Consider the following 57,671-nt stretch of genomic DNA (forward strand, 5'->3'; position numbering starts at 1 on the left):
TTGGTATTAGTTTACCACAAGGATAGCGATTCATCCACAAAAAGTTCCTGTTTTATGCGGAATTTTTCATATACATAGCGTTAAGTCTTACATACAGACTTTACTTTTTCAATTCACGTTGATTTTCGCTTGCCTTCCAAACAATTCCCAAACTGTTGTTCCCATTTTTATTTTTTCGCTTGACATTCTAAATGACTTGGACTATAATACAGGCAATCGAACATATGATCGTTTTTGTATCCTTCCACGGATGTACCATCCATCAATTATGATACAAAATAGACGTTTTTCAGATGTCTTATTCTGATCCAGCAGACATTTTCACTTTTTATTCTGCACAGGAACAATAAAGTTTCTAATGTGATGGATCCGCTTTCCACTTTTTTATTGATACCATATTCTGCCGCACACTTAGCCAGCAGCAATATCCTAAACAGAAACTCAAACGGAATTCAGCTTTCTCCATTTACACCTTTTACCGGACCGTCATGGAAACTGTCAAAGCGAAAAAATTCTTTTAGATCTACCCAAAAATGGAAATTCGGAAACATCACCCGTTCCCTATCTGACATTTTATAGAAAATAACTCCATGATTCTCCGAGAATTCCCGCAGCATTCCGTTACGATACACAGAAACAAACAGATATATTTTTATCGGCACCCCTGCCCGAGAACGGCTATTTTTGCAGCCATTCTGACTTCACAAAATACGTATTTATCAAAACATCCCCAATACACGGGAGCGTTTCCATAAAATTTCTCACACTCAAGAAAGCGAGGCGATTTTCATGATCACAGACCCCAAATACCTCTCCGATGCGGAAATAATTCTGTCACACCGCCATGACAACGGCGCGGATTACTGGGCCACCCCCGATGGCAGGCTGTTAAAAGGCGCGCCATTCACTACTTTAGAGAGCACACTGTATTTACTGGAACTGGGACTGTCAGCAACAGACCGCGTAATGAAAGGTACTGCCGATCTTATCTGGAAAAACTGGCGGGAGGATGGGCGGATCCGGATTTCTCCCACGGGAGGAATCTATCCCTGCCAAACGGCTCTGGCTGCCAACGTGCTCTGCCGCCTGGGCTACAGCCAGGATCCCCGAATGGCAGAAACATTTTCCCATTTCCTCCGCACACAGCAGAAAGATGGCGGCTGGATCTGCAAAAAATACAGTTATGGAAAGGGAGAAGAAACGGCTTATTCTACCCCTTACACTACTTTGGTTGTCCTGGATCTGTTTCGGCACTCCTCGTATTTCCAAGCCGGGGAATGCCTTGACAGAGCCGTTCAGTTTTTATTAGAGCATTGGACAATCCGAACTCCCATCAGCCCCTGTCACTATGGGATTGGCAGTCGATTTATGCAGATTGAATATCCTTTCCGAGGCTACAATCTTTTTTATTACGTATATGTTCTCTCCTTTTATGAACGGGCCAAAAAGGACACTCGCTTTCATCAGGCCTTTCAGGCGCTGGCACAAAAAGCAGTGGATGGGCACATCTCGGTAGAACGAGTTGTCCCAAAACTTGCGGAACTTCATTTCTGCAGAAAGGGGGAACGCAGCGAACTGGCTACCCAACGCTTTAAAGAAATTTTGCAAAACGTTGCCGGATCCAGATAGACAGGGCAGCAGTTCTCGCTTTGGTGGTTCCGATTTTCCCTCCGACATATTCCTGTTTTCTCCCTCCTGTGGCGCTGGAGCCGTCCCCCGTACCATCCACGGCTCCGGCAATCCCGCTTTCGTTTCTCCAGATATTCCTAAACGGAATATGCCACACCGTTTTCTTTGTCCTTATACCGTCCTTTTTTCACCAAGTCCCCCTGGTTTTTGCTGGGCTTTTCCATCCTGTTCTTCTTTCTCCCTGAAATTTTCCTTCTTTGCCAGCTCCTTATGTAGCCGCACCGCCATTCCCACTGCGATTAACGCAGAAACCACGTCGGCAACTGGCTGGGCATACATCACGCCCTCCAGTCCCCAAACAGCGGGAAGGACTAAAATTGCCGGGATAAAACAAATGCCCTGACGGCACGCCCCCAATAAAAAACCTGCCCGTCCCCTTCCCAAAGCCAGAAAAAGGGAAGAATACACCGTGTAGAAACCAAACAGTAAAAAAGACAGGCCATTTGCCGTAAGGGCCCGTGTTCCTACAGCCATCATTTCCACACTCCCTCCCGCAAATTTGGAAATCACCGGCCCGGAAAACAAAGCCATCCCCAAACCCGCTGCCGCACAAAACAAAGTTGACCACAAAATAGAGACCTGGATTACCTTCCGCAGACGCCGGAAGTTTCCTGCTCCATAGCTGAACCCGGCTACTGGCTGCAGCCCTTTTAAAAAGCCGAAAACCACTAAAGTCCCCATGGAAACTACCCTTGTCACTGCCCCCATCGCTGCGATGACTGCGTCTCCATAAGTTCCCGCCATGCGATTGACCAGGGCAATGGAAATACTGGTAAGAACCTGAAAAACCAATGTAGGAATACCTATTTTCAACACTTCTCCCATCATCTTCCCTGTGGGGGAAACATTCCTTATCTGAAAGGTATAGGTACTATTCCCTCTTACCATATAAATCAGATACACAAGGGTAGATACCAGCTGCGAAAAAGCGGTGGCAATGGCGGCTCCCGCCACCCCCAGTTTTAATCCATAGATCAAGACGGGATCCAAAACCGTATTTAAAAGAGCTCCGAACAGTAGAGCGCACATGGCAGTTTTCGTAGATCCTTCGCTAGCTGTCAGACTGTTCATCGTCACATTGAACACGTTAAACAGGCAGGATACCACGTAAATCCTGGCATAAACCAAAGCATACGGCATAATGGTGTCCGTAGCTCCAAGAGCCCTCAGCAGCGGCTCCAACAGAATCATGACAGGAATCATCACCATCGCTCCCAGCAGAATACTGCCATATAGAGATGTGGCTGCCACACGGTTTGCCATTTCCTTCTCTCCCTGCCCTAACAGTCTGGATAGATAGGACGCCGCCCCGTTTCCAAGCATCAGCCCAAGACCAACCACCACCTGACCCAGTGGAAATACAATGGAGATCGCCCCCATCTGCCGTTCTCCCAGTCCACCTACAAAATAAGCATCCACCAGGTTATACAAAGCGTTGATCAGCATCCCTACCATGATGGGGAGTCCCAGATCCATAAGCGCTTTAGAGACCGGGGCACTTTTTAAAAGCTCCATCCTGTTCCTTTGTTCATTCATTAGAATTCCTCCTTGCAACATTTTATAGTAATATAAATTATAGTATATTGACAAGCGAATACTACAATAATTTATAGTATATGTCAAGAGAAACCCCGCGTTTTTCATTAAGATTTGAAAATAATCCTGGGCTTAAATTACATACCAAACTTTTATTCAAAACTCCCTGTAAGAGTTCCACTGAAACATTCCGTTATTCCTGTGGATCACGGAAACATTCCGCCATTCCGTTCTTGACAAAGCCTGCAAAATCAAATACTATAAATTACAGTATTCTATTCAAATATATACTGCCGGCTGTGATTGCCGCAGAAAGACTAGTAGCTAAACGTCAAGACATAACATGAAATTTTTTAAATGAATTGCAGAAATGTATTTCAGATACATCAGCACCTTGAAAACTGCATGACAAATAGAGTGTCATTGCTGGCACTCAAGAAGGAGGGAAATCGACATGGCAACCATTGATCTGATTGTTTTGGGAATGCTGAAAAAAAAGTCCATGGGGGCTTATGACCTGCAAAAATTAGTAGAGTACCGAAATATTTCCAAATGGGTGCGAATCAGCACGCCATCCATTTACAAAAAAGTCATTCAATTAGAACAAAAAGGATTTATCCGGGCAGATATGGTTAAAGAAGGGAAAATGCCGGAAAAAGCAGTCTATTCCTTAACTGAGACAGGGGAAAAAGAGTTTGAACGGCTTATGCTGGAGCTGGCAGAAATGCCAGTACGCATCTTTTTGGATTTTAACGCGGTGATTGTAAATCTTGACAGCCTGCCCCAATCCAAGCAAGACGCCTGTCTGGAACGGATTGACGCTAATATAAAAGAACTGAACGCTTATCTGGAAAAAAATCTCCAGGAAAAAGAAACAGCTCCGGAAATTCCGGAGACCGGTATAGCGGTGCTGAAACAGCAGCTGGCACTGGCGGAGGCGATCGCGCAGTGGTTGGATACGTTTAAAACAGAGAGGTAAGCCCGGGACAGGGCATACACAAAACCATTTGCTCCGCGTACACTCTGTCCATTCAGTCTCCTAAACAGGCTCTCCTCCAGGTTCTTCCTCCATTCAGATATACATAACTTTCGTGAACAAAACCGTAAATGACAGACAGAGCAGTACCGATGCCATTTATCTTTCCTGTACCCTGTCCGCCTAAATTGAAGGACCTGGCTTTATCACCCCTCTGCCGCCATCCCGGGATGCACATACCTCCCGTTTTTCCTGGTACGTTTCCCGTATTGGATGGCCTGTTTCGGACAGCGGTTCAGGCAGCCCATGCACAGGGCACATTGCTCTTTTTTCCACTCCGGACGTCCGTCCACCAAACGGATTGCGCTCACCGGACAGATGGTCTCACAAAGGCCGCAGCCAACACAGGAAGGATCTACGGAAAAATGAGAGGTTTTTCTTCCATTTCGGTAAAGAGCCTGCATGGAGGCACTCAACGCCAGACCGCGAAAACCAGACTGATCTCCTCCATCCCGGGTTCGGATTCCAGACAGAATTTCCTCCATTCTCCCATCTGCCTTTTTCAGGATCTCTTTTACCTTCTCCTCTCCCGGCGCTCGAAACATGGGAACAAAATTATCTGGCATCACCAGAGGATAGACAGCATTCACCTGGATCCCGTTTCTCGCCGCAACAGATTTTAACTGCCGGTCTGCCGCTCCGATGCTGCTGCCGCAGGTAACCACTGCCCACACGTAGGGCGATTCCTCCGACAACTTTAACTTGGAAAGGAAATTTACTACCACTGTAGGCAATCCCCAATAATAAACTGGAAATACAAGCCCCAGAGTTTCCCCCTCTCCGAGCCGGCAGGACAGCTCCCTCTTTTTTAAGGCAACTGCCATATCCACAGTTTCCTCACCCATTTGCTCCGCAAAGAACCGGGCAGCCGCCTGGGAATTGCCCGTTCCTGTAAAATAGTAAATCATATGCCAAACCTCCGTTTTTAAATCTCCTGACTTTCTAAAAATTCCCGTACCGCCCGGTTGAACTCGAAACAGTTCTTCCTTGCTATAAAATGATCCCCTGCTACCAGAACAAGCCGTCCCCTCGGCAGGGCTGAGGCAATCTGCCTGGTGTGATCCTCCCTGATCATATCCTCCGTGCCGGCAATCACAAGCACCGGCATATGGAGATTCCCCAGTTTTTCCGGAGGAATGTGTGGCTCCTTTACCATCAGTCCCAATAACTCCCTGTTTCTGGCTGCCCTCTGAGAAAAGGCGGAAAACAGGCCCGTAATCGCATACCCCAGCTCAATGGGCCTCTGTACCGAGCGTTTCACTCCATCTGGAGACAGATTGGCTCCGTTTAAAATAAGCCGTTCCACGTAGGATGGATATTTCAGGGCAAACAAGAGGGCGATATTTCCACCATCGCTAAAGCCCAGCAAAATGGCACGGCAAATCCCCTTTTCGTCCAGAAACTCTTTCAAATCCTCCACAAAGCGCTCCAGGGAAAAGGGCCCTGTCCCCCGCGGACTTCTACCGTGTCCTCTGGTATCCAGGGCGATCACCCGGTAATCCTTTGAGAATTCTTCCAGTTGGGAGGTAAAATAAGTGCCGTCCTCCCCATTTCCATGGAGCAAAATGAGAGGCATTCCTTTGCCGCGTTCCTCATAGTAAAGCTGAATGTCCATACGCATTTCCTCCCAAATTCTTTTTTCTCCCCAGCCGCCAGAAAAATCCTCCGCACAGCAAAAGGGATACCAGAGTGGACAGGGGGACTGCCCATCCAATGGTGGTAAGCGTCACTCCCTCCAGACGGCTGAGCAGCATAGTGGCCGGAATCCGAACCAAAAATGTAGCTGTCAGACTGTGAGCCATAGCAAACGCCGCGTAACCAGAACCATTAAAGAATCCGTTCATATTAAATACAATGGCTACCAACACGCAGTCCAGGGAATATGTTTTAAGATACCCAGCTGCTGCCTCCGCTACCGCTGGATCGCTGGTAAAAAGCCCCGTAAGAAGACTGCCGTCTATCTGACAGAATACAGCCACCGCAGCCCCAAAAGCGATAGAACAGCCAATGGCCCCCAGCATACAGCTCCTAGCCCGATCTGCTCTCCCCGCCCCCAGATTCTGAGCTGCCATAGCGGCCACCGCAGCGCTGAATGCCACGGAAGGCAGCATAAGAAATTCTATCAGTTTCTCCACCACTCCTACCGCAGCCGATGCCACAAGTCCCATCCGATTGATGATCAGGGTGATAATCAGAAAGGAAATTCCCACCAGGCCGTTTTGCAACCCCACTGGTCCTCCAGTGCCCAGAATCCTTGCCGCAAACCCCGGCACAAAGCGGACGTCTCTGGCTGTGAACGGAAAGCCCAGACCTCTCCGTTTTAAAAATACAAAAGAAAACACCACACTGCACGCCTGGGCAAATACCGTGGCCGTGGCCGCTCCAGCCGCTCCCATGTGAAATCCGTCCACCAAGACCACATCCAGCACAATGTTGATCACGCAGGCCACTGCTACAAAAAGCAATGGCGTCCTGGAATCTCCCAGCCCCCGCAGCAGGCTGCTGATCACGTTATAAGTCACAATAAAAACCAGACCTCCTGTACAAATCAGCAGATACTGGCCAGTAGCTCCTACCGCCTCCGCCGGAGTGTTCATTATGGAAATAATTCCTCCCCGAAGGATCAGCAGCAGACCGGTGAGAAACACGGCGATCCCCCCGAACAGCCAAATTGCAGTTCCAACCGTCTTTGCCATATCTTCCCTGCGCCCGGCTCCGTAACAATGCCCCAAAAGCACTGTGGCTCCAGTGGAAATTCCCAACACCAGCTGGGTGACCATGGACATAACCTGGCTCCCAATGGATACTGCGGACACGTCTGATGTCCCCGCAAAATGTCCCACTACAATGAGATCCATAGCCCCATACATCACCTGCAGCAGATTTGCCAACAAGAAGGGAATAGCAAATTGTATCAGAGCCTTATACACATTTCCCTCCAACAACGCTCTTTTGTTCATTACGTCCTCCTTCGTCCGGCCCAGCTTACTGGCGACCGCTTTCATACCCCAGCTTTAACACCGCCAGCATATCCTCATCCATCTGCTCATCCCGCCTGGAATACTCTCGGATGGCGTCCAGAAGTTTCCCCTCCGGCAAAGCCCTCTCCTTCAACGTTTCCAGGCTGCGCTGCTGAAATTCTTCCACCTCCATGCCAAGCTCTGGTTTCGGCTCCGGCAGACCTGCCTGGCCGTAAGCCATTCCCACCGCGCAGGCCAGCTCCTTACCGTTGATCAGACGGGACGCCCGCTCAAATCGGGTAACTTTCGTTTTTACCGCATCTAAATATAACTCATAAACCATAACCATGACTTCCTTTCTTCCAGACGATCCGACCCCTCTCGGCCGGCTCTCCCGCCTATTATAACATGGAAACCCGCAGGTATCCACTGATATACCAGCTATTTATCCACAGGAAAAACTGTGGAACCCTGAAAAAATCAGAAGAAGATCTCATCTGAATTGAAAGAAGATTACACCCCCGCAGAGAAAAAATATGTCCATCTCCCCACCCCTGCTCCGAAACGCACCATTCCAGCCGCCATTTTCCCATGAGCAGAATTTTCCTCCGCCAAAAAGCCTTTGCTCCACAGAACACACTATTTTCATAAAAAATGTGTGCAGCAGCCTATTCTCACGCCGGAGCACGGCCGCATCAGAAACGATCTTCCTCCTTGCGGAGCGCATATCCCACTGAAGGCTTTTACGCCATAGGAACGCAGGTTTCCATGACATGAAAAGTGTGCGCTTAACGCACACTCGCGCCGGAGCACGGCTGCGTCAGCAGCCATTTTCCTTTGCGCGGAACGCGCCTCCTTACGGAGCATTTTTATTTAACAGAAAACGCAGGTTCCTGTTAAATAAAAAAAGGCCTCCAGCCGGGAATCCCAGCCGGAAACCATTTGTCTGCCACCCTGTCGTTACACCGCAGGGAAAATATTGGGCACATACACCATGTAAAGAATCATATAGAGGACAAAAATCGGAAGGCCGCATTTCAGGTATTCCTTCATAGTGTATCCTCCCTGAGCGAACACCATCGCCTGTGTGGCGGATGCCATAGGGGTAAGCACGGAACAGGTAGCCCCCATCTCCACTGCGATCAGAGCTGCCCTGGCGTCGAACCCACAGGCTACCGCCACCACGGCTCCCAGAATCCGGAATACATTCAGCGTACTGGAGTTGTTCATAAACTGTGTACAGGTAGCGGACGCCATGATCAGGATAAACGCGATCAAATAAGGATTTGTCATACCTCCGAGCACGTTATTCATAAAATCGGAAATCACTTCGTTTGCCCCGGAGGCACTGATCCCGTTTGCCAGGGCAATGGTACCGGCGTAAATGCCGATTACCTTTAAATTAATCGCCTTCATCGCCTCTTTCTCCGTTAAGATTCCGGAAAATACCATAATCAGGGCCGCGATGGCAGCGCAGGTGGAGGCGCTGACAAAATCAATGTAACTGCTGGCAATCATGGCCACAATCGCACAGATGAAAATTCCATACGTCAGTTTTTCTTTTCCAGGTGTCAGGCCTTTCTTTTCCTTCTTTCCACCTTCCGTCCCTAAGGTCATACCGCTGACGTCAATGTTGTCGTAATTGTCCGGCGCAAATTTATAGCCGATAAAAAACACAAACAGCGTGATGAGAAACACCACCGGCAGCCTGGCCGTCATAAAAGTAATCACAGTAAAAGTGGGATCACCGCCCAGGGAAACCACCATCTCGTTGCAGACACTGTAAGCCGTCAGACCAATTCCCACCGGAAGGACTGCCGCCCAAATGCTGGAGAGGTCCACTGCCGGCTTTAACAGGCGTTTTGGAGAAATCCCCGCCTTATCTGCTACGCTGAAACACACTGGCATCATAGTTGCCATAGTAGAGGATGTGTTGCTGAACATGGTCAGAAAAATAGACAGAATGCCGCAGCCCATCACCGCCCGCCTCTCACTGCTTCCTTCCGGCACAATCACAGTGGCCAGCTTGGACAGCAGCGATGTTTTCGACAGCCCCGCCGCCAGCACAAACATACTGGCAAAGAGAATTGCCGTAGAGCTGGCAAATCCGCCCCAAGCTTCTTTTGCTGATAAAATGCCGGTTACCTCCAGCACTACAATCACAGCCATGGCCACTGCCGGATAGGAAAGCTTTCCGCTGCAAAATCCGGCAATCATTAAAATTCCTACCACAAAAACGATCATTACTTCCATTGACATAAGCCTTTATCCCCCTTGTTTATACCTCTCCAAAAATAGAAATCCCTACGTGATACCATCTGTACGGCTCCGGGTTGAAGGCCCGCGCCGCGCTGCCCCGCTGTCTTAACACCTGATTCACCTGAAACATATACTCATTTAAGTCTTCCCCCGTGGCTCTGGCATTGTTATGATGCAGGGGCAGAGCCAGCTGAGCCCCAATTTTCTCAATCTGATCCGCGTACTCCTCCGGGGAATAGCTGCGGATCCGGTGACGCAGCATCATATTAGGGCGCTCCCCCTTCATATGTTCCGCGTGCTCCTCAAAATCCCGGCCGGCGCAGAAATCAATTTTAAAATTATTCAGGGTCTGAATCATAAAATTCATATTGTACATGGATCCCAGCGGCCCCGTCAGATTGGGGCAGGGCACTCCAAAGCCTTCCGAACCGCTAAAATCCTGTTCTGTCTCACTGGGCCTCTTAAACTTCCCCTCCCGAAATGCTCTGGTATCGTGGGCTCCAGGATATGTTTTCAAAATAAAATCGTCAAAGTAGTACGTATTTCCCGGATAAAGAGGATAGACCGCAGCGTAAGGGATGTCATACACTCTGGCCAGTTCATAGGCACAGTCCCCAGGCACCAGTACCCTCCCTCTGAACCGGTTCCACAGTTCTCCGGTGAGATTGGAATGATCTCCGTGAATATGGTTGAGGATGATGTAATCTGCCCCCTCAAAAGCGTCCGCGGAAAAACCGCTCTGAGCGTAAACCTCTTTCTCCATCCTCTGGCTGGGGCTTAAATCCTCCTCCTTCTTTCCTTCGTAGTGGCTCAGATCCCAGTAAAACGGGTCCGTCACAATGGTTTTTCCGTTTGGCAGCCGAATTTCATAGCACTGGACGGAAATCCAGCGAATTCCCACCGACAGGGAATCCGCTCTTTGCTCATAATCCCTCATAAATTGCCTCCTTTTTCCTGAAATTAATTCTGATTTTATTCTAATCGCCCAATAATGAAGAATCAAATTCCAATAATTTTAAAAAATAGGAATAAAAGTAATAGTCTAATGAATTATAAGAGTAACCGATAAAGAAATGTGCAAGAAATGCGTACAGCCAGCCCTGCCCCCAAACCGAATAAAGCCGCCCGGCAGCCATTTCCCCTGTGAAAAGCGCAGATCCGTCAGAGAGGGTTGTATCACTAAAAGGGTTGCATCGCTAATCTAAAATTTCTCCCCAATATAAAAAGTGCGCGTTTCAGCACACACTTGCGCCGGAGCGTGGCCCATCATCAGCCATTTTCCCATGCGCGGAGTACGCCTCCCCCCGGAACCTTTCATGTCATAGGGAACACCGTTTTTATAACAAAAAGGAGATCTGTTTCCAGATCTCCCGTATCGCCTAAAGGCTAAGCGTTTTCCGTATCAGAGCGATCAGCTCCCTCCCGATCTCCGGCAACCGGTAATTGGCCCGATATGCCACATACATCCTCTGGGGAACCGGCTGCAGCTCCTTTAATGTAAGGCAGGCAATTCCTCTGTTCATTTTGGCGGTCCCCCAGAAAATCGTATTTCCAAGCCCTGCCTCCACCGCCTTCAGACCGCTGCGCACACTGTTTACTTCCAGACGCACCTGGGGAACGGCCCCCTCTCTCTTAAAAAACTCCCTGGCAGTCTTCCCGGAGGCAGTGATGGAAGACAGCTGAATGAAAGGTTCGCTGATCCATTGATCCAGACTCACCACCGGATACGGACAGCCCTGTTCCGCCCGCCCACGTTCTGCCAGTTCGGAATCAGCCGGAACCCCTAAAACAAGGGGAACCTCCCCCACAGGGTAATAATTTAATCCCGGCCGGTAGTCTCCCGCCGTGACCAGAGCCAGATCCAGCTCGTTCTTCTCTACTTTTTCCAGCCCGGAAAAGGTGCTGCCGCTCACTACCTGCACATGAACCTCCGGATGATTCCGATAAAACGGCACCAGCACCTCCCTCACCATATCATCCTCCCGGCCCATGCTGCATCCAACGCGAATCGACCTCTCCCGGTCCTCCACAATGCTGCGGATCCCCGACTCCATCTCATCGTCCAGACGCACGATTTCCCGGCCCTTCTCCACATAAAACCGTCCCGCCTCTGTCAGATAAAGACGGTTGTTTTTCCGGAAAAAGAGCGCGATCCCCAGCTCCCGCTCCGTCCGCTGCAGAAATTTCGTCAGCGCCGACTGGGTGATGCACAGCACGTCCGCCGCCTGGGAAACGCTTTCCTGGCGGGCGATTTCTATGACGTACCTGTAGTCCTTTACATTCATTCTTTCTCCTCCCCGTCACCGCAGCGTGTCAATGGCCTCTCTCACATTCCGCACTCCAATCAGCCGGATTCCTTCCGTCCGTTTCAGCCGGTCCAAGCAGATTTGAGGCAGAATACAGGTCTCAAAGCCCAGCTTAACCGCCTCGTTTACCCGCTGTTCCGCCATGGAAACGCCGCGCACCTCCCCGGATAGTCCCACCTCCCCAAAAATCACCGTCTTTGGGTCGATGGCCCGGTCTTTCAGGCTGGAGACCAAAGACATAATGATGGCCAGATCCAGGGCCGGTTCATTCATCCGCATTCCACCGGCGATGTTGACATAGGCATCGTAGCGGGACATCTCGTAGCGGCACCGTTTTTCCAGCACAGCCATTAACAGGTTTACCCGGTTGTAATCCGTTCCTGCCGCCGTCCTCCTGGGCATTCCAAAGCTGGTGGCTGTCACCAGGGCCTGCACCTCCACGAGAATGGGCCTGGTCCCCTCCATCAGACAGGCCACTGCTGCCCCGGAGGCGTCCTCCGGCCGGCCGGAGAGAAGAAACTCCGAGGGATTTTGTACCTCCTGCAGTCCTTTTTCCTCCATCTCGAACACGCCGATCTCATTGGTGGAGCCAAAGCGGTTTTTCACTGCCCGCAGAATTCGGTAGGTATCGCTGCGGTCCCCCTCAAAATAGAGCACCGTATCCACCATATGCTCCAGCACTCTGGGCCCGGCCACCATGCCCTCCTTTGTCACGTGGCCCACAATAAACACGGCAATCCCCTGGCTTTTGGCAATCTGCATCAGAAGGTTGGTGGACTCCCGCACCTGGCTCACGCTCCCTGGGGCGGAACTGATCTCCTCCCGGAACATAGTCTGAATGGAGTCAATGACCGCCACATCCGGCTTTTCCTCCTCCAGCACCTCCTGGATCACATCCAGATTCGTCTCGCACAAGAAGGATAACTCCCCTGTCACCTGACCGATTCGAGCGGCCCGCAGCTTGATCTGCTTTAGAGATTCCTCGCCGGAGATATAGAGCACCTTTTTCCCGGACTGCGCCAAATTCCGGCACACCTGCAAAAGAAGGGTGGACTTTCCGATGCCGGGATCGCCTCCCACTAACACCAGGGAGCCGCCCACAATCCCGCTGCCAAGCACCCGATCCAGCTCCCCGAATCCGGTGCCGATCCTGTCGTTTTCCTCCACGGAAATTTCCTCCAGACGGGCCGGTTTCACCCGTCCAGGACGGCCCGTCGCTCCCATCCTGGCACTGATCCCAGGGCCTCTGCCCGCTGCCGCCTTCCGCTCCGCCGGTTCCTCCACAAAGGTATTCCACTCCTTGCAGCCGGGACACTGCCCCATCCATTTTGCCGATTCATACCCGCATTCCTTACAAAAAAATACCGTCTTTGCCTTCGCCATAGCTCCTCCTCGCTGCTATATTCATAAAACAGATGGACAGGGCATCCGCCGCCCTGCCGTCATCCCTGGAGAATCTTCCCTCCCGTTTGGAAAAATGCGCGCAGCAGTCCACACTCGCGCCGGAGCGCGGCTGCTCCAGCAGCCCCGTTCCCTCTCCGCGAAGTGCCCATCCCACCGGAAACTGCCGCGCCATAGATCACACATTTTTCATGACAGGAAACAACGAACGGGCCGCAGGGATTTCTCCAGCTCTGCGGCCCGCTCTCACATTCTTTCCTTGCTTATTTCCGGACGACCTTTACCTTCACTGCTGTCCCCTCGTTTAACTCCACGCCGATGACCAGCTTACCGCTCCGGTTAGTCTTCATACCGCCCACTGCGGCATCGTCTACGAACACCTCGTACTCGCAGTCTTCCTCCAGCTGCAGGGTCACCTGCGCGTCCTGACTGCCCTCCACCAGGAATTCCACATTCCTATCGTCCACGCGGAAATGCTCCACGGCCGTACCCGGCACAGACTCGTATACGAACAATCCGTTCTTCTCCAGTTTCGTGATCTCGTAGAATGTTTTCACCTTATATAAGTCTCCGTCATGCTCAAAATTGTCATGCTTTGACTTCACATCTAATTTGTAATTTCCAAAGCTGATGGTTCCATCCTGTTCTGTGCGGATTAATTCTTCAACTACCGGCATATCCTTGCCCTCCTGGTTCTTCATAAAGTGTTTCAGTAAATACTTGTCCCTGTATTGTTGGTGTTCACATTGTACCACATCCACCTTGTTTTTTCTAGTGTTTTGTCTCCTCCAGGGTGGAAAATTTCAGACCGTCCCCGCCGGCGTCCACCAGGACGTGATCCCCGGCCTTCACCTGGCCGTCCAGCACCTCCTCCGCCAGCTTATCCTCCAGAAGGTTCTGGATGGTGCGCCGCAAAGGACGGGCGCCGTACTTCTCGTCGTAGCCCTTCTCGATCAGGTACTCCTTCGCCTGGTCCGTCACCTCCAGCTCCATCTGCAGCTGGGCTCTGGTCCGCTTTCCAATGGTGGAAAGCATAATGCCGGCAATCTCCTTCATGTGGTCCTTATTTAACGGATGGAATACAATGATGTCGTCGATCCTGTTTAAAAACTCCGGCTTAAACAGGCGCTTGACCTCCTCCATCACCCGGTCCTTCATAAATTTATAATTTTCCTTCTCATCGTTTGCGGAGGCAAATCCCAGCCGTTTCGGGGAGATGATATTCTCCGCCCCCGCATTGGAAGTCATGATGAGAACGGTATTTTTAAAGTCGATTTTCCGGCCCTGGGCATCGGTGATATGGCCGTCGTCCAGCACCTGGAGCAGGATATTGAACACGTCCGGATGGGCCTTTTCCACCTCGTCAAACAGGATGACGGAATAGGGGTTGCGCCTCACCTTCTCGCTGAGCTGGCCGCCCTCGTCGTAGCCCACATATCCTGGCGGGGAACCGATCATCTTGGAAACGCTGTGTTTCTCCATGTACTCCGACATATCCACCCGGATCAGGGCCGACTCTGTGCCGAACATCGCCTCCGCCAGCGCCTTGGAAAGCTCCGTTTTTCCCACACCCGTGGGACCTAAAAACAGGAAGGAGCCGATGGGGCGTTTGGGATCCTTTAATCCCACCCGTCCTCTGCGGATGGCCTTGGAAACAGCGGTTACCGCTTCCTCCTGACCCACTACCCGGTTGTGGAGAATGGATTCTAGGTTTCTGAGCCGTTCCGACTCCTCCTCCGCCAGCTTTTTCACCGGGATCCTGGTCCAGCCGGACACCACGTCCGCCACCTCGTTTTCTCCCACCACCAGCTTTTTCGTGGTTTTTTCCTTCTCCCACTTCTGGCGGAGCTTTTCGATCTTCTCCCGTTTCTTCTCCTGCTTTTTCTTGATCTCTCCTGCCTTTTCGTAAGCCTCGGAACGGATGGCCGTCTCCTTCTGCTGCTCCAGGGCGGCAATTTCCTTTTCCAGGCCTTTGATCTCCGGCGGCTCCACGAAATTCTGCAGCCGCACTTTGGAGGCGGCCTCGTCGATTAAGTCGATGGCCTTATCCGGCAGGAAACGATCGTTGATATAGCGGGCAGACAGTTTCACCGCCGCCTCGATGGCCTCCCCGGTGATGGTCACCCGGTGGTGCTCCTCGTACTTTCCCTTCAGCCCGTTTAAAATGGCGATGGATGCCTCCTCGTCCGGCTCATCCACCGTCACCGGCTGGAACCGCCGCTCCAGGGCGGAGTCCTTTTCAATGTACTTCCGATACTCCTCAATGGTGGTGGCGCCGATGAGCTGCAGCTCTCCTCTGGCTAGGGACGGCTTTAAAATATTGGAAGCGTCCAGAGCGCCCTCCGCCCCGCCGGCTCCGATAATGGTATGCAGCTCGTCGATAAAGAGCAGCACGTCCCCGTCGTCCTTCAGCTCTGACAGCACCTTTTTGATCCTCTCCTCAAACTCGCCCCGGTATTTGGAACCGGCCACCATGCCGGAGAGATCCAGCGTCACCACACGCTTTTCCGCAATGGTTTCCGGGACATTTCCAGACACGATCAGCTGCGCTAATCCCTCCACCACAGCGGTTTTTCCCACTCCCGGCTCGCCGATAAGGCAGGGATTGTTTTTCGTCCTGCGGCTTAAAATCTGGATCACCCGGCTGATCTCCCGGCTCCTGCCGATGACCGGATCCAGCTTGCCGTCTCTGGCCAGGGCCGTCAAATCCCGGCTGTAGCTGTCTAACACCGGAGTTCCTTTCTTTCCCTTCCCGGCGGGAACGTCGTCCCGGTTCGCCGGGGCGTCCTCACCCATGGCAGAAAACAGGTCCACATAGATCTTCTGCACGGAAACGCCCATGGTATTTAAAATCCTGGTGGCCACACAGTCGTTCTCCCTGATCATGGCGATCAGAATGTGCTCCGTGCCCACCAGAGGGGCCTTAAACCGCACCGCCTCATGGTAGCTGTTTTCCAGCACCCGCTCTGCCCGCGGGGTCCAAAGCTCTCCTCTGGTGCGCAGGGCGCTGTTTCCGGAAATCAGCTCCTCCATCAGCTCCCGCACCTTGGAAAGCTCCACGCCGCACTCGGAAAGAACCCGGTACGCCACGCCCGTGCCCTCCTCCAAAAGGCCTAAGAGCAGGTGCTCCGTGCCCACGGAGCCGTGGCTTAAGCTCTGCGCCGCCTCCTCCGCCAGCCGTATCGCCTCTCTCGCCTGAGGCGTAAATTTCTCATATCTGCCTGTCATGCAAAATGTTCCTCCTCGTCTCTGTTCTGTCATACGAAACGCCCCGCCGTCCTGGAAAGGACGCCGAAACGCTGACGCTCTCTGCCGGACATTTTTCCTTCCGGAAGGTCACACCAGAAACCGGGGCGCTCCCCTGGTCACCGGCACTCATTTTTAAAACGCCTTTCTTCCGCCTCCCGGCACGCCCAATCGCTCCTCTCCGGCAGGCCCGCGCTGGCCTGTTCCCGCCAGCCCGCACCGGTCCGCTTACTTTCCCGCAAGCTCCGGCAGCTCTGCCCGAAGATACCCGGCACGGGCCACGTCCAGCTCCGCCCGGGACAGAGGCCTCTGGGAAAGTTTCTGTAAATTCGCCTTCTGAATCCCCAGCATCATGGCAAACACCGGGCATGGCTCCTCAAATTTTATAATCCCGTCGGACACACCGGTCATCAGCCGGGACAAAAATACCATGGCATCCTTCCAGGTCAGCCGTCTGGCGTATTTTAACACTCCGTAGGACTTATATGCCTCGTCCTCCTGGCCCAGACGGTCCGTGGACAGGGCCATATCCCGCACCTGCTGCTCCTGGCTGGCCAGCTGTCTGGCCACTTTTTCCACCAGCTCCACGATTTCCTGTTCCGTCACCCCCAGGGTTTTCTGGTTAGAAACCACATAGAGGGAGCCGTAATTTTCATTTCCCTCGCCGTAGAGCCCCTTGACGCTAGCTCCAAACCGGCTCATCTCCCCCACCAGGCTGGCAAACTTCTTCCCGGAGGAAAGGGCCGGCAGGTGTACCACCGCCGATGCCCGCAGCCCGGTGCCCACGTTAGTGGGGTAGGCCGTGAGGAATCCGTATTTCTCGTCGTAAGCATAGGAAAATGTCTCATTGATAAAATCGTCCGCCCGGTCCGCGTCCCGCCACAGCTCCCGCAGGTGCATTCCAGGAGCGATAAACTGCATTCGAATGTGGTCGTCCCCGTTTAACACCAGGCTCACCTTCTCGTCTTTTGAGAGAATCAGGCCCACCGGGTCTTTCTTTGCCGCCAGGGTGCCGTTTAGGATCCGCCGCTCCCGCAGGGCCCGCCGCTCCAAGTCGCTTAAATCCCCCAGCATGGCGTATTCATAATCCCTGCCCTCCTCCAGGCAGAAATCCCTCAGCCCTTTTTCCAGACGGCTCACCAGCTCCGACGCCTGCTCTTTCGTGAGCCTGCCGGAAAACGGGTACTCCGCCCAGTTTCTTACCAGGCGGACGCGGCTGTACATAATATTGGGGCTGCTTTTATCCGTTTCCTCAAACCATTTAAGCATCTGTCTCACTTCCTGTCTTTAGCTTTCTGATCTCATCCCGGCAGCGGGCGGCCTCCTCGTAGTCCTCCCGTTTCACCGCCGCCTGCTGGCAGGCGTAGAGGCGGGCAATCCGCTCCTCCAAACTGTCCTCCATGGCCGATAACGTCTCGTCCTTCTGCCTGATGATTTCCTCTCTCCCCGCATTTTTCGCCTTCTTGCCCCGGTGGCTGTCGCTGCCCTGAAGCTGCTTGATCTTGTCGCTGATGAGCAGATCAAACACCTCGTAGCAGTCGGGGCAGCCAAAGCGGCTGTTTTTTACGAAATCCTCGTAGCTGGTGCCGCAGGTGGGACACACCACATGGGCGTACTTTTCCTCCTTAGGACTTCCCGCCCCCAGGCCCAAAAGCCCGGACAGCAGCCTTCCCAGAGGGAAATCCTGTCCCAGATCCATCTCGCTGGCGCACTGGGCGCAGAAATTGTGCTCCGTCCGCACCCCGTTCACCACTTCCGTATACTGTATTGTGGCCTCTCTGGCCTTACATTTTTCACACAACATATTTGAGCCTCCGCTATCTGTTTCCTGCTGTTTTTAAGCTCCCGGGCGCGGCTAATCCGCGCTCCCCGCAAACCGGTCAAAAATGTCGTCCACCAGCTGATGGACCTCCTCCCGGCTCACGTTTTTACAGACTCCCCTGGCCAGAACGACCCCCAGCTCCCGGCGCATCTCCTCCAGGGCCCGGAGCTTGTCGATGTCCAGGGAGACGATGGCGCCCTTTCTCCGGTCTAATTTCACAAAGCCCTCCTGTCGGAGTACGGCGTAGGCTTTATTGACCGTGTGCATATTAATTCCGATTCGGTCAGCCATCTGGCGCACGGACGGCAGGGCCTCCCCCTCCCGGATCCGGTCCATGGCGATCCCCAGAATGATCTGGTTGCAAAGCTGGACGTAATACGCTTCATCACTGTTAAAATCAATTTCCAATATCATCGAACCACCATCTTTCGTTATATCTGTTCTATGAAAAGTGTAACAAATAATCCAACATCCGTCAACCCCTATCTTGCCGCCGGAAGTTCTGACCAGAAAACAGCCATCCCATTTCCCTTTATATATATTCGCAAATTCCTTTTTTAGAGAGACGGACTACGGCAATAATCTGATAAGCAAACCCCGCCTTTTCACACAGACGGCAGAAAGCCCCCTCCATTCTCCCCCTAATAAAAAGTATGCGCTTGGCGCACACTCGCGCCGGAGCGCGGCTGCGCCAGCATCCATCTTCCCCTGCTCGGAATGTGCCTCCCGCCGGAGGCTTTTGTGTCATGGGAAACGACGTTTCCTACTACACAAGCAACTGCGCCCCAAAGTCCAAGGCAAACCTGCCTTTTCCTCTGCGGCGCAGTCCATTTTCTTTACAGATCTATAAATTCAAAGTCGTCGTCCTCGTCCTCCGGTTTCTTCGGCTCCGGCACATCCTCCGGCTCCAGGTCCAGATCCACGAATTCAAAATCATCCTCCGGCTCGGTCTCTCTCTCCGGCAAACGATCCTCGTCCTCCGGCTGTAGGAAGCCGTCTTCCGGCTCCCAGTTCCGGTCCTGGGGAATCTCCTCCGGCTCTGCGGCCGTGTACGCCTCTGCCGCTGCCTGTTCCGCAGCCGCCCGCTTTCCGCCGTCCCGTCTCCTGGACTTTTTCTCTGTCCGCTCCTTGACCTCCGGCCGTGCCTTTCCGCCTTTTCTGCGGGCCACTACGATGAGAGCCACCGCCAGTCCGGCAGATACCACGATCAGGAAAATGATCACCACTCCCCGCATATCGTAATCGTGGAGCAGATCCTTGTAGGTGAGGGCAATATCCTTATACTGCTCAGAAGAAATTCCGTCCACTCCGGGAAGATCCTGGAAATAGCGCTGGATGGTGTTCTCCTCCAGATCGTAGCGGTAGAAATCCTTCGTGCCGTTCCAGTTCATTCCGTAGAAAATCATGTACTTCGGATTCTCCTCGCCCGCGGGCACCCAGCCCTCTACCTGGCCGCCGCCCGGCAGATTCATGATTCCGGCGGTAAAGCCTGCGGGAACCGTCACGCTCTCGTCCGGCTGCAGCACAATCACCGACTTGGGAGAGGTGGAAACCTCCATATAGGGGAAGAACGCGTCCGCCGCCTCATCGTAGATGAAGAAGGCGCCCTGGCCGTCCCCGTTCACCAGGCAGAGCAGCAGAAGATCCTTCTGGATGCCCTTTCCGGCCATAATGTCCTGACCCTTATAATTATAGGTAAAGCCTTCAAAGCCCTCCGGCAGAGTGGTCACGTCAAAGCTGTGAGCCACGCTGTACTGTGCCTCGTCGATGACCACAGTCAGATCTCCGGCGGCCACAGCCCCTCCGGCCTCCGCTCCGCCTTCCGTCTTGGTCACGTGGATCACGTACGTCTTCGTCTGTCCGTCCGCAGCGGTCACCACGCAGTTTACCGTGTTTTCTCCCATCTGCAAATTGCTGCTGCCGTTTACCGTCACCGTGGCAGCCTCGTCGCTAGCCTCGGCGCTCACCGCCAGTTTCGTCACATCCGGCCCTACGCTCACGCTGTACTCCGTCACATCAGCGGAAAACTCCGGCGTCAGGCTGCCGGGAGACACCTTCAGGGACTTTAAGCCCGCGTCCGCGGACGCCCCGGCCTCCGCCGCCACCGTCACCGTGGAATTTCCCAGCCGGTCAATGGTCACGATCTGTTCGTCCGCGTCGTACACCTCCTGGGTGCTCACCGTGATCTGGGTGGATCCGGCCTGCAGCGCCCGGAAGGTGAGGGAGGTGGCCATGGTCTGAGCCCCGGCCTCCGCCGTCTGCCGCACGCTCACGGAGCCGGCTCCGCCGCTGGCGTCCGCCCCGCTCACAAACTCCAGCACGTTGGGGTCGTAGGACAGCATCAGGCTGGAACGCCCCAGCGCCTCCCCGCTTAAGGAGGAAATCTTCACATTTACATTCACTTCCTGGCCCACCGTCGCCGAAGGGTCGGAGAACGCGATCCTGGCGCTGGCCGCAAAGGAGGTCAGCAGCCCCCAGGGCACAGTAAACGCCAGCATGGCGCTCATGGCCGCGCCTAAAAACGCTTTCTTCAGTTTCAATCTTATCATACCTTTTTCCTTCTCATTCACTGTATTTCCATTCCAGGCCCGGTAAACAGATCCTGGCTGTCTCCCTGTCCGGAGCCGCCATTTCCCGTCCCGGTTCCGCCGTTCCCCTGGGAAACGGTTCCGGAAACCGTTCCGCCCGCTCCCTGGGTATAGGTAGGCCCGCCGGACTGCCGCACCACATGGATCACGTACTCTCTGACGGCGCCGTTTTCGGCCTTCACATTGACCTTGATCTCATTGATTCCGCTCTGGAGATCCACCGTTCCCGTACCGCTCACCGACGCTTTGGAATGCAGAGGCGATGCCTGTACATTGACGCTGGTCACAGAATGATCCACGATCAGGTCGTAGGAGGTGGTGTCCATCTGGAAGGTGGGAGTGAGGGCAAAGCCATCCACAGCCAGGCCGCCCAGCTTGTTGTTGGGGCTACCGTCCACCGTGGGTTTGGCGCAGGGCGAACCGGGCATATTGGTGTAAACCGGAATCTTGAATTCCAGGGCCAGCTGTTTCGCCTCGTTTCCGTAGGCCGTAGACATCTCGTAGCCCTCCGATGCCGCCGCCTGGACGTTGGTCATATACTGATGCTTGTACAGATTGCTACCCTGCACGTTAAACTTCTTCAGATAGAAGGTGTCCTGTCCGGCTTTCACAAAGTTCGTCCCGTAATACTCCGCTCCGCCTAAAATCGCCTTCTCCACCGTGTTCCAGGGCCGGCCGTAGCTCCCCGCCTGGGAGGCGTACCACAGCCCTCTGGTCACCGCGTCCATGCTGCCGGTGGCGTAGGCGCCGATATTGTAAAAGTTATAATATCCCTCGTAAGGAGCTCTGGTTCCGGAAATGCTGGAGCTGCCATTGGATCCGTTCTCCTGGATGATCATGGCCGCCAGCACGTAAGGATTTACTCCGTACTGCTGTCCCGCCTTCATGAGGATCTCGGCGTAGGACATGGTTCCGGAGGAAGGCGCTTGCACGGAACCGGAATTTGTCCCTGTATTGGCCGTCCCGCCGTTTCCTCCATTTCCGCCGTCCAGCTCCATGCCGGGGCCGTAGCTGGTGGCCACCGTCACCGCGTTGTGGACGCTCATGGCCACAGACGGGCTTTCAAAGCTCACTTCCTGATTGGATCCGGAGGCGCCACCGGTGCTTTCCGGGCTCTGACTCCCCGCTCCGGCAGTTCCGCTCTCCGCGCTGCCAGTGCTCTCTGCTCCGCCGGGCCCGATTCCGATGCCTGGGCCGTTTCCGTTCCCGCCGGAACCTGTGCCGGCGTTTTCCGTTCCTGTGTTCCCGGTATTCCCCGTCCCGGCGCCACTGCTCTGTACGGAGCCGCTCTCCATAAAGGTGCCCTTCAGCATGGTCTGAAGTCCCTCTGCCGTCTGCACCGAGCCGTCATAGGTCTGGAGCAGGAACTGGAACACGTAGTGCTCGTCCAGGAAATTCCTGGGATCCATATAGTAGCTGATGATCTCCTGGGAAGCCGCCACCCAGGCGCTCCCGTCAAATCCGGGCCAGGTGCTGCTGGCCCAGTCGTAGGCCCCCGCCGCCGTGGATTTCCACGAGGAAATGCTGCCGGTGCTCACCAGGTTGGTGCCCACCACGCTCTCATTGGCAATCACGTCATTCCAGTCCAAACCCGTCTGCTGAGCGGTAAATACCCAGTTGGGATACTGGGCGTGGAGGGCCCGCAGGCCGTCCTTGTAGCTTTCCGGAAACCCCTGGGCGGTGAGGTAAGCCTCAAAATCCGCGTCCGTGGAATAGGCTACCGGAAACTTTATGTATGCCGAGGATACGAAACCGGTGGTCTCCGCCCCTCCGGATCCCGTAAACCGGATCTGATACCACAGGGCGCCGTCGGATGCCGTCTGTTCCCCAATGACCGTGACCGCCGCTCCCTTCGTCAGCCTGGTGACCACAGAGTTGGTGGTGCCCGGCCCGCTGCGCACGTTTACATTGGTGCCGTTGATGCTGGCCGTCCGCTCCGTGTAGGCCATGGCCTCCACCAAGGGAAACAGGCTGGCCGCCGGCTGATGAACTGCCAGCAGCAGTCCCAGCGCCAGCGCGGCCCCCTTCTTTATGTACTTTTTTTTCATGTGTGCTCTCCTATTTTTCCTCCTGTCAAATGGGCAGACTGCCCGCATTGTGACAGCATCTTCATTATAATGATAAACGCAATCCTGTGTCAACCGATTCACCAAAACTTCATAGAATCGCCGGAATTTGTAAGAATTCCTTAATGGGGGCAGTTTTGTTCCCCAGGGAACAGAAAAAAGCTCCTGTCTCTGCTATCCTTTTTGTTTAGAAAGGAACCTCCAGAGTCTCCAGGGAGCAGTAGTCCTTCAGCTTTTTCAAGTCCACGATTTCCACCCGCCGCCGTCCCAGACGGACAGTGTTTTCCTGCCGCAGACGGGATAAGCTTTTCGTCACGTGATTCCGCCCCACTCCTAGGGTGTCGGCGATGGCCTCCTGGGAAATCCCCGCGGCCCCGTCACCAGCCATCCCGTGATGGGCCATCAGAAAAAGGAAATTGCACACCTTGAGAAAGGTGTCGTTGTATCTCTGATGAGCCACGTCGTAGATCAGCATATTTACATAGGACGACTGCATTTCATAAAGCTGTGCCAAAAGCGTGGGATGCTCCAGACAGAATCGGTAAAAGCCCTCCCGGTCAAAGGCCACGGCCTCCACGTCCGTCAGTGCCCTCACCAGGATGGAACGCTCGATTTTGTAATCCGCCCGCTGCACCCCAGGAAATACGGTATCCGCTCCGTGGAAGGACAAATTTTTCCGGTGGCCGTCCTCGTGCTCTACGTAGCACTGAACCAGGCCGGAGCGGAAATAGAAAATGGTGGTCACCGGCTCCCCGATCTTCCAGAGGAACTCCCCGGTCCGGAAACGGACCTCCCTGCCCCGCAGGGACCGCAGCATCGGGTAAAAGTCTGCAAACTCCCCGGAAAAATAGTATTTTGGAAGGATCTGACTCATGGGAAACGCCCCTTTTACACATTTTTTCACCAGTATATCACAAAAACCAAGGAAAAGGAGAATCCAAAAATGACACATAAGGTAAAAATCACCGTGCTCCGCAGAGAGCTCTTTGCCGATTTGCAAAAACAGTATCTGGCAGATCCCCAGGCGGGGAAATGTGAAGTCTTTCGGGAGGGCCAGGAATTCCTGGTGGGACCGGAGGAATACATGAGTATGCTAAACGGCCAGTTCTGCGCGGAGGCCTGGGACTGCGTAAGCCGCTACATTTACACTGCCCGCCAGGGCGGCTCCATTATGGGAGGATGGACAAACGCTGAGAACATGATGATCGCCTGCTGCAACGACGGGACGCGGCCGGTGATCTTTAAGCTGGAGCGGATAGACGTGGAGGATTAGAGGCCAGGCGCAGTCTCATCCTTCCCGGCCTTTATGACCTTTCCCGTGCCGTTCCCGGTATTCCCGCGGTGTGCAGTTATAATACCGTTTAAACAGATTTGAAAAATTGCTGGGGCTGTCAAAGCCGCAGGCTGCCGCTGTCCGCGAAACCGTATCCGCAGGGTTTCTAAGAAACATTCTGGCGCCCTGCATCACCCGGTATTTTAACAAATACTGGATGGGGGAAATCTGAAGCATTTTCCGAAAGCACCGCAGGCACTCCCGTTCGCTGACACCGGCTGCGCCGGAAATATCCGCCAGAGACATATTTCCGGAAAAATTCTCATGGATATAATCCAGCATCGTCCTAATGCGGATGTGATCCTGGCTCAAAGCAGGAACGGTGGTTTCTAGCTGATTCTTAAATATTTCATAGAGGGAAAGGCAGATATGGGATAAATTCTCCCGCACAGTAAACTCAAAGCCGCACGGTTCTTCCTCCAGGGCCTCAAACGCCCGCCGGAACCAACCGGCGGCTTTCTCTCCATCTTGTCCATCCATCTGATACCCTAAAAAAGAGCCACAGGACAACAGCGGCCGGAGATACGTTTCCGCAAACACGGAATCTTCCGTCCCGGTGATCAGTCTGGGGTGAAAAACCAGGGAGTGGAGACGGCATTCCGGCGCCCCGGCAGCGAAGTGGATCACATTGGAATTGATCACCACCAACTCTCCGGGATTCAGTAAAAACGTCTTCGATGCCGCTTTCACCACAGCCTGCCCCTGCTCCACATATGCGATTTCCATTTCCTCATGCCAGTGCCATGGAATCATATCCTCCGTCCGCTCCGTGCAGCGGCAGGCATAGCCGGCACAGGGAAAACCGGTACTGCCGTGAGGCTGCAATTCTCTGGACGCCTGATTTAGATTTAATCCGCATTCCTGTAATGCCATAGTTTCTCCTCTCCTTTGGGATTTGGCGGTTTTCTTATATTATATGGCGGTATTTTTGTTGTATCAATAGAAATTTGGCGGTATTCTGTAGATAGAAACAAGAAAAGGAGGAACCATATGAAAATTGAACACCTGGCAATGTACGTAAACGATCTGGAAAAGAGCCGAAACTTTTTTGAGACCTATTTCGGCGCGGCCGCAAGCAATCTCTACCACAACCAAACCACCGGCTTTCGTTCTTATTTCCTCTCCTTTGACGGCGGCGCAAGGCTGGAAATCACGAACCGTCCAACAATCAGCGTCGGGGAACCCGTGGCAAGGACTGGCTTTGCCCACGCCGCTTTTTCCGTAGGCAGCAAGGAAAAGGTAAATCAACTGACAGAAACCTTAAGAGCCCACGGTTTTCCCGTCATCAGCGGCCCACGCATCACAGGGGATGGATATTATGAGAGTTGCGTTTTAGATGGGGAGGGGAATCCGATTGAGATAACGGTTTAATGGAAAACGGGCGGTGTCCTTTTGCACAGGTGAGAAAGACCTGCTCCTCCCGCAGAACCGTACAGACGAAATTTTTATAATCTGACGGCAGAGGAGCAATCTGCCCTCCCTATCCGCCCCTCCCCCAGTCTCCCATCCCACAAAAAAACAGCCCCGGAAAGCTCCATTCCTCCCAAGCTTTCCGAGGCTTATTCTCCACTGCCGGCGCGGCAGATCTCTTTCCTACTCCACTTCGCTCCTATCCGGAATCGAAGGCGCCGCTCCCGGCCGGGACACAGCGATGGCAGCTGCTTTGGCCGCGTGGTCCAAAGCCGTCTTCGGCTCCTCGCCCCGCATCAGTCCGCCGATGAAAAATCCGGTAAACGTGTCTCCCGCCGCCGTGGTGTCCACCACCGGCACTCGGTAAATCGGCTGCTCCAGCACCAGATCTCCATCCTTGTACATGGAGCCGTCGCCTCCTAAGGTCAGCACGATCTTCGCCCCCGGAAAACGCTCCCCCAGCTTGTCCAAAAGCTCTCTCCCGCTCCCCTGGCAGCCGCAGATGTCTCCCGCCTCAATCTCATTTAACAGGAAATAGTCCACATAATCCAGCGGATAGCCCGCGATCTTCTCGTCCATGGGCGAAGGATTGAGCACGATCTTCATCCCCTTCTCATGGGCTTTTTCCATAATATAAGCGATCTCGTTGATCTCATTTTGGAGCACCAGGAAGTCCCCCGCCTCAAAGCACTCCATGGCGGCATCCACCTGTGCCCTTGTGATCTCCTGGTTGGCGCCGCCGTAGAGCAAAATGCAGTTCTGCCCGTTCACATCCCTCTGGATGATGGCGTGCCCCGTCTTCCCGGCGGTGTGGGCCACCAGACGCACATCTACGCCGGCGTTTTTCATCATTTCCAGCAGAAACTCTCCGTCACTCTCTCCCACGGCCCCGGCGTGCCATACCTCCACGCCGCTCTTTGCCAGGGCGATGGACTGATTTAACCCCTTGCCGCCGCTGAAAATCTCCATTTTCGAGGATGACAGGGTCTCCCCGCCCCTCACAAAATGCTCCACGCTGTACACGTTGTCAATGTTCAGCGAACCATAATTCAATACCTTCATCTTGTCTCCTCCTGCTCCTATTCTTCTGAAAACGCAATGCCATTGGCCTTTAAAAAGCCCTTTACCGTCTCGTCCCACTGATACTCCAGGGACCGGTCCATGGTGAACACGCCAAGAGACACGCCGGTGACGCAAAGGAGCGTCCCGTTTTCATACCGCATCCCCAGATAAAGCCCTTTTACGGTCTCCAGCCGCCAGGAGCTGCCCGCCTGCCTTACCACCCTGGCGGTGTCCTCCGGCCCCAGGGACAGCTCCACGCGGAAACTCTCCGGCAGCTTTTTCCCTCTGATGAGAGAATAGCACACCGGCTTGATGGTCTTCCAGGAAGAAAACTCCCCAATCTCCCCCGCCTCCAGCTCATCCTTTGTGTAATAGCCCGGACGGATCCGCCCGTCGATGGTAAAGGAATTGTAGGTCACCACCTGCGCCTCCCGCACAAAAAAGCGGTCAAAGGCGTCCTTTACAAACAATTTGGACGTAAATGTCTTAATATCCCCGATCTTTAACGCTACCATGAAGTCCTCTCCGATGACGAATTCCACAGCCGGCCGCCGGAAAGGGCGGCCAGCCGGCTATCCCCAGTATATCACACCGCCGCCGGAAAACACAAGTGGCCCCCGCCGGAACTTATGCTCTGACGCCGCAGGCCAGACGCCAAATCAGACACCGGCATCCGCAAGGCCTTACACCTCCGGAAAATACTCCCGGTACAGCTCAAAGAAATTGGTGGTGGTACACCCGTCTCCCGCGGAAAACTCCATTTCGCTCCAGAAATTTTCCCCAAAGCTCACCACGTGCTCTCCCGCGAACTCGTCGTAAATCCCCTGGAACACCTGCTCCTTTTTAGCCAGCTCCAGCTCCGCCTTCCGCTCCCTGGTGGCCTCCTCGTCGTAGTCGCTCACACATTTTACAATGTAGTAAACCTGCCCCGCCTGGATCACGCCGCTCACCTCTCCCGTTTGCAGGGCAAAAGCTGCCTCCTCTAAGGCCGCCTCCCCCGTTCCTCTGGCCAGCTGGCGGTCAATTTCCGGGTTTACAGAGTGCTCTCTGGCGATCTGGGCGAAATCTGCGCCCTCCTCCTGGGTCATCGCCCAGACGGAATCCGCCGTCTCCCCATCCCAGACCTCAATCTGCTGTAAGTCGATCACCTTCGCCTCGCTGTCGCTCACCTCCAGATCCATATCCTTCGTCAGCTCCGTCACCAGCTTGTTTGCCAGGCAGTAGTCGCTGTACATCAGCTGCACATCCTCCTGGGTGACTCCCATATAGGCGATGTCCTCCGCCGTCAGCCCGGAAAAATATTCCTGGGAAAGCTGGGCCACCCGGCCCTGCTCCTCGCCGTTTAGCTGGATCTCCTTCTCCTCCGCCAGCAGGTTTACGGTCTTAAGCTCCCGCAGAAACTCCTCCACCTGCTCCAGGAAAAAGGCCTCCACCGTGGTCCCTTCCTCGTCCAGGACCACCTGCCAGAGCTGGTCCGTGTAGGCATCCCGGTACCGGTTCCTCTCCGTAGCCGCCACCAGCATGGACTGGGGCAGTGTGTACCCTTCGATCTCCTTCACCGTGGAAACGATGGGAATGCCATTCCCGCAGCCGCCCAGCAGCGCCGCCGCGGCAGCGACAGCCACGCACCGTCTCCATTTCTTTCTGTCTGTCATCCGCAAAACTCCTCTATGTTTGTCAAAGCAAGGTCTTCAAAATTTTCAGCACGCCATTTCTCTCGTTGGTGTCCGCCTGGAAACGGGCCGCCTGTTTTACTTCCTCCCTGGCGTTTCCCACAGCGAAACTGTAATACGCCCGCTCCAGCATCTCCAGGTCGTTTAACTGGTCGCCGAAGGCGATGGTCTCCTCCGGGCTGATGCCAAGGCTCTCCTGGAGCTCCCGCACCGCCGTAGCCTTATTCACCCCCACAGGGACGATGTCCAGCCACTTCTCCCCGGAAACCGCCATCTTCGCCTTGTCCCCGTATTTCTTCCGGAAATCGGCGGCGATGGCGTCCACATTTCTGGAGCAGTCCAGGGCCAGTTTTAAAATCCCCTCGCCCTCGTCCACCTGGGTCAGGTCGTCGATCAGCCGCAGGTCGTAGCGGTAGCCCTCCTCAAGCCACTTCCAGCACTCCGTGCCGCTGGTTTCCATGTAGGTCCAGTTGGCGCAGCTCACAGCGATCTCCACATCTTCCATCTGGCGCACCTCCCGGATGATGTCCACCGCCGTCTCCTTCGGAAGGGTGTGGACGATCAGGCTCCGGCTGCAGGTGCCAAGGTAGGCCCCGTTGTCTGCCACGTAGAAGATTTTCTCCCGCACCGGCCCAAAGAGCTGGTCAATGCTTTTCCAGTGGCGGCCGCTGGCCGCCGCGAACTGCATTCCCTTATCCCGCAGCCTGCGGATCACGTCAAAATAATCCGGCTCCAGCGTATGGGTGCCTTCCGGCAGGAGCGTCCCGTCTATATCTGTCACAATCAGTTTTATCATATTTCCAGCCTCCCGACTAATCCTTTTATCTCCTGGTACAGCCTTCCCACAGGAAGTCCCACCACGTTGCTGTAATCTCCTTCAATTCCCTTTATAAAGGCGGCAAACCGCCCCTGGATGCCGTAAGCCCCCGCCTTGTCCATGGGCTCGCCGCAGCCGGCGTACCGGCAGATTTCCGCCTCCTCCATGGGGTAGACGTGGACGTTCGTCCGCTCCGCGAAGGATGTCCGTCTGACCGCACCTTCCGGATCCCGGTAAATGAGGGTAACTCCCGTATACACCTGATGGACCGTCCCCGCCAGGGAGGCGATCATGGCACGGGCCTCCTCCTGGGAGACCGGCTTTCCCAAAATGCGCCCTCCGGCCCACACTACCGTATCGGCGCCGATCACCAGCACATCCCTTTCCTCTATTCCGGCAGCCACATCCTCCGCCTTCTGGGAGGACAGCTCCCGCACCACGTTCTCCGGCTCCCTGGCCGTCACCTTTTCCTCCACAGAGCTGGGTCTCACCTCCGCGTGGATTCCAATCTGCTCCAAAAGCTCTCTCCGCCTGGGAGAGCCGGATGCCAATATGATTCTCATGTCTCATCCTCCATCTCTATCCGTCCCTCCAGACGGAAACAAAGGCCGTGGAACAATTCCCCTCCACAGCCTTTTTTGTTTACACATACAGATACTCCATCCATACGGCGATCAGGATCCCCAGAAAGGCTCCCGCCGCCACCTGCAGGGGCGTATGCCCTACGAATTCCTTCAGCCGTTTCTGAAACAGCTCATTGTCGAATTTGAAGAAATCCTGCTCCATAAGCAGATTCAGGAGCTTGGCCTGCTTTCCCGTCTCCCGGCGGACTCCCATGGCGTCGTACATCACCACCGCCGCCAGCACAAAGCTGATGGCAAATTCCCCGGAGCCCAGGCCGTAGCAGTAGGCCGTAGCCACCGTCAGGGCGCATACCGTAGAGGAATGGGAGCTTGGCATTCCGCCGGAGCCGTAAAGCCGCTCCGGGGAAAACCCTTTATTCAGGGCACAGTCGATGATGGTCTTTAACACCTGGGCCACCACCCAGCCCACCACCGCGCTCATCAGCACCTGGTTTTCCAGCATTTCCATCCAAAATGTCATGTCTCTCTCCTGTCATCCTTTGTCCTGTTTCGCAGGCGTCCCGTCAAAACGCGGGCCGCCGCCCAAATACCGCCGCGATGATGGCCCGGACGGTCGCCCCGGTCTCCCGCAGCCCGCACACCTTGTCCGCCCAGACCACTGCCATCCCGGCCATAGTAGAGGGCGGGATGGGCGTCAGAGGCCACATATGGCGGAGGATGACCGTTCTCTCCCTGCGGGTGATGGAAAAATACGCCTCCGCATTCCTGGCAGCCACAGCCGGGTGGGTGAACCCGTGGAACCGGTGTCCCCGCACCCGCACAGGCGCGTGCCAGTCGTACAGAAAGAGGTCGTGGAGCAGGCCGCCTCTGGCCGCCGCCCGGCAGTCCCAGCCCCGTTCCTTACAGATCCGGTATGCCAGATAGGACACCTGGATGCAGTGCTCCCTGCAGGTGGTCGTGCCGTGCTGGATATACTGCTCCATGGACCGGAATACAGGATGGTCTAAAATGTCCTCCACCAGGGCCAGGTACTCCCCGTCCTCCTCGTAACTCTGTCTTGTCAAATGATCAATCTCCCATTCATCAATAGCCGATCAGCCAGTCGTAAAGCTCCTGATACTTCTGAGCGGAAGTGTTCCAGGAGAAGTCCTTGGCCATAGCCCGGTCAATGATCTTGTTCCACTCCCGTTTCTTATTGTAGTACACGTGTTTCGCGTACTGGATGCTGCCTAACATCTCGTGAGCGTTGTAGTTGGCAAAGGAGAAACCGGTTCCTCTGCTCTCGTACTCATTGTAGGGCTCTACAGTGTCCTTTAATCCGCCGGTCTCCCGCACGATCGGCACGGTGCCGTAGCGCAGGGCCATGAGCTGGGACAGGCCGCAGGGCTCAAATAAGGACGGCATCAGGAACGCGTCGCAGCCTGCGTAGATCTTGTGGGACAGCTCATTGGAGTAGTAAATCTGGGCGGAAACCCGGTCGTGGTACTTCCAGTCGTAATGACGGAACATATTCTCGTACTTCTCGTCGCCGGTGCCCAGCACCACAAGCTGCATATCCTCGGTGCACATCTCGTCCATCACGGCCTGGATGAGATCCAGTCCCTTCTGGTCTGTGAGACGGGACACGATGCCCACCATAAATTTCTTCTCGTCCACCGGCAGGCCTAACTGCTGCTGGAGGGCCGTCTTATTTTTCGCTTTTTCCTTGCGGAAGTTCTTGGCGTTGTACTTCTGGGCGATGAACGGATCCGTCTCCGGGTTGAACTCGCCGTAGTCGATGCCGTTTACAATGCCCCGCAGGCTGTTGGCCCTGGCTCTCATCAGGCCGTCCAAGCCTTCGCCGTAGAAGGGCATTTTGATCTCCTCCGCGTAGGTGTCGCTCACGGTGGTGATGGCGTCGGCGTACACGATGCCGCCCTTTAACATATTTCCGTCCTTGTAAGCCTCCAGCTTATCCGGCGTGAAATAGTAGTCCGGCAGCATGGAGAACCGCTGGATGGTCTTCACGTCCCAGACGCCCTGGAACTTCAGATTGTGGATCGTGATCACGGATTTCATGTTGCGGAAGAACTCGCCGCCGTGGAAACGGTCCTTTAAATATACGGGGATCAGACCCGTCTGCCAGTCGTGGCAGTGCACCACATCCGGCTGGAACCCGATCACCGGGAGCGCGGACAGGGCCGCGTTGCAGAAAAAGGAGAATTTCTCCAGGTCGAAGTACCAGTCCCCGTAGGGCTTGGGCCCGCAGAAATAGCTCTCATTGTCGATAAAGTAATAGGTAATTCCGTCATATACGTACTGCAGGATCCCCACATAGCGGCTCTGGCCCAGATAATCCATGTAGAAGTGATCCACATAGGTCATCTGATTGCGCCACTCCTCTTTGATGCAGAGGTATTTGGGGATCATCACCCGCACGTCAAAATACTCTTTGTCAAAGCATTTCGGCAGGGATCCGACTACGTCGGCCAACCCTCCTGTTTTGATAAACGGCACTGCCTCCGAAGCAACGAACAATATCTTCTTCACAAGATAACCCTCCTTTTACCCATCCCCGTATTCAGCCACGGGGCACATACCTATAGTATACAATAACAGAAGGAATTTAGAAAGACTTTTTTTCGTAAAAAGTGTGCGCTTGGCGCACCCTCCCGCCGGGGCGCAGCTGCGCCAGCAGCCGTCTTTCTCTGCGCGGAGTGCACCTCCCGCCGGAGGCTTTCATGGCATAGGAAGCACAGTTTCCCATGCCATGAAAAATAGCGGCAAAACAGGGCGGTCCTTCCAGTCTACGGAAGCCGCTTGTAATCCAGGCGGATTTTGTCGGCGATCAGCGCGATAAATTCCGAGTTGGTGGGCTTTCCCCGGCCGTTGCTCACGGTGTAGCCGAAAATGTCGTTGATGGTGTCCATCTTTCCTCGGCTCCAGGCCACCTCTATGGCGTGGCGGATGGCCCGCTCCACTCGGCTGGGGGTGGTGTGATGCTTCTTGGCGATGTCAGGATACAGGATTTTTGTCACGGAGGTGAGCATATCCTGCTCCTGCACGGAGATGGCGATGGCGTCCCGCAGGTACTGATACCCCTTTATATGGGCGGGAATGCCGATCTCGTGGAGCATCTGGGTTACATCCTGCTCCAGGTTCTGGGCGATGTACTCATCCCGGTTTACATAGGGATTTACCTTCCGCAGCCCGGTGAGAGGGGTCTCCCGCACATCCGCGCCGGTGCCGAGGCGTCTCACCTTATCCACCACCGCCTCCCTGCTGAACGGTTTCATAATGTAGTAATTGGCGCCCTTGGCGAAGGCCTCCGTGGTCACACTCTCGCTGCCGGCGGCGGTGACCATGATAAATGAAGGCATTTTCTCCAGCCCGCTCTGGGTCCTCACCCGCTCCATCACGGAAATCCCGTCCAGCCTGGGCATGATAATGTCTAAGAGAACCACGTCCGGTTTCGTCTTTACAATCATATTGTAAGCGTCCTCGCCGTTCTCCGCCCGGCCTACCACACGGAAATCTTCTTCGTTCTCCAAAATTTCTCCTAACAAATTCAAAGTCTGCGGATTATCATCGGCAATCGCTATGTTAATTTCTGCCATATTCCCTTCCTCCTCTTGGTTTTCATCTTCTTGGTGTATTATAGACTTCATTTTTTACCGGTTGCAACGGAATTCCATCGCAACTTTCGACAACACACTACTGATAAAAGACGAAAAAATACGAATTTTGTTGCAGTATTTTTCATTTTTTCGGGAAAACTTTAAATACGTGCGCTCTGCGGCGCAAAATCGCGCGGAACGCGGCTGCGTTAAGCCGGCGCAATGCCGCCCGGCATTTTCCCCCGTTTTCGGGCAAAACGGGCCTCTGCAGGAATTTCCTCTGTACCAAAAAAATAGCAGAGTGATTTTCCGTTTCCTCCACATACTAAACCCGGAGCGCATCGGATGCTCCGCCAGCATCAGAGGAGGTACATGAAATGACAGGAATACGGAAATTTAAAAAGCATATGTTTCGGGCCTTTCTCGCCGGCATCCTGTTCACCGCCGTGTTCACCGGCTGGTACGCCAGACGCATGATACCGGATCACTTTTCCATCGTGGAGGACCAGGTGGAATCCTTCCGTTTCCCCGGCCTCTTAAACTCCACCCTCCAGTCCGAAAGTGAGGAGGTGGCCCTGGGAAACGGCTCCGACATCCCAGCGGAGGAAATCAAGATTACCCGCAATGAGCCTTTTACCATGTACGCCAAAAATAAGGGCAGCTACCGCTTGAGCTTAAAGCTGTTCGGACTGCTGCCTTTAAAGGACATCCAGGTGGACGTGGTGGACACCCGCTACGCCGTCCCCTGCGGCCTTCCCGTGGGCATTTATCTGAAGGCCAACGGCGTCATGGTCATCGGAACGGGGGAGGTGGCCGGGCCGGACGGCACGGTGGCGGAGCCGTCCCTGGGGATCCTTCAGTCGGGAGATTACATTGAGGCCATAAACGGCAGTCCTCTAAACACCAAGGAGGAGCTGATTGAGGCGGTGAGCGCCTCCGGGGGAAAGGAGGCCGTCCTCACCGTCCGCCGGGCCGGGTCGGAAATCGACGTCAAGGTCCGCCCCGCCCCGGGAGCCGACGGGGACTACAAGCTGGGGGCCTGGGTGCGGGATGATACCCAGGGCATCGGCACCATGACCTACGTGGATTTAAACGGCCATTTCGGCGCCCTGGGACACGGCATCAGCGACAGCGACACCGGGGAAATCGTCCAGATCCAGGACGGCACCCTCTATGAGACAGCCGTGATGGGGATTGAAAAGGGCAGCGCCGGAAAGCCGGGGGTGATGTCCGGCGTCATCTACTACGGCCCCGGCTCCGTCCTGGGCTCCATCGACGCCAACACCTCCGAGGGCATCTTCGGCACGGTAAATGAGCGGTTCCGGGACCGCCTGGAAAGCGCCCCCTTAGAAATTGGCTACCGCCAGGACGTACAGACCGGCCCGGCCATCGTCCGCAGCAGCGTGTCCGGTGAGTTAAAGGACTATTCCATTGAAATCGAGCGGGTGGACTACAGCTCGGAAAAGAGCAGCAAGGGCATGGTGATCAAGGTCACGGACCCGGAGCTTTTGGCCCTCACCGGCGGCATCGTCCAGGGCATGAGCGGCAGCCCCATTATCCAGAACGGAAAGCTCATCGGCGCCGTCACCCACGTATTCATCCAGGACTCCGCCAAGGGATACGGGATTTTCATCGAAAATATGCTGGAGCACTGAAACTCCTGCCGCCGCGGGCAGCCTTCCGGAAGGAAGGACTGCCCGATTTTCGTGCACACGGTATCATGTGAACACTTAGCGAGGTCTTTTACGAGCTTAGTGAGAACATATGCCTGTGCACTTAATGAGGTTTTCACGAATTTAGTGCACATGGTATCATGTGAACACTTGGCGAGGTCTTTTACGAGCTTAGTGAGAACATATGCCTGTGCACTTAATGAGGTTTTTCACGAATTTAGTGCACACGGTATCATGGGAACGCTTGGCGAGGTCTTCCACGAGCCTGGTGATAATAAAATGTGTGCGCTCCGCCGGAGACTGTTGTGCATTTAATAAAGTATTTTACGAATTTAGCGCACATGGTATAATAACGAGGAAAGCGTGGATCGTGCTTGCACGAATCCACGTTTGACGAGAAACTCCATCGAGACGCAAGTCGAGATGGTATAATAACAATAAATGGAGAGCGGCTGCCAGAACGGCGGAATCGCCCTACTATCCTTTTTAAAGGGGGAAATTTCATGATCACACATCAAAACACCAAAACCATTTTTGACCTGGTGCAAAACGCCGGGAACGAGCACGGCGGCAGCGTATTTCTGCGCTATGAGATCAACGACGTCATCTACGAGGTGACATACCGGGATTTCGCCGCGGAGTGCATGGCCATCGCCGCCTGGACCGCCGAGCAGAGCCGCCAGGCCGGCAGGCCGGTCCACGTAGGGCTGATGGGAAGCAGCGGCCACCACTATCTGGCCGCTCTCTTAGGCGTCATGAGCGCCGGCTCCGTGGCCATTCCTCTGGACATCCAGGTGAACCTGGACACCTTCTGCGACTGCCTGACCCGCTCCGACGTGGACATCTTATTCTACGATTGGGAGCACCGCTCCCTGGTGGAGGGCGCAAAGGAACGCTGCCCGCGGATCCATACCTACATATCCTTACAGCACGGCCGCCACGTGTTCTGCTCCGACAACATTTTAAAGGAGTACACCGGCCGCACCATCCAGCCGGAGATCTCGGAATCTGACCTGGCCCTCATCCTCTTTACCTCCGGCACCACCGGCCGCGGCAAGGGCGTCATGCTCTCCCAGGGCAATTTGATCGACAACGTATTCTGCACCACAGAGACGGAGGATTTCAGCCACGAGGTCTATTTAAACATTCTTCCCATTCACCACGTATTCTGCATCAACGGAGACATCTTCCTGGTCATGCGCTACGGCGCCACCCTGTGCCTAAACCGGGATCTGTCCAAGCTGGCGGATCATCTGCGGCTGTTTGAGCCCACCATGTTCCGCGCTGTGCCCATGATTCCCAAATCCCTGTACAACCGCATGATGGTCCTGTCCAGACAGCAGCCGGACCGCCCCTTAAAGGAGATCCAGGACGAGGTGCTGGGACGCAGGCTGCGGCGCATCATCTGCGGCGGCGGCTACCTGGCTCCGGAGCTGGCGGAGAGTTTTCACAAGCTGGGCATCGAGATGGCCCAGGGCTACGGAATGTCGGAGTGCTCTCCCAAAATTTCTTCCACCGTCTGGACCAGGCCGGATAAAATGGCATCTGTGGGCCAGATCGTGGACGGCTGCCAGGTGCGCATTGTGGACGGGGAAATCCAGGTAAAGAGCCCCTCGGTGATGATGGGCTATTACAAGGACCCGGAGCAGACAGCGGAGGTGCTCACCCCCGACGGATGGCTGTGCACCGGAGACATCGGCTACGTGGACGATGAAAATTTCCTCTACCTCACCGGCCGGAAAAAGAACCTGATCATCTTAAGCAACGGGGAAAACGTGGCCCCGGAGCAGCTGGAGCACCTCTTTGACCGGGACCGCCTGGTGGAGGAAATCCTGGTATTTGAGGAAAACGACACCATCACCGCGGAGATCTATCCCAACTACAAGTACGCCGAGGCGGCCGGCATCCGGGACATCGAGGGGGCTTTATCGGAGTTAGTCACCCTTCACAACCAGGAGCTGCCCTCCTACAAGCGCATCCTCCGTTTCCGCACGCGGGAGGTGCCCTTTGAAAAGACGTCCTCCAAAAAGATCATCCGCTCCAAATATTTCAGCAAAAAGAAGGCCCAGGAGGAGGAGATCGCAAACCTTCGCCTGCCGGAAAACGAGCTGCAGACCAAGCTCTGGGACGCGGTGGCCGCCTGTCTGGGACACCGCCGGTTCGGCATCGACACCAACCTTTACCAGGCCGGCTTAGACTCCCTGGGAAGCATCCTGCTCCTCTCCGATCTGGCAGCCAGCTTACAGTTTTCCCTCACCCTGGATGATCTGATGAGCCATCCTTCCGTGGAGCAGCTGGAGGCCTTTTACCGGGAGTCCATGGACCGCCCGCCGGTGGACTACTCCGTGCGGCCCGTGTACCCCCTCACCAACCTTCAGCTTTATTTCGCCTACGTCATGCGGGGAAACACCACCGCCAACCTGCCCTTCTTCTTCCGTCTGGACCGGAGCGTCAACTTATCCCGGTTAAAGAAGGCGGCAGAGGATGTATTTGACCTCCATCCCGGCTTAAAATCCATCATCCAGCTGGACGAGGGCGTTTACAAAAATTTCCGCCACGACGAGAAACGGGTGGAGGTGCCCATCATCCGGGTGAGCGACGCCCAGTGGGCCACCTTGAGGCAGGGCCTCTTAAAGCCTTACTACTACGAAAAGGACGAACCCCTCTACCACGTGGGCATCTACCAGACCGACTCCGCCAACTATCTGTTCTTCGACATCGCCCACATCGTGGGAGACGGAATGACCATGAACGTGCTCTTTGAGGATTTAAACTCCCTCTACCGGGGCGACACGGTGGAGAAGGAGAGCTACACCCTGTTTGAGTACGTTCTGGACGAGAAGGACCGGGAGGCCAGAGGTCTGCGGGCCAGGGACGTGCAGTATTTCCAGGGGCTGATGAAAGACTTCCGCATCCGGAAAAGCATCTTAAACCGCAGGGATTTCCACGACTTAGATCACGGGGAGGACGCCGCCATCCGCCAGCGTTTCAGCCGCTTAAACCGCAAGACCATCACCGCCTTCTGCCGCCAGCACGGCGTGTCGGAAAATGTCATGTTCCTCACCGCCTACAACTACTGCATCGGCATTTTCAGCGCGGAGAAGGACACCTTAAGCACCAGCATCCACAGCGGACGCACCGACGGGCGCTGGACCAGGCTGGCGGGGCCGCTGTTCCTCACCTATCTGTTCCGCCTGGTGCAGGAGCCTCATGAGACGGTGCCTCATCTGCTGAAAAAAGCGGGAACCCAGATCATGGAGACCATGCGCTGCCACACCTCCACCATCCACGGGGACGAAATGTTCTTCCAGTACCAGGGGGATATTTTAAACATCGACGAGATCGGCGGGGCACCGGCTGTGCGGGAGAAGGTGCAGCTGGACTCCCTTCCCTTCCATTTGCAGGTGATGTCCGACGACGCAGGCTATTACTACGAGCTGCGCTACTGGAAAAACCGATTTGATGAAGGCCAGCTGGCCGTCTTTATGACCTGCCTGGAGCGGATCGTAGAGGCCATGTTAGACGAGCCCTCCGTCCGCCGGTTAAAGAGGCATCTGCCGGAGGAGATCTTCCCGAAACACTACACCCTTACTGCCGGCACCGTAAACCGCACCGTGGGCTACCGCCTGATCGAGGATGCCGACGGGGATACGCCGGTGAAGGTGTACGTCTTAGACGACGGCTGCCGCAAACAGCCCTTCGGCGCCTGGGGACAGCTCTACATCATGGATCACCCCGCCGCCGGCTGGACGGACAAGGTGACGAACCCCTACGGGCCGGGCACCTTATACCAGACCGGTATTTTCGCCAGAATTTTGCCGGACGGCACCCTGGACCTGCTGGATCAGGGCGGCCGCACAGTGATGATGGAGCGGTTAAACGGACGGAACTTCGTGGATCTGGCCCGCCTGGAAAAGGTCTTGAAAAACCGCAGCGACATTTCCGACGCCAAGGCCTACATCCGCTGGGGCGAGGAGCACAAGCTGGTGCTGGCGGCGGATGTCCGCAGCAGAGAGACACCCGACCCGGCAGAGTTAAACGAGTTCCTGGAGCAGTGGTGGGAAAAGAGCCTGCTGCCGGTGGAATTTCACATCATAAAAGAGGAGTAACCATTTTGGACAATAGCTGTTTTGGACAGAAGGGAGGGAGAGGCCTTTGATCCGTCTGAAAATTGACGAGATAACGGCGGGCCGCATCAGTCCTATGGAGACCGTTTTCTGGGGAACCGACGCTCCCAGGGTATCCGATCTTCTGGCGGCTCTGGGGCCGCTGGAGGACGCTATGCCTTTGGGGTGGCAGTACCGGAGTTCTTTCATTTGCAGCGGACTTTGGGCCAGGACCGGCGCCTTCTGTTCCGCGGCGGAAACCTTTGTGGACGCCTTTGACCACACTGTATTTCGGGAAACCGTATGGAACTATTCGGAAGAAACGACCGATTCTTCCAGGAACGGCCTGGAGCTCCACGGGTGGGGCGCAAGGCCGAATCCCAAATCCCTGTCCGGACTTGTCCTTTTGGAAACCGCCGGGGAGATGAAACGGCTGCTGTCCTCCCTTCCCGGAGATCTGCCCGTCTTTTCTCCCAGCAGCAATTTTGAGCTGAAGGGATGGCTGAAAAACGCCGCCGGTTTCTACTGTGTCAAAGACGGGGAAGGAACGGTATGGCTGATGCTCCAGACCGACAGCCGGGCCGGGGAGAACGGGTAAGCGAGTAAACGAGAACGGAACTGGGCAGGCGCCATGACCGCCCTGAGTTAAAAAGAGAAAAGCAGTGAAATCCACGAAAAAAAGCCCCCAGGCGATGATACAATTAACCATCGTCTGAGGGCTTTCCCTATGCGCTTATTCTCTTTATTTTGCTTTCGGTTCCATTTCCCGTCTGCTATCCGCCGCCGGTCACATAAATAGTATGCGTCTGGCGCACACTCGCGCCGGAGCGCGGCTGCGTCAGCAGCCATATCCCTTTGCGCGGAGTGCGCCTCCTTGCAGAGTTTCGTGCTTTAACAGGAAACGCAGTTTCCTGTTAAAGCACAATGGGCGTCACCACGTTCCCATCCCCGTCAAACTCCAGCTCCGCCGGCTCGTCCACAGCCTCCAGGCCGGGATATTTCCCCGCCTTCACGTCCTCATAGTAGGCCTCGGACAGCATGATGGAGCCGATGTGCAGGCTGTTGGGAATCCGTACCATGCGGACATGGTCCTTGTCGATCTTGTTGCAGGTCTTGATGCAGATCTGCATGGCCTCCTTGTCGCTGCTCACCACGCAGGGGATCCTGGCGGAGGCCAGCACGGTGCTGGTGATGCAGTTGGGATACATCTGCTCGATGTCCATGTCGTTGAAGATCTTGCTGGTGATGGCGGAGGCCAGGCCGCAGCCCAGGGCGTTTCCGTGGGACTCCTTGCTCAGGTTCAGGAAACAGGTCCGCTGCACCTTCAGGCCGCCGGAGGCGTAGGGGGTGGAAAAGGTTCCCGTGATATTCGGGTCCACGCCGGTGCCGCTGAAGTTTTTGCCCACCTTGTCCACTACCAGCACGTCCGCCTCTCCCACGATCAGCTTCGGCATATTGGAGAAGGCGTATTTTAACAGCTCCGGCTCCCGCTCCAGGATTTTTTCCGCCGGGATGGCCTCGATTTTGCAGGTCTCGTCGTAGGCGTTTTCGATGCAGGGGATGGCAAAGAGGATCTTCGCCTTCTCCAGCACCACCTTTGCCATGGTGGGGATGTTCTGGGCGATCACGTCCATGCCGTCCCCGTGAACCACGGAGGCGCCCACCTGTTTTCCCAGGCCCACGGTCATCATCTTGCAGGGGCCGCTCTCGTAGGGGCCTCGGAAGGCGTTGTGGGGCTTTAAGCGGCAGGAAATGATGATGCCGTCCGCCTCGTAGGCGTTTTTATCCAACACCACCCGGCGTCCCCGCTCGGAGTAGCCTAACTCCACCACCTCCATGGAGGATTTAATGGGACAGCCCATGGCCTCCTCCGTGATGCCGTAGCCCGCCAGCATTTCCACCTGGCCCTCGGCGGTGGCCCCGCCGTGGCTGCCCATGGCCGGGACGATAAAGGGGTTGGCCCCCATGGCTTTCACGCCGTCCACCACCGCTTTGGTGATGATGTCCACGTTGCGGATGCCCCGGCTGCCCGCCGTGATGGCGATGCTCATACCCGGCTGGATGCGGGAACGGATCTCCTCCCTCTCCATCTCCCGGCTCACCGCCGCCGGGATCTCCTCCGGGCGGATCACCTCCCTGGGAAATGTCTGCGTGGCACGGAACATCTTCGGGATCCGCGTATCTTTTAACAGTTCGGATACTTTGCCGCCTTTTGTTACTTTCATGGTCTTTCCATCTCCTTTTCTATCAAATTGCTGTCATCCTTTTTCTTTGATACCAGGGTCAAAAGGTCGGAAATCCGATGCAGGCTTGCTTGCAAGAAGATTTTTGACCTTGGGACCCGCCAAAACATGAATCAGTAGCCATTTTTCGTAGAAAAATGAGCGGATTATGAATGTTTTGAGGATTGCGGGAGCACGTAGTGCGGAGCAATCCGGTATCAAAGGGGGTAAAATACCTTTTGACCCCAACATCTTTCTTTTACTATAGCACAAGGGCGAAACCGCGTACAATTAAACCCTCTAATGGCTGTCACAGTAAATTTAATGGAACGCCTCCTCCGGCAGCTCATTCCAGTACTGGGACACCAGGGAAATAAAGTATTTGGTGGACTTGCTCAGATAGCTCCCCTTCCGATAGGTCGCCGTGATTTTCCAGGAGGGATGCTCCGGCAGGCAGAAAAAGGAAACGCCCTCCACCGGCTCCATCAGCCGGGAGTTGGGCACGATGCTGCAGCACATTTTCGCCGCCGCGATGTCCAGAATGGTCTTGGCCCGCACCGTCTCAAAGAGGACGTTTGGCACAATTCCCGCCTGGCGGAAAATGTCGTTGATGCAGTCGTGGGCCGTGGATTCCTTGTACATGAGGGCGAAGGGCTCGTGGCGGATGCTCTCCAACGGCAGCTCCGGGTAAGGCCCCCGGCCGGTGTCCACCGCCTCCCTACACACCGGATGGATGGAGGGAATCACCAGGATAAATTCTTCCTCCCGGATAGTCTGGTACTCATCTCCCGTCCGCTGCCCGTCCCGCAGGGTTACAAAGCCCACGTCCAGATTCCCCTGGGAAATCAGTTTCTGCTGCTTTCGGACAGAGGCCTCCGTCATGTTCACCACAATATCCGGATACCGCCTGTGGAACTGGGGATAGATGGCCGTAAAAATCTTTGCTCCCCGCTCCGGCGTAAATCCCACGGACAGCGTTCCCCGTTTGACCTTCGCCAGGTCTGAGAGCCGGCTGTAGGTGTCCTTTTTCAGCCGCAGCATCTCCTGCGCCGTCTCCACATAGATCTTGCCCGCCTCCGTGAGAGTCCAGCCCGCCCGGGAACGGTGAAAGAGGGGCAGCCCGATCTCCTTTTCCAGGTGGATGAGCTGCTGGGTCAGGGCCGACTGAGTGATAAACAGCTTTTCCGCCGCCTTTGTGACACTGCGCTCCTCGGCGATTTTTACAATGTATTCAATATCTCTGAGATTCATCTGCTGCGTCTCCTTCTCTCCCGCGCCTTCCGGCACGTACCGATTTTTTCCGCTATTATAACCTGTATCCTCCCTCCATTCAATGTGCGGACTCGGTTAAAATTTCTAATTCTCCAGTTAAATCTATTAATTTTACTTCATTTCCCATCCATGATATGGTAAATATATCCAAAGCATCTGCGCAGATGTCCATCAAAACCAAACGCAAACGGCGCCTGGCGCCGTCTCTAAAACAAGGGAAAGAAGGTAGGAAAATGACACATGAAACACAAATGCTCTTAGGACTGTTCTTAGGCATTGCGGTCATGATCGTTCTGGTGATGAAGACGAAAACTCACACGTTCATCGCGCTTTTGCTTGCCGCACTGATCACCGGATTGGTGGGAATGATGGCGCCCTCTGAGGTCATCAGCGCCATTCAGGACGGTTTCGGAAATACGTTAAAGAGTACCGGCATTATCATCGGCCTCGGCGTGATGATGGGCGGTATCCTGGAGAAAACGGGAGCTGCCGAACGGCTGGCTTATACCTTTATCAAGCTCATCGGAAAAGGAAAGGAAGAATGGGCACTGGGCGTCACTGGATGGATTGTATCCATCCCCGTATTCGCCGACTCCGCGGTGGTGATCTTCGCTCCGCTCTGTAAGGCCCTTTCCAGAGTAACGGGAAAATCCGTGATCGGACTGGCCCTGGCTCTGGCCTGCGGCCTCCAGTGTACCCACAGCATGGTTCCCCCCACCCCCGGCCCGCTGACCGCTGCCGGCATGATGGGCGTGGACGTGGGACAGATGATCCTGGTAGGCGCTGCCCTGCCCATCCCGATCTTTATCTCCGCCATCCTCTACTCCAAGTGGATCGGGACGAAGATCTATCAGATTCCGAGAACAGACGGAACCTATGACAGAAAAGAATTCAAAAAAGAATACATTAAAACCATGGCCGAGCTGGATTCCATCATGAACGCGAAAGAGCTGCCCAGCCTGTGGAACTCTCTTTCCCCCATCGTGGTTCCGCTGATCCTGATCTTCTGCAAAACGGCCCTCAGCCTGACCTCCATTGAGAGCGGCATCCTGTACGACCTCGTCTCCCTGTTCGGCGAGCCCATCGTGGCCCTGGCCATCGGCGCCACCCTGGCAGTATACGGACTGGGGCGGAAAATGGATCAGAAGCAGGTAATCAACATTATGAACGAGAGCATCAAGGATACGGGCATCATCATGCTCATCACCGGCGCCGGCGGTTCCCTTGGAAACGTGGTAAAGGTGAGCGGCATCGGCGACGTGCTGGGCGCCATGGTTGTGAGCTGGCCCATTCCGGCCATCCTCATCCCGGTGATCATCGCGGCTCTCATGAGAATCGCCCTCGGCTCCGCGACGGTAGCCATCACCACCGCCGCGTCCCTGACCGCCCCGCTGATCTCCATGCTGGGAGTGAGCCCCGTTCTTCTGGCTCAGGCCTGCTGTATCGGCGCCATCTCCTTCGGCTACTTCAACGACAGCGGATTCTGGGTGTTTAACGGAATGTTCGGACTGACGGAAATGAAAGACCAGCTCCGGTGTAAGACCGCCGTATCCATGGTTATGGCCGGAACGGGCGTGGTCGAGCTGCTGATCCTGAACGCGTTCTTATAACATTGACATCTTCTGCATATTTGTATACATCATAAGTGTTTCACGGGAAATGAGGTAGCCTGTGAACCAAACGTGCGCCGGCAGGCGCACACGCAAAAAGAAAACCGGCCCTGGAAGGAAAAACCCTTTCCCCCTTCCAGACCGGTTTTCTTTTCTTTTTGTCACATTGTTTTGGGCACAGCGCCCTTACATCATCACGTAGCGCGGAATGCCGCTCTCCTGTTCTTTTCCCTTCTCCTTGTCCTTCTCCAGCCAGCTCACCCGATTGTAGAAATATTTGATGATTTCCTTTCTCGTGATGATTCCAATAAAATGTTTCTGATCGTCCACGACAGGGATGAAATTCTGGCTCATGGCGCGGTCCACCATATCCTCCATCCGGGAATCAATCCGCACCGGCAGATAGTCCGACCGTCTGGGAATGGCCGTCACCGGTACGTGTTCCGCCTCTTTTAAATTCAGATTGAACTTATTTTTGATCCCCCAGAGCATATCGCCCTCGGTGATCGTCCCTATGTAGCGTCCCGTCCGGCTGATCATGGGCACAGAGGAATACTTGTGGTACTCCATCTTCTCCAAGGCCTGCCTCAGCGTCTCATCCTCATAAATAAATGCCACGTCGCTTTTCGGCGTCAGAAAAAATAGTATGTTCATCAGAAACCCTCCTGTTTTGTAATCCCCTATTATCTGTAGTATACCATCTGTCTATGAAGTCCCTGTGAAGAAACTATTATTTTTTTATAACTTTTTTTAAGTCCTTCCTATAAGTTTTTTAAAACTTTGCAAGGATTTCCCACGGCGACCACCCCGGAGGGGATGTCTTTCGTCACCACGCTGCCGGCTCCGATCACTGAGTTGTCGCCGATGGTCACTCCCGGCAGGAGAATGGCTCCGGCTCCGATCCACACGTTTTCCCCGATGACCACGGGTTTGTTGTACTGGAGGTTCTTCCGGCGCAGCTTTGGCTCTAAGGGATGGCAGGCGGTGGCGATGGTCACATTGGGGCCGATCATGGTGCCGCTACCTATGGTGATCCAGGTGTCGTCCACCATGGTGAGATTATAATTGATATAAACCCGGTCCCCTAAGCGCAGGAAATGGCCGCCCCAGTTCGCGTGAAACGGCGCCTCCACAATGCAGCCTTCCCCCACCTGGGCAAACATCTCCCGCAAAAGGGCATCCCGCCGCGCCTGCTGCTGCGGCCGGGTGTGGTTGTATTCGTACATCAGTTCCATACATCGCTCATGCTCTGCCTCAAAACAGGGATCCATCGGATCGTAAAGCTCCCCGGAGTGCAGCTTTTCCCAGCTGTCCATAGGTATGATTCCGTCCTTTCCTCTCTCATTTCTGGCTCATTCCGGCGCAGTTTCCGCCGCGCCTGTCCTGTCTCTATTATGACGGATTTCCTCCCGGATTGCAACCGGGAAAGGCGAAAAAAAGGAGCTCCCGCCAGCCAGGCATCTTCTGCCTGCGCCGGTCAGGCGCTCCCTTTCTTTTTCTTTGGTTTTCCGCGTTTTCCTACTCCAGGTAGTCCAGGGGATCCACCGGCTCTCCCGCGTGAGTCATCTCCAGGTATACGTTTGAGCCCTCCACGGAATAATATTTCGTGGGCTCTGCCACATATCCCAGCAGGCTGCCTTTTTCCACGTAGTCGTTCACCGCCACGGGGATCTCCTTCAGCTGGCCGCAGGTGGCCGCGTACTCATTTCCCAGATCCAGAACCACGTAGTTGCCCAGCTCCTCGTTGTTTCCCACCTCTGCTACCCTGGCGGACGCCGGGGCGTAGACGGGCTCGCTCACCTCGCTCTGCACCACGATGCCGGGGCTGCACTTATACTGCTCCAGGGTGGGGAAATAGGTGGTGGTATCCATACTGTAGTCGATGAGCACCGCCCCCCGCACCGGCCACCCAAGGGTGTCCGTGTCCGCGAAGTTTAACACCATGGGAGCGGCCGCGTCCTTTCCGGCTCCGGCCTGGGCCGTGTCATACTCCCAGTCCTCTCCCTCTCCGGCCTCAGGCTCCGCGTCCGCGAAACTGCCGTTTTCCTGAGACGAATCCTCCTCCGGCCCGGCATCCGCCAGAGCGTTTTCCTCCTGCACCGCCCCGTCCTGGGACGGATCGTCCTCCAGTTCCGAGGCTCCGGCTAACTGCCCGGCCTCTCCTTCCAACCCGGCGGCGGGGCCCTTTTCGTCCTCCATGGACAGGTAGGGATTTTCCTCCTCCAGTCCTCCGCCTCTCTGGATGGTCACCACGCCTGCTGCGGCTACGATAGTCAGCAGGCCCAACACCAGCATGACAAGAAATAACTTATCCTTGAACATCTGCCTTACTTTATTTTTCACGTTTATCACCTCGGTACTATTCTTACCAAAGCGGTGACAGTTATACAGATGTGAGAACAATATTTTTATAAAAATATCCCAAAAGCTCCTCCGCCGTCCATCCTTCCCCGGCCCGCCGGTTGGCCCCGTACTGACTGAACCCGTAGCCGTGGCCGATGCCCTTGGTCATCGCCCGCAGCCCGCCGTCGTACTCCTCAAAGGAAAAACAGGGGGAAACCAGCCCCAGGGCGTACTGTACCTCCTCTCCCGTGTAGGCCTTCGTGCCGATCTGCACCCGGCGCACATACCCGGCCCCGTCCGTTTCCAGGATCTGGATGGCCCCCGGCAGCTCCTCCGCCGTCACCTCTCCCGCCCCCGGGATGGACCGGATCCGCTCCGCAAATTCCTCTCTGGAAAAGGTCACCGCCTGGAGATAGCCCTCCGCCTCCAGATCCTCCGGACACTCCGCCGGCTCCAGATAGGGGTATCCCTCTCCCCCGGACCTGGTTTTTCCGGCGCTGGCCCGGCAAAACAGCGGCTCGATCAGCTCCCCCTCCCAGGTGATCACTAACCCCCTGGTGGCCTCCGCCGCCGCCTTCAGTTTCTGATAGTTCTCCGCTGCCGACTCGCCCCAGAGCCTGGCCAGCTGCTTTCCCTCCAGGTAGTCCAGATCCAGGGCCGACTCCGGGATCTCATTTTCCTCTCCCATCCGGCTGCAGATGTAAGTCCTGGCGATGATGGCCTGGGCCTTCAGGGTTTCCTCCCCGTAATCCGCCGGAATCTGCACCGCCAGCACCCCGGCCAGATATTCCTCCAGATCCATGTAGGCGGAGGTCTCCCCCCGATCTAACAGCACACGCCTCCCGCCTAAAGCCCCGGCCGTCCCGTTCTGCCCCTCCACCGTGCCTGTCCACGCCATGGTCACAATATAGGGAAACAGCAGCACAAACAGCAGGGCCGCCGCCAATTTCCGCATAAAAAATCCCCCTTTCACAAACCGCTGTTAACAGCATATGAAAGGGGGGATGGATTTTATTCCTGATCAGCGGCCGCTTTGTCAAGACTTACGTGGATTTTGGACAGATGCCAAATATCTCTCACGTACTCCTCGATGGTGCGGTCGGAGGTGAATTTTCCGGAATGCGCCACGTTTAAGATGGCTGCCTTTGCCCACCAGGACTCGTCGCGGTACGCCTGGTCGATGCGCTCGTGAGCCTCCGCGTAGGAGCGGAAATCCTTCAGAATAAAGTAGGTGTCCGCCTTGTCGCTGCTCTTGGTGTTGAGCAGGGAGTTGTAGATGTCGCGGAACAGCTCCGTATCCTGGGGCGCGTAGTAGCCGTTGATGAGCTGCATCAGCACACGGCGGATGTCCTGGTCATTGTTGAAGATGTCCATGGGATTGTAGCCGCCGTTCTTCTCGTAGCCGATGACCTCGTCAGAGCTCATGCCGAAGATGAAGGCGTTATCCTTGCCCACTTCCTCCACGATCTCCACGTTGGCTCCGTCCATGGTTCCCAGGGTCAGGGCGCCGTTTAACATAAACTTCATGTTTCCGGTACCGGACGCCTCCTTGCTGGCGGTGGAAATCTGCTCGCTGACGTCAGCGGCGGCAAAGATCATCTCCGCGTTGGATACCCGGTAGTCCTCGATGAACACCACCTTGATCTTTCCGCCGATGCTCTTGTCGTTGTTGATCACGTCGGCTACGGAATTGATCAGCTTGATGGTCAGTTTCGCCCGCTTATAGCCCGCTGCCGCCTTGGCGCCGAAGATGAAGGTTCTGGGCACCATATCCATGTTGGGGTTGTCCTTTAACTTGTTGTACAGGTACATCACATGGAGAATGTTCATCAGCTGTCTCTTGTACTCATGAAGCCTCTTGACCTGCACGTCGAAAATGGAGCGGGGATCCACGTCAATGCCGTTGTGCTCCTTGATGTACTTGGCCAGGCGCACCTTGTTGCGGTACTTGATGTTCATGAATTCCTGCTGGCACTTCTTGTCGTCGGCGTACACGGCCAGTTTCTCAATATGGGACAGGTTGGTGATCCAGTCGTCGCCCACCTTCTCCGTCACCCAGTCTGCCAACAGCGGATCGCCGTGGAGCAGGAACCGTCTCTGGGTAATGCCGTTTGTCTTGTTGTTGAACTTCTGGGGCATCATCTCGTAGAAGTCCCGCAGCTCCTGTTTCTCCAGGATTTCCGTGTGGAGCCTTGCCACGCCGTTCACGGAAAAGCTGCCTACGATGGCCATGTAAGCCATGCGCACCTGTCCGTCGTGGATCACGGCCATACGGCTTACGCGGCCGGGATCGTTGGGGTACTTCTTCTGGATCTCTGCCACAAAGCGGCGGTTGATCTCCTCCACGATCTGGTAGATTCTGGGGAGCAGGCGGGAGAACAGCTCAATGGGCCATTTCTCCAGGGCCTCCGCCATGATGGTGTGGTTGGTGTAGGCGCAGGTTCTGGTGGTGATGTCCCAGGCCTCCTCCCAGCTTAAGCCCTCCTCGTCCATGAGGATTCTCATTAACTCCGGAACTGCCACTGTGGGATGGGTGTCGTTCATCTGGAACACCACCTTGTCCGGCAGCTCGAAGATGTTGTTGTGGTTCTCTTTAAACTTGCGGATGGCAAGCTGCACGCTGGCGGAGATGAAGAAATACTGCTGTTTTAATCTCAGCTCCTTGCCGGCGTAGTGATTGTCGTTGGGGTAGAGCACCTCTACCAAGTTCTTGGCCAGGTTCTCCTGCTCCACCGCCCGGTTGTAGTTTCCGCGGTCGAACTCGGAAAGGTTAAAGCTGTCCACCGGCTGGGCATCCCAGATGCGCAGGGTGTCCACCACGTTGTTGCCGTAGCCCACCACCGGCAGGTCGTAGGGAACAGCCATGACGGACTGATAGCCCTTCTGGACGAAGTTGTTCTTGTGGCCGTCCCACTGGATGTCCACGTAGCCGCCGAATTTTACCTCTGTGGCGTACTCGGCGCGGCGCACCTCAAAGGGATAGCCGTCCTTTAACCACTCGTCCGGCACCTCCACCTGGAACCCGTCCTTGATTTTCTGCTTAAACATACCGTAGCGGTAGCGGATTCCGCAGCCGTAGGCCGGGTAGCCGAGCGTGGCCAGGGAATCTAAAAAGCAGGCTGCCAGACGGCCCAGGCCGCCGTTTCCAAGGGCCGGATCCCGCTCCTGATCCTCGATCACATTTAAGTCAAAGCCCAGCTCCTCCAGAACCTCTCTGACCTCTTTCTGCGCGCAGATGCTGATGATATTGTTTCCCAGATACCGTCCCACCAGAAACTCCATGGACAGATAATACAGTTTCTTGGAGTCCTGCTTTAAAATCTCCTTCTGGGTGGCGATCCACTCGTCAATGATCACATCCTTCACCGCGTAGGCCACCGCCTGGTACGCCTGAGCCGGCGTCACCTCGTCAATGGTTTTGCGGAACAGGTTTCTGGCGTTCGCGATCACACTCTTTTTAAACGTTTCCTTATCAAATCCCTGATACATATTGCCTCCTACATTTTAGTCGGTGAGCTTTTCCACTCCCAACATCACTTTCTCCCCGTTAATATTCCACTCCTTGGCATAGCCGCCGGTCTGGCCGTAAACAGCCTGATCCGCCATCACTTCGCCTAAGATGGTGCTCTCATTCTCCTTCAGGACCGTCTCTACCTTTTCGTTGTCCTGCACGTAAACGGCGATGTGATCCATCACCTCAAAGCCGGCTTCCTTTCTCATGGTCTGGATCTTGCTGACGATCTCGCGGACGAAACCTTCCTCGATCAGCTCCGGCGTCAGGTTCGTGTCCAGAACCACCGTCATCACATTGTCTCCCTCGGATACAAAGCCATCCTTCTGGGCCATGTCGATGAGCAGGTCATCCCTGGTCAGCTCCACAGAAACGCCGTCGAAATCGAAGGTGAGGACGCCCGTCTCATTTAAGGTGTCCATGGCCTCGTTTCCGTCGATCTCGGAGAGGGCCTTGCGGATATTGTTTAACTGCTTGCCGTACTTGGGGCCTACGGTCTTTAACTGCGGTTTGAAGGTGTAGGAAGTGAACTCCCGCACGTCGTCGGTAAACTCCACCTTCTTCACATTCAGCTCGTCCTCGATGATCTCCTGGTAGAACTCCGGCAGCACCTTGCCCTTTACAAACATCCGTCCGATGGGCTGGCGGTTCTTGATGGCGGCCGTATTTCTCGCGGCGCGGCCCATCACCACCACCTTCAGCACTTCGTCCATCTTCTCCTCCAGATCCTTGTCGATCATCTCCTCGCAGACAGCGGGGAAATCGCAGAGATGGATGCTCTCCGGCGCGGTTTCGTCGATCTTTCTCACCAGGTTCTGGTAAATGTCCTCCGTCAGGAAGGGCACCATGGGCGCCGCCGCCTTGCACACGGTCACCAGGGCGGTGTACAGGGTCATGTAGGCGTTCACCTTGTCCTGCTCCATTCCCTTGGCCCAGAAACGGCTGCGGCTTCTTCTTACGTACCAGTTGCTCATGTCATCCACAAAGTCCTGAAGGGCGTTGGCCGCCTCCGGCACCTTGTAGTCGTTTAAGCAGGCGTCCACCGTTTTTACGGTGCTGTTTAACTTGGACAGGAGCCATTTATCCATAACCGGGAGCTTGTCGTACTCCAGGGTGTATTTTGTAGCGTCAAAATTGTCAATGTTCGCGTAAAGCACGAAGAACGCGTAGGTATTCCACAGGGTTCCCATAAACTTTCTCTGGCACTCCTGCACGGCCTTTCCGTGGAACCGCTTGGGCAGCCAGGGGGCGCTGTTGATGTAGAAATACCAGCGGATGGCGTCGGCTCCGTAGGTCTCCAGGGCCTCGAAGGGATCCACCGCGTTTCCTTTGGACTTACTCATCTTCTGGCCGTTCTCGTCCTGCACATGGCCCATAACGATGACGTTCTTAAAGGGCGCCTTGTTGAAAATCAGGGTGGAGATGGCCAGGAGGGAATAGAACCAGCCTCTCGTCTGATCCACCGCCTCGGAGATGAAATCCGCCGGGAACTGGGATTCAAACAGCTCCTTATTCTCAAAGGGATAATGGTGCTGGGCGAAGGGCATGGAACCGGAATCGAACCAGCAGTCAATCACCTCCGGAACCCGGTGCATTTCTTTGCCGCACTCCGGACAGGTGATGGTCACCTTGTCGATGAAGGGACGGTGGAGCTCGATGTCCTCCGGGCAGTTCTTTGACATCTTCTTTAATTCCTCGATGCTGCCGATGGCGTGCTGGCAGCCGCACTCACACTCCCAGATATTTAAGGGGGTGCCCCAGTAGCGGTTGCGGCTTAAGCCCCAATCCTGCACATTCTCCAGCCAGTCGCCGAAACGGCCCTTGCCGATGCTCTCCGGCACCCAGTTGATGGTGTTGTTGTTGCGGATTAAGTCCTCCTTCACGGCGGTCATCTTGATGAACCAGGATTCTCTCGCGTAGTAGATCAGAGGCGTGTCGCATCTCCAGCAGTGGGGATAGCTGTGCTCAAACACGGGAGCCTCAAAGAGCAGGCCTCTCTCCTCCAGATTCTGGAGCACCATGGGATCGGCCTTCTTTACAAACACGCCGGGCCACGGCGTATCCGCCGTCATCTCGCCTTTTCCGTCCACCAGCTGCACGAAGGGCAGGCCGTAGTTTCTTCCCACCTTGGAGTCGTCCTCACCGAAGGCCGGAGCGATGTGTACCACGCCGGTACCGTCAGTCAGAGTCACGTAAGTGTCGCAGGTTACGTAGAACCCTCTCTTTTTCTGTTTCTCCGCCACCTTGGCAGCGCAGTCAAATAAGGGCTCATACTCTTTATTCTCCAGCTCCCGTCCCACATAGGACTCCAGGACCTGGTACTCTCCCAGTTTGCCCAGAACGGTCTCCACCAGGGCCTCTGCCATGTAGTACACCTTTCCGTCTCCCGCCTTTACCTTCACATAGGTCTCGTCGGGATGGACGCAGAGGGCCACGTTGGACGGCAGGGTCCAGGGGGTAGTGGTCCATGCCAGGATGTAGGCGTCCTCGCCCTTCACCTGGAAACGGACGATGGCGGAGCGCTCCTTTACATCCTTATAGCCCTGAGCCACCTCGTGGGAGGACAGAGGAGTGCCGCAGCGGGGGCAGTAGGGCACGATCTTAAAGCCCTTGTAAAGCAGGCCCTTGTCCCAGATCTGCTTTAAGGCCCACCACTCGGACTCGATAAAGCTGTTGTGATAGGTCACGTAGGGGTTGTCCATATCCGCCCAGAAACCGACGGTATTGGAAAAGTCCTCCCACATTCCCTTATATTTCCATACACTCTCCTTGCAGTGCTCGATAAACGGCTCCAGACCGTACTCCTCGATCTGCTCCTTGCCGTCTAAGCCCAGCATCTTCTCCACTTCCAGCTCCACCGGAAGTCCGTGAGTGTCCCAGCCGGCCTTTCTGGGCACCATGCAGCCCTTCATGGCGCGGTATCTGGGAATCATATCCTTTATAACGCGGGTCAGCACGTGGCCAATGTGAGGTTTCCCGTTTGCTGTGGGCGGTCCGTCATAGAACACGTAGGGAGTCCCCTTTGCCCTGGTCTCGATGCTTTTCTCAAAAATGTGGTTGTCTCTCCAGAATGTTTCAACTTTTTTCTCTCTGTCCACAAAATTGAGATCCGTGGATACTTTGTCGTACATGATTTTCCTCCTTACTCTTTCCGCAGCATGGCGGCCATCCGGTCTGTCCGGTACACACCCGTTCCTCCAGGGCAGAGCCTTATGTCTTCTTATAATAAGTATAGACAAAAATGGCTGGCTACAACGGCTGGCGAACCATGGAAACCGGCTGCGCCGTTTCCATGGGCGGTTTTCCCGCGGTGTCCTGTTCCTTTTCTGTGCTAAACCAATCTGTGTTTCACCCGCGCTGACTGGCGGCTGCGCCAGCAGCTATTTTCCTCTGCGCGGAGTGCGTTTCCCGGGAAACTTTTTCGTCATAGACAAATGTCATGGGAAACCAGGTTTCCTGTGACCTAAAAAGTGTGCGCCATGGCGCGCACTCGCGCCGGAGCGCGGCTGCGCCAGCAGCTATCTTCCTCTGCGCGGAGTGCGCATCGGGAGTTTTTTTGTCATAGACAAAAAAGCCCCGTCCTGTACAATCAGGACGAAGCCTTCCAAACATCTCCGTTTAACCACCTATTGCTGCATACTGTCATATGAGTTCTCTGTAACGTGAGAATTACGTCCTGGCCTACTGATCTTCAGCCGGCGACTCCGGAGTGATCTTCGCTCATGCCCTACTCATACCGGACTCCCACCCTTCCCGGCTCGCTGACATTTTCCGGCACTGCTACTCTCTCCTTCACAGTCTTTCTATTATTAACTCCTTCAGTATAAATTTCCTATTATAAAATGTCAAGGAGATTCTATCCTCCGCCCCCTAAAATGTCCCCACAGCGCGGCAAAATGTCCGTGTACGGCGGCATTTCCGGTCTCCCGGAGGATTTCCCTTCCCAATGGCCGGCGCAGGGCAGACGCAGGCGTCTTTGCCGGCGGCTGCCCCACTTTTTTCGCCAACCCGCTTGCTATTTCCCCTGATTGTGCTATACTACCTAAAAACTAAGCGCTACGGCGCCAACTCGGAACCGCGAGGAGGATCATTATGAACGAAAGAAATCTGACACTGTTGACCGATCTCTATGAGCTGACCATGATGCAGGGCTATTTTAAAGAGGAAAATGCCAATGAGACCGTAATTTTCGACGCCTTCTACCGCACGAACCCCGATGGAAACGGCTACGCCGTCTGCGCCGGCTTAGAGCAGGTGATCGAGTACATCGAAAACCTCCACTTTACCCAGGCGGACACGGACTATCTGCGCTCCACCGGTATGTTTCAGGAGGATTTTCTGGACTACCTGCTTCATTTTAAATTCTCCGGCGACATCTACGCCATCCCGGAGGGCACGGTGGTGTTCCCCAGAGAGCCTCTGGTAAAGGTCATCGCCCCCATTATGGAGGCCCAGCTCATCGAAACCGCCCTGCTAAACATCATCAACCATCAGAGCCTCATCGCTACCAAGGCCGCCAGGGTTGTCTACGCCGCGGAGGGAGACGGAGTCATGGAGTTCGGCCTGCGCCGCGCCCAGGGCCCGGATGCCGGCATCTACGGCGCCAGGGCCGCCATGATCGCCGGCTGCGTCGGCACCTCCAACGTGCTGGCCGGCCAGATGTTTGACGTTCCCGTAAAAGGCACCCACGCCCACAGCTGGATCATGAGCTTTCCCGACGAGCTCACCGCCTTCCGCACCTACGCCCGGATGTACCCCAACGCCTGCATCCTGCTGGTGGACACCTACGACACCTTAAAATCCGGTATTCCCAACGCCATCCAGGTGTTTACGGAAATGCGGGAGGCCGGCATCCCCCTGACCTTCTACGGTATCCGCCTGGACAGCGGCGACTTAGCCTACCTTTCCAAAAAGGCAAAGCGGATGTTAGACCAGGCCGGGTTCCCCGACGCTGTGATTTCTGCCTCCAATGACCTGGACGAGCACCTGATCGCCAGCCTGAAACTCCAGGGGGCGACCATCAACTCCTGGGGCGTGGGCACCAACCTGATCACCTCCAAGGACTCCCCGTCCTTCGGCGGCGTGTACAAGCTGGCGGCCATCCGGGACAAAGAAAGCGGGACATTTATCCCCAAGATCAAGCTCTCCGAAAACGCGGAAAAGATCACCAACCCCGGGGACAAGACCATCTACCGGATTTACGAAAAGGATACGGGGAAAATTGTGGCGGATCTGATCTGTCTCACCCACGAAACATTTGATTCTCACAACTCCCTGCTGCTCTTTGACCCCATTGAAACCTGGAAAAAGACGCTGCTGGCTCCTGACACCTACGAGCTGCGGGAGCTGCTGGTGCCCGTATTTAAAAACGGAACCTGCGTCTACCACTCTCCCAAGGTTATGGACATCCGGGCCTACTGCCAGAAGGAGTTAGATACCCTGTGGGAGGAGTCCCGCCGTCTGGTGAACCCCCACGAGGTGCACGTGGACCTTTCCAACGAGCTGTGGCATATGAAGAACCAGCTGCTGGACTCCTATCATTACGGCGGCTGAGGCCGGACGGGAGGGCGATGAGCGGCGGAGACCTTGGCTGCGGACGGACGGCTGAGGCGCCGGACGCGGGACGAGCGGCAGACGCGACAGACGCGCCGGACGCGGGACGGGCGGCCGATGTACCGGACGGCGGGAGGATCGGTGGATGCCCCCGGACGCGGGACGGCAGATACGCCGGGCAACTGGACGATTGACAAATGCTCCCGGCCGTGAAACAGGCGTCCAACGGGCATTTTGAATATTCACGATTTATTCATAATCTTTTCATAACTTCGCTATACTATCTTCACAATTCCTGGGTATAGTAAAGACAGTAGCAAGAGCAATGCGAATGACTACACAAATAACTTTTTCATAATTGCCGGCGCCCCTTCTGGGGTAGCCGGCTCCTCCCTTTTTCCGGGACTTTTTTCACCGCGGGCCCGTTTCCTCCATATACTAGGTTAGAATCTGTTATGGAGGTGCCTTTATGGCTACATTCTTCCCAATCACCGGGACCGTTACCCAGATCGAACCGATGCAGTCCTCCGCCAATAACTGGTGCGGCTGCTCTCTCATGATCTCCATATCCACGGACTACCAGGGCATGGTAAACCTCGTAGTCACCCCCTACACATACATTTTCAATCAGGAGGCGCTCCAGCCCGGCGATTCCATCACCGCCTTTTACGATGCCTCCGCCCCCGCTCCTTTGATCTTTCCGCCCCAGTACCGGGTGGTTGCCATTGTAAAGAACATGGACGGGCGTATGATGGATTTCAGCTACTACGATGAGAATCTGGTGAACTTCGCCGGCACCCTGCAGCTGGCCCCCACGGACAACACGGTAATTGCCTACCCCAACGGCCAGACCTTCCCCGGATCCCCGGCCAACCACTATCTGTTAGTCATCTATTCCACCAGCACCAGAAGCATCCCCGCGCTGACGGAACCCAGCTCCATCACCGTATTCTGCTGTGCATAACACGGCCCTTTCCTGCGCATAAGATATAAAAACGCAGGCGGAACACCGGGACGGCAGGAGAAAGGCCGCCGTTTCCCACGGGAGGGGCGGCGGATTTCCCCTGCCGTCCGCCCATTCCCCATTTGATTTTCCCTCTCGTTTGCACTATACTGGAGACACAAAACAGACATGACCGCTAACGCGGTTATCACGAATCAGAAAGGCCTTTATATGATACAAAAATTCCTTCAGATGACTGCCTGGCCCATGACGCCGCCAAGGCCCTACTCCCCGTTCCACATCCTGCTCAGCCTGGCAGGCATCGGGTTTGCCCTGTGCCTGTCCCTGTTTCTTGCCAGAAATCCGGCGCCCATTTCCAAAAATCAGAGCCGGTGGGGGCGCAAATCCCAGGGGCCAGACAGCATCCCCGCCTCAGACCGCAGAGAGGGACGGGCCCTGCGGCGGCTGTTTTTCTGCGGGATATTCCTGGCGGTGAGCGAGGTCTACAAACAGCTCTTTCTCACCCTGGTGGTGCATCCCGGCGTCTACGACTGGTGGTATTTCCCCTTTCAGCTCTGCAGCGTCCCCATGTACCTCTGCCTGCTGCTGCCTCTCCTGCCGGAGCGGGGACGGCAGATCACCTGCACCTTTCTCCAGGATTTCAGCCTTTTAGGGGGCTTTCTGGCCCTGGCGGAGCCCAGCGGGCTGATGCACCCCTATATCACCCTGACCCTTCACGGCTTTTTCTGGCACTTTACATTGATCTTCATCGGGGCCACCTGCTCTCTCTCCGGTCTCTCCCTGCGGAAACCGGCGGGATTTCTCTCCAGTCTTCCCCTGTTTCTCGGCTGCTGCCTCGCGGCTCTGGCCATCAACTGGGCTGCCGGCCCGGAAACCAACATCGCCATGTTCTACCTTTCCCCCTACTATCCCTCCCAGCAGGTCGTTTTCCACCAGATCGCCCTGGCTGTGGGGATTTTCTGGGGAAACGTGATCTATGTGGCCGCGGCGGCTCTGGGCGGGTTTGTGATCCACACAGGGCTGTGGATGGTTT

The 57,671-nt window shown here is 55.3% G+C and carries 46 protein-coding genes (1 of these 46 running past the window's edge); 11 read left to right on the forward strand and 35 right to left on the reverse strand.

The window, feature by feature from the left end; all coding sequences use genetic code 11:
* Window positions 1–789: 789 nt before the first annotated feature.
* On the forward strand, window positions 790–1,629 hold the full coding sequence (locus B5E84_RS12285) for a prenyltransferase/squalene oxidase repeat-containing protein (protein ID WP_087223167.1): 840 nt from the start codon (window positions 790–792) through the stop codon (window positions 1,627–1,629).
* Between the two features lie 171 nt (window positions 1,630–1,800).
* On the opposite strand, the gene B5E84_RS12290 is transcribed toward B5E84_RS12285, so the two are convergent.
* Entirely contained in the window at window positions 1,801–3,225 is a 1,425-nt protein-coding gene (locus B5E84_RS12290) for an MATE family efflux transporter (protein WP_087223169.1), read from the reverse strand.
* Window positions 3,226–3,679: 454 nt separating this feature from the next.
* Here B5E84_RS12290 and B5E84_RS12295 point away from each other — a divergent pair, with 454 nt between their 5' ends.
* Window positions 3,680–4,204 (forward strand): PadR family transcriptional regulator, encoded by a 525-nt coding sequence (locus B5E84_RS12295; protein ID WP_087223171.1) that lies wholly within the window; start codon window positions 3,680–3,682, stop codon window positions 4,202–4,204.
* Window positions 4,205–4,407: 203 nt separating this feature from the next.
* Here the strand turns inward: B5E84_RS12295 and B5E84_RS12300 are convergent, their stop codons facing one another.
* The 16 genes from B5E84_RS12300 to B5E84_RS12385 all read right to left on the reverse strand — a co-directional run bounded on the left by B5E84_RS12300 (window position 4,408) and on the right by B5E84_RS12385 (window position 23,783).
* Window positions 4,408–5,169, reverse strand: a complete 762-nt coding sequence (locus B5E84_RS12300; RefSeq protein WP_087223173.1) for an EFR1 family ferrodoxin — start codon at window positions 5,167–5,169, stop codon at window positions 4,408–4,410.
* Window positions 5,170–5,186: 17 nt separating this feature from the next.
* Window positions 5,187–5,876, reverse strand: a complete 690-nt coding sequence (locus B5E84_RS12305; RefSeq protein WP_087223175.1) for an alpha/beta fold hydrolase — start codon at window positions 5,874–5,876, stop codon at window positions 5,187–5,189.
* The gene (locus tag B5E84_RS12310; RefSeq protein WP_087223279.1) at window positions 5,854–7,221 is read right to left on the reverse strand and encodes an MATE family efflux transporter; all 1,368 of its coding nucleotides are present in this window, start codon (window positions 7,219–7,221) and stop codon (window positions 5,854–5,856) included. The genes B5E84_RS12305 and B5E84_RS12310 overlap by 23 nt, the downstream gene beginning before the upstream one ends.
* Window positions 7,222–7,246: 25 nt before the next feature.
* Window positions 7,247–7,564: a DUF3837 family protein gene (locus B5E84_RS12315; protein WP_162612860.1), complete on the reverse strand. Its 318-nt coding sequence runs from the start codon at window positions 7,562–7,564 to the stop codon at window positions 7,247–7,249.
* A 617-nt stretch (window positions 7,565–8,181) separates the two neighbouring features.
* Entirely contained in the window at window positions 8,182–9,480 is a 1,299-nt protein-coding gene (locus B5E84_RS12325; RefSeq protein ID WP_087223182.1) for an SLC13 family permease, read from the reverse strand.
* 19 nt (window positions 9,481–9,499) lie between these two features.
* On the reverse strand, window positions 9,500–10,417 hold the full coding sequence (locus tag B5E84_RS12330; protein WP_087223184.1) for an MBL fold metallo-hydrolase: 918 nt from the start codon (window positions 10,415–10,417) through the stop codon (window positions 9,500–9,502).
* Window positions 10,418–10,859: 442 nt separating this feature from the next.
* On the reverse strand, window positions 10,860–11,765 hold the full coding sequence (locus B5E84_RS12335; protein WP_087223186.1) for a LysR family transcriptional regulator: 906 nt from the start codon (window positions 11,763–11,765) through the stop codon (window positions 10,860–10,862).
* A 15-nt stretch (window positions 11,766–11,780) separates the two neighbouring features.
* Window positions 11,781–13,169 (reverse strand): DNA repair protein RadA, encoded by a 1,389-nt coding sequence (gene radA, locus B5E84_RS12340; RefSeq protein ID WP_087223188.1) that lies wholly within the window; start codon window positions 13,167–13,169, stop codon window positions 11,781–11,783.
* Between the two features lie 281 nt (window positions 13,170–13,450).
* Window positions 13,451–13,864, reverse strand: coding sequence for an endosialidase (locus tag B5E84_RS12350; protein WP_087223192.1), 414 nt, complete (start codon window positions 13,862–13,864; stop codon window positions 13,451–13,453).
* A 94-nt stretch (window positions 13,865–13,958) separates the two neighbouring features.
* Window positions 13,959–16,415 carry an ATP-dependent Clp protease ATP-binding subunit gene (locus B5E84_RS12355; RefSeq protein WP_087223194.1) on the reverse strand — a complete coding sequence of 819 codons (2,457 nt, stop codon included), beginning with the start codon at window positions 16,413–16,415 and terminating at the stop codon, window positions 13,959–13,961.
* Window positions 16,416–16,661: 246 nt separating this feature from the next.
* Window positions 16,662–17,702 (reverse strand): ATP--guanido phosphotransferase, encoded by a 1,041-nt coding sequence (locus B5E84_RS12360; RefSeq protein ID WP_087223196.1) that lies wholly within the window; start codon window positions 17,700–17,702, stop codon window positions 16,662–16,664.
* Entirely contained in the window at window positions 17,695–18,237 is a 543-nt protein-coding gene (locus tag B5E84_RS12365; RefSeq protein WP_087223198.1) for a UvrB/UvrC motif-containing protein, read from the reverse strand. Before B5E84_RS12365 ends, B5E84_RS12360 begins: the two co-directional genes overlap by 8 nt.
* 51 nt (window positions 18,238–18,288) lie before the next feature.
* Entirely contained in the window at window positions 18,289–18,669 is a 381-nt protein-coding gene (locus B5E84_RS12370; protein WP_087223200.1) for a GntR family transcriptional regulator, read from the reverse strand.
* A 422-nt stretch (window positions 18,670–19,091) separates the two neighbouring features.
* On the reverse strand, window positions 19,092–20,804 hold the full coding sequence (locus B5E84_RS12375) for a cadherin-like beta sandwich domain-containing protein (RefSeq protein ID WP_087223202.1): 1,713 nt from the start codon (window positions 20,802–20,804) through the stop codon (window positions 19,092–19,094).
* 17 nt (window positions 20,805–20,821) lie between these two features.
* Entirely contained in the window at window positions 20,822–22,891 is a 2,070-nt protein-coding gene (locus B5E84_RS12380; RefSeq protein WP_087223203.1) for an SH3 domain-containing protein, read from the reverse strand.
* A 205-nt stretch (window positions 22,892–23,096) separates the two neighbouring features.
* Window positions 23,097–23,783 carry a Crp/Fnr family transcriptional regulator gene (locus B5E84_RS12385; protein WP_162612861.1) on the reverse strand — a complete coding sequence of 229 codons (687 nt, stop codon included), beginning with the start codon at window positions 23,781–23,783 and terminating at the stop codon, window positions 23,097–23,099.
* A gap of 69 nt (window positions 23,784–23,852) precedes the next feature.
* On the opposite strand from B5E84_RS12385, the gene B5E84_RS12390 reads away from it, so the two are divergent.
* A complete protein-coding gene (locus B5E84_RS12390) occupies window positions 23,853–24,182 on the forward strand; it encodes a TIGR04076 family protein (RefSeq protein ID WP_087223281.1) in 330 nt (109 codons plus the stop codon).
* Window positions 24,183–24,197: 15 nt separating this feature from the next.
* Here the strand turns inward: B5E84_RS12390 and B5E84_RS12395 are convergent, their stop codons facing one another.
* Window positions 24,198–25,115: an AraC family transcriptional regulator gene (locus B5E84_RS12395; protein ID WP_087223206.1), complete on the reverse strand. Its 918-nt coding sequence runs from the start codon at window positions 25,113–25,115 to the stop codon at window positions 24,198–24,200.
* A gap of 117 nt (window positions 25,116–25,232) precedes the next feature.
* Between B5E84_RS12395 and B5E84_RS12400 the strand changes: the two genes are divergently transcribed.
* Window positions 25,233–25,613, forward strand: a complete 381-nt coding sequence (locus B5E84_RS12400) for a VOC family protein (protein ID WP_087223208.1) — start codon at window positions 25,233–25,235, stop codon at window positions 25,611–25,613.
* Between the two features lie 222 nt (window positions 25,614–25,835).
* On the opposite strand, the gene B5E84_RS12405 is transcribed toward B5E84_RS12400, so the two are convergent.
* From B5E84_RS12405 to spo0A, 9 genes are all read right to left on the reverse strand, one after another.
* Window positions 25,836–26,714: a ribokinase gene (locus B5E84_RS12405; RefSeq protein WP_087223210.1), complete on the reverse strand. Its 879-nt coding sequence runs from the start codon at window positions 26,712–26,714 to the stop codon at window positions 25,836–25,838.
* Between the two features lie 17 nt (window positions 26,715–26,731).
* Window positions 26,732–27,229 carry a DUF5721 family protein gene (locus tag B5E84_RS12410; protein ID WP_087223212.1) on the reverse strand — a complete coding sequence of 166 codons (498 nt, stop codon included), beginning with the start codon at window positions 27,227–27,229 and terminating at the stop codon, window positions 26,732–26,734.
* Window positions 27,230–27,397: 168 nt separating this feature from the next.
* Window positions 27,398–28,369, reverse strand: coding sequence for a peptidyl-prolyl cis-trans isomerase (locus tag B5E84_RS12415; RefSeq protein WP_087223214.1), 972 nt, complete (start codon window positions 28,367–28,369; stop codon window positions 27,398–27,400).
* A 22-nt stretch (window positions 28,370–28,391) separates the two neighbouring features.
* On the reverse strand, window positions 28,392–29,183 hold the full coding sequence (locus tag B5E84_RS12420) for a Cof-type HAD-IIB family hydrolase (RefSeq protein ID WP_087223216.1): 792 nt from the start codon (window positions 29,181–29,183) through the stop codon (window positions 28,392–28,394).
* On the reverse strand, window positions 29,180–29,767 hold the full coding sequence (locus B5E84_RS12425; protein ID WP_087223218.1) for a Maf family protein: 588 nt from the start codon (window positions 29,765–29,767) through the stop codon (window positions 29,180–29,182). The genes B5E84_RS12420 and B5E84_RS12425 overlap by 4 nt, the downstream gene beginning before the upstream one ends.
* 79 nt (window positions 29,768–29,846) lie before the next feature.
* Entirely contained in the window at window positions 29,847–30,308 is a 462-nt protein-coding gene (locus B5E84_RS12430; RefSeq protein ID WP_087223221.1) for a divergent PAP2 family protein, read from the reverse strand.
* 43 nt (window positions 30,309–30,351) lie between these two features.
* Window positions 30,352–30,852, reverse strand: a complete 501-nt coding sequence (locus tag B5E84_RS12435; RefSeq protein WP_242963364.1) for an HD domain-containing protein — start codon at window positions 30,850–30,852, stop codon at window positions 30,352–30,354.
* A 19-nt stretch (window positions 30,853–30,871) separates the two neighbouring features.
* A complete protein-coding gene (gene glgA / locus B5E84_RS12440) occupies window positions 30,872–32,317 on the reverse strand; it encodes a glycogen synthase GlgA (RefSeq protein WP_087223224.1) in 1,446 nt (481 codons plus the stop codon).
* Window positions 32,318–32,574: 257 nt separating this feature from the next.
* The gene (gene spo0A / locus B5E84_RS12445; RefSeq protein WP_087223225.1) at window positions 32,575–33,384 is read right to left on the reverse strand and encodes a sporulation transcription factor Spo0A; all 810 of its coding nucleotides are present in this window, start codon (window positions 33,382–33,384) and stop codon (window positions 32,575–32,577) included.
* Window positions 33,385–33,761: 377 nt separating this feature from the next.
* On the opposite strand from spo0A, the gene spoIVB reads away from it, so the two are divergent.
* The 3 genes from spoIVB to B5E84_RS12460 all read left to right on the forward strand — a co-directional run bounded on the left by spoIVB (window position 33,762) and on the right by B5E84_RS12460 (window position 39,761).
* Entirely contained in the window at window positions 33,762–35,039 is a 1,278-nt protein-coding gene (gene spoIVB / locus B5E84_RS12450) for a SpoIVB peptidase (RefSeq protein WP_087223227.1), read from the forward strand.
* 521 nt (window positions 35,040–35,560) lie between these two features.
* Window positions 35,561–39,166, forward strand: a complete 3,606-nt coding sequence (locus tag B5E84_RS12455) for an AMP-binding protein (protein ID WP_087223229.1) — start codon at window positions 35,561–35,563, stop codon at window positions 39,164–39,166.
* Window positions 39,167–39,212: 46 nt separating this feature from the next.
* Window positions 39,213–39,761 (forward strand): hypothetical protein, encoded by a 549-nt coding sequence (locus B5E84_RS12460; protein WP_087223231.1) that lies wholly within the window; start codon window positions 39,213–39,215, stop codon window positions 39,759–39,761.
* Between the two features lie 316 nt (window positions 39,762–40,077).
* Here B5E84_RS12460 and B5E84_RS12465 read toward each other — a convergent pair whose 3' ends face one another.
* Both B5E84_RS12465 and B5E84_RS12470 read right to left on the reverse strand, forming a co-directional pair.
* Window positions 40,078–41,388 (reverse strand): nickel pincer cofactor-dependent isomerase, group 22, encoded by a 1,311-nt coding sequence (locus B5E84_RS12465; RefSeq protein WP_087223233.1) that lies wholly within the window; start codon window positions 41,386–41,388, stop codon window positions 40,078–40,080.
* A gap of 318 nt (window positions 41,389–41,706) precedes the next feature.
* On the reverse strand, window positions 41,707–42,636 hold the full coding sequence (locus tag B5E84_RS12470; RefSeq protein WP_087223283.1) for a LysR family transcriptional regulator: 930 nt from the start codon (window positions 42,634–42,636) through the stop codon (window positions 41,707–41,709).
* Window positions 42,637–42,890: 254 nt separating this feature from the next.
* Between B5E84_RS12470 and B5E84_RS12475 the strand changes: the two genes are divergently transcribed.
* Window positions 42,891–44,267, forward strand: coding sequence for a GntP family permease (locus B5E84_RS12475; protein ID WP_087223235.1), 1,377 nt, complete (start codon window positions 42,891–42,893; stop codon window positions 44,265–44,267).
* Between the two features lie 186 nt (window positions 44,268–44,453).
* Here B5E84_RS12475 and B5E84_RS12480 read toward each other — a convergent pair whose 3' ends face one another.
* The 6 genes from B5E84_RS12480 to ileS form a co-directional block, all read right to left on the reverse strand.
* A complete protein-coding gene (locus tag B5E84_RS12480) occupies window positions 44,454–44,921 on the reverse strand; it encodes a CBS domain-containing protein (protein WP_087223237.1) in 468 nt (155 codons plus the stop codon).
* A gap of 107 nt (window positions 44,922–45,028) precedes the next feature.
* Complete coding sequence (locus B5E84_RS12485) at window positions 45,029–45,583, reverse strand: sugar O-acetyltransferase (protein ID WP_087223239.1); 555 nt, start codon at window positions 45,581–45,583, stop codon at window positions 45,029–45,031.
* A 202-nt stretch (window positions 45,584–45,785) separates the two neighbouring features.
* A complete protein-coding gene (locus B5E84_RS12490) occupies window positions 45,786–46,610 on the reverse strand; it encodes a M23 family metallopeptidase (protein WP_087223241.1) in 825 nt (274 codons plus the stop codon).
* Between the two features lie 40 nt (window positions 46,611–46,650).
* The gene (locus B5E84_RS12495) at window positions 46,651–47,565 is read right to left on the reverse strand and encodes a SpoIID/LytB domain-containing protein (protein WP_087223243.1); all 915 of its coding nucleotides are present in this window, start codon (window positions 47,563–47,565) and stop codon (window positions 46,651–46,653) included.
* A gap of 56 nt (window positions 47,566–47,621) precedes the next feature.
* Window positions 47,622–50,099 carry a glycogen/starch/alpha-glucan phosphorylase gene (locus tag B5E84_RS12500; RefSeq protein ID WP_087223244.1) on the reverse strand — a complete coding sequence of 826 codons (2,478 nt, stop codon included), beginning with the start codon at window positions 50,097–50,099 and terminating at the stop codon, window positions 47,622–47,624.
* Window positions 50,100–50,114: 15 nt separating this feature from the next.
* Entirely contained in the window at window positions 50,115–53,252 is a 3,138-nt protein-coding gene (gene ileS / locus B5E84_RS12505; protein ID WP_087223246.1) for an isoleucine--tRNA ligase, read from the reverse strand.
* A 961-nt stretch (window positions 53,253–54,213) separates the two neighbouring features.
* On the opposite strand from ileS, the gene B5E84_RS12515 reads away from it, so the two are divergent.
* From B5E84_RS12515 to B5E84_RS12525, 3 genes are all read left to right on the forward strand, one after another.
* Window positions 54,214–55,674: a nicotinate phosphoribosyltransferase gene (locus tag B5E84_RS12515; protein ID WP_087223250.1), complete on the forward strand. Its 1,461-nt coding sequence runs from the start codon at window positions 54,214–54,216 to the stop codon at window positions 55,672–55,674.
* 469 nt (window positions 55,675–56,143) lie between these two features.
* Window positions 56,144–56,638, forward strand: coding sequence for a hypothetical protein (locus B5E84_RS12520; protein ID WP_087223251.1), 495 nt, complete (start codon window positions 56,144–56,146; stop codon window positions 56,636–56,638).
* Between the two features lie 210 nt (window positions 56,639–56,848).
* On the forward strand, window positions 56,849–57,671 hold the 5' portion of the coding sequence (locus B5E84_RS12525) for a TMEM164 family acyltransferase (RefSeq protein ID WP_087223285.1). It continues 83 nt past the right edge of the window; only the first 823 of its 906 coding nucleotides appear in the window; the start codon lies at window positions 56,849–56,851; its stop codon lies beyond the right edge, outside the window.

It is taken from the genome of Lachnoclostridium sp. An14, assembly GCF_002160755.1.
In the GTDB taxonomy this organism is placed as follows: domain Bacteria; phylum Bacillota; class Clostridia; order Lachnospirales; family Lachnospiraceae; genus Lachnoclostridium_A.

Bases quoted from the DNA above. Each gene is read 5' to 3' on its own strand.
- B5E84_RS12285 (WP_087223167.1), top strand. From the start codon at position 790: ATGATCACAGACCCCAAATACCTCTCCGATGCGGAAATAATTCTGTCA.
- B5E84_RS12290 (WP_087223169.1), bottom strand. From the start codon at position 3,225: ATGAATGAACAAAGGAACAGGATGGAGCTTTTAAAAAGTGCCCCGGTC.
- B5E84_RS12295 (WP_087223171.1), top strand. From the start codon at position 3,680: ATGGCAACCATTGATCTGATTGTTTTGGGAATGCTGAAAAAAAAGTCC.
- B5E84_RS12300 (WP_087223173.1), bottom strand. From the start codon at position 5,169: ATGATTTACTATTTTACAGGAACGGGCAATTCCCAGGCGGCTGCCCGG.
- B5E84_RS12305 (WP_087223175.1), bottom strand. From the start codon at position 5,876: ATGGACATTCAGCTTTACTATGAGGAACGCGGCAAAGGAATGCCTCTC.
- B5E84_RS12310 (WP_087223279.1), bottom strand. From the start codon at position 7,221: ATGAACAAAAGAGCGTTGTTGGAGGGAAATGTGTATAAGGCTCTGATA.
- B5E84_RS12315 (WP_162612860.1), bottom strand. From the start codon at position 7,564: ATGGTTTATGAGTTATATTTAGATGCGGTAAAAACGAAAGTTACCCGA.
- B5E84_RS12325 (WP_087223182.1), bottom strand. From the start codon at position 9,480: ATGTCAATGGAAGTAATGATCGTTTTTGTGGTAGGAATTTTAATGATT.
- B5E84_RS12330 (WP_087223184.1), bottom strand. From the start codon at position 10,417: ATGAGGGATTATGAGCAAAGAGCGGATTCCCTGTCGGTGGGAATTCGC.
- B5E84_RS12335 (WP_087223186.1), bottom strand. From the start codon at position 11,765: ATGAATGTAAAGGACTACAGGTACGTCATAGAAATCGCCCGCCAGGAA.
- radA (WP_087223188.1), bottom strand. From the start codon at position 13,169: ATGGCGAAGGCAAAGACGGTATTTTTTTGTAAGGAATGCGGGTATGAA.
- B5E84_RS12350 (WP_087223192.1), bottom strand. From the start codon at position 13,864: ATGCCGGTAGTTGAAGAATTAATCCGCACAGAACAGGATGGAACCATC.
- B5E84_RS12355 (WP_087223194.1), bottom strand. From the start codon at position 16,415: ATGACAGGCAGATATGAGAAATTTACGCCTCAGGCGAGAGAGGCGATA.
- B5E84_RS12360 (WP_087223196.1), bottom strand. From the start codon at position 17,702: ATGCTTAAATGGTTTGAGGAAACGGATAAAAGCAGCCCCAATATTATG.
- B5E84_RS12365 (WP_087223198.1), bottom strand. From the start codon at position 18,237: ATGTTGTGTGAAAAATGTAAGGCCAGAGAGGCCACAATACAGTATACG.
- B5E84_RS12370 (WP_087223200.1), bottom strand. From the start codon at position 18,669: ATGATATTGGAAATTGATTTTAACAGTGATGAAGCGTATTACGTCCAG.
- B5E84_RS12375 (WP_087223202.1), bottom strand. From the start codon at position 20,804: ATGATAAGATTGAAACTGAAGAAAGCGTTTTTAGGCGCGGCCATGAGC.
- B5E84_RS12380 (WP_087223203.1), bottom strand. From the start codon at position 22,891: ATGAAAAAAAAGTACATAAAGAAGGGGGCCGCGCTGGCGCTGGGACTG.
- B5E84_RS12385 (WP_162612861.1), bottom strand. From the start codon at position 23,783: ATGAGTCAGATCCTTCCAAAATACTATTTTTCCGGGGAGTTTGCAGAC.
- B5E84_RS12390 (WP_087223281.1), top strand. From the start codon at position 23,853: ATGACACATAAGGTAAAAATCACCGTGCTCCGCAGAGAGCTCTTTGCC.
- B5E84_RS12395 (WP_087223206.1), bottom strand. From the start codon at position 25,115: ATGGCATTACAGGAATGCGGATTAAATCTAAATCAGGCGTCCAGAGAA.
- B5E84_RS12400 (WP_087223208.1), top strand. From the start codon at position 25,233: ATGAAAATTGAACACCTGGCAATGTACGTAAACGATCTGGAAAAGAGC.
- B5E84_RS12405 (WP_087223210.1), bottom strand. From the start codon at position 26,714: ATGAAGGTATTGAATTATGGTTCGCTGAACATTGACAACGTGTACAGC.
- B5E84_RS12410 (WP_087223212.1), bottom strand. From the start codon at position 27,229: ATGGTAGCGTTAAAGATCGGGGATATTAAGACATTTACGTCCAAATTG.
- B5E84_RS12415 (WP_087223214.1), bottom strand. From the start codon at position 28,369: ATGACAGACAGAAAGAAATGGAGACGGTGCGTGGCTGTCGCTGCCGCG.
- B5E84_RS12420 (WP_087223216.1), bottom strand. From the start codon at position 29,183: ATGATAAAACTGATTGTGACAGATATAGACGGGACGCTCCTGCCGGAA.
- B5E84_RS12425 (WP_087223218.1), bottom strand. From the start codon at position 29,767: ATGAGAATCATATTGGCATCCGGCTCTCCCAGGCGGAGAGAGCTTTTG.
- B5E84_RS12430 (WP_087223221.1), bottom strand. From the start codon at position 30,308: ATGACATTTTGGATGGAAATGCTGGAAAACCAGGTGCTGATGAGCGCG.
- spo0A (WP_087223225.1), bottom strand. From the start codon at position 33,384: ATGGCAGAAATTAACATAGCGATTGCCGATGATAATCCGCAGACTTTG.
- spoIVB (WP_087223227.1), top strand. From the start codon at position 33,762: ATGACAGGAATACGGAAATTTAAAAAGCATATGTTTCGGGCCTTTCTC.
- B5E84_RS12455 (WP_087223229.1), top strand. From the start codon at position 35,561: ATGATCACACATCAAAACACCAAAACCATTTTTGACCTGGTGCAAAAC.
- B5E84_RS12465 (WP_087223233.1), bottom strand. From the start codon at position 41,388: ATGAAAGTAACAAAAGGCGGCAAAGTATCCGAACTGTTAAAAGATACG.
- B5E84_RS12470 (WP_087223283.1), bottom strand. From the start codon at position 42,636: ATGAATCTCAGAGATATTGAATACATTGTAAAAATCGCCGAGGAGCGC.
- B5E84_RS12475 (WP_087223235.1), top strand. From the start codon at position 42,891: ATGACACATGAAACACAAATGCTCTTAGGACTGTTCTTAGGCATTGCG.
- B5E84_RS12480 (WP_087223237.1), bottom strand. From the start codon at position 44,921: ATGAACATACTATTTTTTCTGACGCCGAAAAGCGACGTGGCATTTATT.
- B5E84_RS12485 (WP_087223239.1), bottom strand. From the start codon at position 45,583: ATGGACAGCTGGGAAAAGCTGCACTCCGGGGAGCTTTACGATCCGATG.
- B5E84_RS12495 (WP_087223243.1), bottom strand. From the start codon at position 47,565: ATGCGGAAATTGGCGGCGGCCCTGCTGTTTGTGCTGCTGTTTCCCTAT.
- B5E84_RS12500 (WP_087223244.1), bottom strand. From the start codon at position 50,099: ATGTATCAGGGATTTGATAAGGAAACGTTTAAAAAGAGTGTGATCGCG.
- ileS (WP_087223246.1), bottom strand. From the start codon at position 53,252: ATGTACGACAAAGTATCCACGGATCTCAATTTTGTGGACAGAGAGAAA.
- B5E84_RS12515 (WP_087223250.1), top strand. From the start codon at position 54,214: ATGAACGAAAGAAATCTGACACTGTTGACCGATCTCTATGAGCTGACC.
- B5E84_RS12520 (WP_087223251.1), top strand. From the start codon at position 56,144: ATGGCTACATTCTTCCCAATCACCGGGACCGTTACCCAGATCGAACCG.